The sequence below is a fragment of the Ruegeria lacuscaerulensis genome, from assembly GCF_013031245.1.
GTDB classification, from domain to species: domain Bacteria; phylum Pseudomonadota; class Alphaproteobacteria; order Rhodobacterales; family Rhodobacteraceae; genus Ruegeria; species Ruegeria lacuscaerulensis_C.
The window spans coordinates 54,631-110,920 of sequence record NZ_WPZL01000001.1 but is presented as its reverse complement, the minus strand read 5'-3'; the positions used below and the strand labels follow the sequence as shown (position 1 = coordinate 110,920).

The window sequence follows — 56,290 nt, the reverse complement described above, 5'->3', positions numbered from 1 at the left end:
TGACAAGTATTTGACGTCGTTCGGCTACACCCTATTCGCCTCACCGCTGAAATGGGTGATCATGTTTGCCCCGCTGGCATTTGTCTTTGGCTTCAGCGCAGGAATCAACCGCCTGTCGGCCGCCGGGGCGCAGACGGTATTCTATATCTTTGCCGCAGTAATGGGTGTTTCGATCAGCTGGATTTTCCTGGTCTTCACCGGCCAGTCGATCATTCAGGTTTTCCTGATCACAGCTATCGCATTCGCGGGGCTGTCACTATACGGCTACACCACGAAAAAAGACCTGTCCGCGATGGGCACATTCCTGATGATGGGTCTGATTGGCCTGATCGTCGCGATGGTGGTCAATATCTTCCTGGCTTCGCCTGCTATGGCGTTTGCTATCTCGATCATCGGCGTTCTGATCTTTGCCGGTCTGACCGCATACGATACGCAGAACATCAAGAACACCTACTTGCAGATGGCACACTCGGGCGATCAGGAATGGCTGGGCAAAGCCGCGATCATGGGCGCTCTGAGCCTTTATCTGGACTTTATCAACATGTTCATGTTCCTGCTGCAGTTCTTCGGCAGCCGCGAATAATAGAACACGGATACCTTTCGGTGGGGCGGGCCACAGGGCCCGCCCTTTTTTTTTCGGACTGGGAATATTCCCGCCACGCCCTATGCCGCAGGCCAAATCGGCAAGGAAAAAGCCTCCACCAATTGGTGGAGGCTTTACATTTGGGATATCAGGTCTGTTGGGTCAGCTGCAGTTCAACGCCACGGCAAAACCCGAGCTTTGATCGGACGAGCCCTTACGGTATACCTCGCCAGCCGGCAAGCATCCGGTGAACTGCTCGGCATTGCGGCCAAAGTTTGCGCCGATGCCGTTGTCAACGCGAGTGCTACCGTTCGCCGTGCGCAGAACACCAAACAATGTGCCGTTCACGCTGACTGTGCTCAGAAACAGATTTGTGTCCGATCCTGTCAAAACAACAGCAGTGGTGTCACTGCGTCCGCCATTGTCGATCGCGACGCGCGCCACTTTCTCAGCCTCGGTTGCATCCGTCGTTACCCGCGTTGTGGGCAAAAGTGCAAGTTCAGCCGGAACATTCGTAGCAGGCGGAAGGAAAGCAACCGTGCCGGGCACATCTGAGGTGGTACGGGGTTCTCCATCGATTCCCGTGAACCCGACGCCTTCGCGGTTATATGGGTCTTCGCAGGCTGCAAGGGCCAGAACAGTTATTGTGGATAACAAGATTTTTTTCATGACGGCCAACATTTTGGATCGGTTTGTTGAACCGTAGTGGCAAGCTCTTCAAAAAAGCAACCCGTTGCCGAACTCAAGGGCCTGCGTGCTGAGGCTTCGCTGCAACGGCCCGATCTGGCTCTCATCCGTCATTCTGGCCGAAACTTCCTTAAACAGCAGGCAACGAAAAAGGGTTCTGCCGCAGCAGAACCCTTTAATATTGTCCAAGCTGGACGGCAGATTACTTAATCTTGCCTTCCTTGTACTCGACATGCTTCCGAACGACCGGATCGTATTTACGAACGGTCATTTTTTCAGTCATGGTACGCGCGTTTTTCTTGGTCACGTAGAAGTGGCCCGTGCCCGCGGTCGAGTTCAGACGGATCTTGATTGTCGTCGGCTTCGCCATGGTTATCTCCTGCGTCCGAAAAGGCAGGGGCCTTTCGGTTGAATTCCTATGAGCGTGCGCTTTTACGCGCTGCACCGCCCATGTCAAGGGCAATCGCGCCCTTCACCAGACCGAAGTCAGGAAGACAGGATTGGCGCCCCCATATAGGTGTGGATCTGATCGCGTTCAGCGTCCGACAGCCCCAGGGCGGTCGCCAGCTGCCGCAGGTAAGATGCCTCTCTTTCATTATCCAGACGAATCGCTGCCAGCGACGTGGCGTAAATCTGCGTCTTGAGGGGCCCGCCGGAATCAGCGGCTAGTCCGATGACATCGATCGGAGCCTCAAGCTGGTCCTGAACAAAAGCACGTTCATCTTCGCTGATCTCATCACCCAGCTCTCCAAGAATAGTTTCCTTTTCGTGTGCATCCAACTCCCCATCGGCTTTCGCCGCCTGGATCATCGCGCGCAGCATCAGTTTGGCCTGCTCCTCCATGACGGCACCGCCCGGTGTGCCCTTGAAAACAGTTTCCATCATGTCCGCTGTTTGCTGACTGCCGGTTTTCGCGGCGCCCTGCAGGGCGTTCATCAGCCCTCCCAACCCGGCGGCACCTGCCGGGTTAGCAACACCCAGTTTACCGATCATCTCCTGCAGACCAGCGGCCCCACCGGGCATGCCGAATTGCTCGGCCATTTTGCCAAGCTGGTCTATACCGAAGCTCCCTCCGGCACCCTGCATCATGTCTTGCAGGCCAGCCATACCACCCATTTGCTTGTATTTTTCCACTCCTTTTGCAGCGGCAAATCCAACGGCCACCGAGGCCAGTGCTTTCATAAAACTCATGACAATCCTCCCAACTTTCAAAATAGTCTTTTCCGCACCCTATCATAGTTCGCAAACCTAAATTCCGATGCTTCACGGATATCTGAATATCTGATGCGGCCGTGAGGTACACAGTGGGCATCAGACTAGACGAATTTGAAATACCGAGACCGCAGTTTGAAAGATCTGTCAGAGAACAGGCGCTTTCCCGCACATGGCCTGGTTTGAACAGATTACGAATTCGTGATACGTTCGCGCCAATTCAACGCCCCACATAACCATCAAGGGGCTTGAATCCCGAGGCACCGGAAACAGGCATAACTCTCTGTCAGCAGAGTTTTTGTTCATGTGTATTGGGGGCTATCATGACAGAATGGAAAATTCAGGGCGAAGAGCTGGCCAATTGCAATTGCAACTTCGGTTGCCCGTGTCAGTTCAGCGTTCTTCCTTCTCACGGCAATTGCGAAGCGGTCGTCGTGTTCAATATTCAGTCCGGTCACTATGGCGACACCGACCTTGCTGGCGTACGAGCGGCCGGCGTCTATCACTGGCCCGGGCCAATTCACGAGGGCAACGGTCAGATGCAACTGGTCATCGACGAAAGCGCATCCACCGATCAGCGAGCCGCCGTTCAGGCCATCATGACCGGTGAAGACACCGATGAGATGGCGACCATGTGGTACGTCTACAGCGCGATGGCTCCGACGAAACATGAAACTCTGCACGTCCCGATCGAACTCAATTGGGATCGGGAAGAGCGCATGGGATATGCCAAGGTTCCCGGCGTTTTCGATGTGGATGTCAGCCCAATCCCCCACATTGTTTCTGGGGCGCCTCATCGGGCATCCATTCAGTTGCCAAACGGGTTTGAGTACCGCCACGCGGAAGCGGCCTCGGGGACGGCCAAAACGACGGGCGGCGCAATCAGCCTGACCTTTGACGCAACGCACGCGCATCTGGCCCATCTCAACATCTCGGGACACGGCGTTCTGGGCGCGTAGTCGATACCTAAGATGACCGCAAACACAAAACCACCGCCCCTTGGAGTGGTTGATCGGGCGTTACGGCGCGACAAAAGCATTGTGCTGTTCTGCGTTCTGCTGATCATTCTGGGCGCTTCATGGTACACGGTTGCCGGAACAGGCATGAACATGTCCGCAATCGACATGACTCACATGGCGGGGCCTGTCGGTGAACCCATGCAGATGGGAGACGAGGTCAACTGGACCCTGCCCTACACCATTCTGATATTTCTCATGTGGTGGGTCATGATGATCGCGATGATGACGCCCAGCGCCGCTCCGACAGTGCTGTTGTTTACGGCCATCAAGCGGATGGGTCCGGACAGGACCCGAACCTCGCGGCTGAGCCTGTATTTCCTAACCGGCTACCTTGTTGCCTGGGCTGCATTCAGTGTTGTTGCGACAGGCACTCAATGGGGTTTTGAGCACGTAGGATTGTCGGATGGGCCAATGATGACAATCGACTCCAAGGCGTTTGCAGGCTGCGTTCTGGTCGCTGCAGGGCTATACCAGCTGTCCAGCCTCAAATCCGCCTGCCTGCGCCATTGCCGAAGCCCGGCTCAGTTTCTGGCCGACCACAACCGCCCCGGCGCATACGGTGCGTTTCGTACTGGCGCATTGCACGGCGCGTTTTGTCTGGGGTGTTGTTGGGCGCTGATGTTGCTGCTGTTTGTCGGCGGCATCATGAACCTCTACTGGATCGTCGGCATCGCTGTTTACGTTGCGTTGGAAAAGCTGATGCCGCGGGGCGCATGGCTTGTTCCTCCCCTCACCGGGCTAGCGCTGATCGTCATGGGCGTTTGGCTGGTCGCCGCATCATGGGTGGCGGCTGGCTGACACGCGCATTCCGGCCGAAGGACCGGCCAAAATTCGGGTCCTGCATAAACTTGATTAAAAGGAGGTACTAATGCCTATTTACATTACCTACGCGACCTATTCGCAAGCTGGGGTCAAAGGCATGCTGAAAAAGCCTGCGGACCGTACAGGCGCCGTCAGAGCATTGCTGAAAAAGGTCGGCGGCAAACTGTTGGCGTTTTACATGACTACAGGTGAAAATGACGTGGTTGTCATAAGCGAGGCACCAGACGGTACGGATGCCGTGGCAATCGGTATGGCCGTCGCTGCCTCAGGTGCGGTGTCCAAGGTGGAAACGGTACGCGCCTGGAAGGCGAAAGACTTTGTCGCCGTCACCAAAAAGGCCGCCAAACTGACCGGAGCCTATGCACCGCCAGGTAGCTGACGAATACGCGCGGAGGGCCTGTAAGCCGGATCTTGTTCCGGGGTTGCCCCCTTCGATGACCATTCCTCTAGGCCGCGCATTGCTGCGCGGCTCAAGCTGCCAACCCGGTCCCTCTCGGCCAAGACGCGCTTAGCGGCGGTATCGGCTGACGCCGACCGGCCCGCGCGGGGACCCTATTTGGCATTGCTCCCGGTGGGGCTTGCCGTGCCGCCACTGTTGCCAGCGGCGCGGTGGGCTCTTACCCCACCGTTTCACCCTTACCCCATATTGCCGGAGGCGAACCTCTGACGCTTGCGGGGCGGTTTGATTTCTGTGGCGCTTTCCGTCGGGTTGCCCCGCCCGGGCGTTACCCGGCACCGTTGTCTTGTGGAGTCCGGACTTTCCTCTCGGGCCTTGCGACCCCAGCGGCCATCCGGCCCTCCGCGCGGGGTCGTGGGTATGCGCAGGTGGCTGCGGCGTCAAGAGTGGATTAAACCCGAAGATCCTTGTTGCAAAGCGGCGAGAAATCAGCCGGTTCCAGAGGGCCCGTGCCCCACGGGCGGTATCTGAAGCGAACGGTAGCAAGCAACGTTTCATCGTCGGCCTCCGCGGTGAAACCGGCATTCTGCGCTAAAGCACGAAACGTATCTACCGACGTATCTTCCGGGCCTTGCCCGCACCCGCGCGGACAGGCAAGGCGCTGGCGCTCCAACCGTAGCCAGTCAAAACGGGGGCCTGGGTCGAATTTGCGGCCCGGCGCCAAATCGGAATGGCCAATCACGCCATCAGGGGCGATGTGCCACTTTTTCATGATCCGTGGCAGCAGCTGTTCCAAAATCGCCATTTGCGGTTCGGTAAAAGGGTGATTGCCCTGATTGTCCAATTCGATTCCAATTGAACGCGAATTGATATCGTTCTGACCATGCCACTCTCCGGCCCCGGCATGCCAAGCCCGATCCGCTTCTCGCACCATCTGCCAAAGCATGCCGTCAGCGCCAATCAGGTAATGCGCCGAAACTTCGTGAGCAGGATCACACAACCGCTCCAGCGCGGCCTGCGTACTATCCATTGCGGTGTAATGCAGAACGACCAGCGATGGCGTCAGCCCATCCCGACGCTGGCCGAAATTGGGCGACGGGTGCCAAATGGGCGTCAGTGTTTCAGTTGCTGACGGCACTGCGGAACGCGCTTGGGTCCCAGCCGCACGCATAACCGTCACCGTCCGGGTCGAGTCCCTTACGGTCACGCTGCGGACCGCCATTCGCCAGAAACTCGATCTGCGCCTGATCGGCCGACGGGTAGCGGGCACAGTTGCGTTGCGCCTTAGCCTGCAGGTTGAACCCCGCGCGGCTGTAAAGCTGGGTTCCCACCGGGTTCGAAGTGTTCAGCGCGTACTGCACGATATTGGGCTGCCCGTCCGATCCGCGCTGCGGCACTGCAGTTGGAGCAACCACCTCATACGTTTGGCGGTTCTGTTCGATCAGCGCGGCATCGGATTCGATGGTGCGTCGGTCCGATACGGCCGCAAAGTCCTGTTCGTCGGAAATCGCGTTATTGCTCGGGGCAGACGTCGCGACAGGCGCCGCCGTTCCCTGAGGCGATGTGTTGGCCAAAGCAGCCGCGGTCGCAGAGGCGATGTCGGCATTGTCGCCGTCCGGTAGCGGGGCGGCCGCACCCGGCGCACCCAGCTGTTGTTCAGAAACTTCAACCGGACCAAGCAGAGGGTTTCCGGTATACCCCTGCCCTGCAAGTTGAGCCTCGCGCTGCGCCTGGTAGGCTGGCGTATTGAAATCCGTGCCACCGACCGGTGCCACTGTATTGCAAGCGGTCACAAGCCCGATTGCGGGGATCAGAAGCGAAAAGCGCATCCAGCTGCTCCGTTTTCCGTAGTCTTGCCTGACCTGAGGCTTACCACCAAATCCCCGGCTTGGCCACAAACCCGGCGGCGCTTTCCAGCGCATAGGCGGTGTTGAGCAAATCGCCCTCATCCCACGGACGGCCAATGAGCTGAAGACCAAGGGGCAGACCTTGCTTATCCAGCCCTGCCGGTACCGAGATACCAGGCAGACCCGCCAGGTTCACCGTCACCGTGAAGACGTCGTTCAGATACATCTGAACCGGATCGGCCTCGGTCATCTCACCCAGACCAAACGCCGCCGATGGCGTCGCGGGGGTCAGAATCGCGTCGACACCGGCGGCGAATACATCCTCAAAGTCTTTCTTGATCAGCGACCGCACACGGCGCGCACGGTTGTAATACGCGTCGTAAAAGCCTGCCGACAGAACGTAGGTGCCGACCATGACACGGCGCTGTACTTCGTGCCCGAAACCTTCTGCGCGAGTCTTTTCGTACATCTCGGTGATACCGTCGCCCTGCGCCAACTGCGCCCGGCGGCCATAGCGGACACCGTCGTAGCGCGCGAGGTTCGAGGACGCCTCGGCCGGGGCAATCACATAGTACGCTGGCAGTGCGTATTTGGTGTGCGGCAGCGAGATATCGACGATCTCGGCACCCGCCGCTTTCAGCATCTCAGCACCATCAGCCCAGAGCTTCTCGATCTCGGCGGGCATGCCATCCATGCGGTATTCTTTGGGGATACCGATCTTTTTGCCCTTGATGTCGCCGGTCAGCATCGCTTCGAAATTCGGCACGGCCAGTTCGGCGCTGGTCGAATCCTTAGGATCGTGACCGCACATTGCCTCAAGCATGATGGCCGCATCGCGCACATTCTTGGTCATCGGTCCGGCCTGATCCAGCGACGAGGCGAAAGCTACGATGCCCCAACGCGAGCAACGGCCATAAGTCGGCTTGATGCCGGTGATGCCGGTGAACGCCGCAGGTTGGCGGATCGAACCACCGGTGTCGGTGCCGGTTGCTGCCAGGCAAAGATCGGCAGCCACGGCCGAAGCCGAACCGCCCGACGACCCACCCGGGGTCAGTTGCGCGTCGTCATTGCCGCGCCGCCAGGGGCTGACCGCGTTGCCATAAACGGACGTCTCGTTGGACGACCCCATGGCGAACTCGTCCATGTTCAGCTTGCCCAGCATCACAGCGCCCGCATCAGCCAACTGCTGAGATACTGTAGATTCGTACTCGGGCTTGAACCCTTCCAGAATCTTCGAGGCCGCTTGTGAGGGCACGCCCTTGGTGCAGAACAGGTCCTTGATACCGATCGGCAGGCCGCACATCGACGGTGCCTCACCACCCTTTATCCGATCGTCCGCAGCCTTGGCGCGTTCCAGCGCGATCTCTGGCGTCTTGTGGACAAAAGCGTTCAGCGCATCGGCCTCATCAATCGCTTTCAGACAGGATTCGGTCAGCTCAACCGACGTCACTTCACCCTTGCGCAGCGCGTCGCGGGCCTCGGCCAGACCCAGTTTGTTCAGATCGCTCATGTCTTACTCCACCACTTTGGGGACTGCGAAGAACCCTTCGCGCGCGTCGGGGGCATTGGCCAGAACCTTGTCCTGCTGATTGCCGTCGGTGACCACATCCTCACGACGCTTCAGGCGCATCGGCTCGACCGAGACCATCGGCTCGACGCCTTCGACATCCACTTCGTTCAGTTGCTCAATGAACCCAAGGATGGTGTTGAATTCGGATGCCAGCGCCGGCAGCGCGTCATCCTCGACCTTGATCCGGGCCAGTTTGGCCACCTTAGCGGCGGTGCTTTGGTCAATCGACATCGGATTTCCTCATATGCGTTAGGGGGCATTTACCTGTCTGATGCTCCGGTCGCAAGACCGCCAACGCCCCGATATATACCGTTTCACCCTGATCGCCTTGGCCGCCATTCAGAATTGCATATGCCATATGCGCAAAAGCAAACCGATTAGTTCACTTCGTTTCTTGAAAAACTAAACCGAACTGTTCATTTCGTATTGTGCGACACAGCCTTAACCGGAGACAGAAAATGAAAACGTTCATGACCACATTTGTGTTGGCCGCCACTCTTATCGCAGCACAGGCTCAGGCATTTGGGCCCACCATGGACACCGTGGTACGGGATCTGAACTTTCCGGAGCCAGTTTCGCAGCCCGTCTCGAAGGATCAGGTGAAACTGGGCAAATAACATGCCTCCCCGCCCGGGTCGGGTTCGCAGCGCCCGACCCGGAATTTCCGCATTTGGCTGCTGCACTTGCTGTAGCAAGCCGCTACGATGGCGACAAATTACCCGCCGGACCGCTTCGCTGGTCAGGCAAGCCAACGGAGCGGAAGATGAGCGCACGCAAGCAAGCGGTTCTGGATGCTATTGATGCAGCCAACGGGCAAGACCCCAATCAGGAAGACGGCCAGCCTGCCGCCCTGCTTTACGGCCAGAGGATGAGCGCCGAACTGAACAGGCTTTTTCCCGACGCCTCGGACTCGCTGCAGATTGCGGCGCGCGGCCAGCATGTCGAGCGCTGGAAGCTGGCGCGCAGCGAGTACCCTGAAGGCCGCGCCGGATATCTGGCGTGGCGCAAGGCGCAGGGGGTACATCACGCGGATGTTGTCATGGGTCTGATGGAACAGACCGGATACAGCGCTGACGAGGCCGAAGCCGCTGGCCGGATGCTGCGCAAACAAGGCATCAAACGAGACGACGAGGTGCAGGCGCTGGAAGACGTCATCTGCTTTGTCTTTCTCAAATGGTATTTCGTGCCCTTCGCGGCCAAACACTCGGCAGAGAAAATCCAGCGCATTGTCGAAAAGACCGCGCGCAAAATGTCAGCGGACGGACGGTCGCGTGTACTGTCCGAGTTCAATCTTCCAGAGCACTTAGCAGAGGCCTTTCAGGGCTGAGACGCGTGTACAAGGTGCGTCCGGTAGACCTCGATCATCCAGCCCAACATGATAGCGTTCAGGATGTGCCACAGAAAATGTGTGCCCATGCGGACCTGTGCGCAAAGGGGTTCATCCATCGCGCGAAAGGTGATTGAGACGATCAGGATCGCCGCTCCGATCGCAAGACCTCGGGCGGTGTCCGGTGTTCTGTGGCGCAGCAGGAACGCGTAAGTCAGGATCAACAACGGAACCGGGGCATATGCTGCTGATCCTCCCAGCCCCGGAGCGAGCTGGAACAAGGGAGTGGTTACCGCAGCATAGGGAATAAACAGGACCGTCACGATTAAAGCAGGAACCGGCTTCATCACCCAGACATCGCGATTGATCGCAAAAATATAAACCAGAATGAACAGCAGAATCGGAGTTGTGTCCGCCAGGGCAGCCCAGACCCGCGCATGCGTGTGGAACAGATAGCTGCCCATCCCGATTACGGCCAGAATGATCACCAGTGCCATCGCCAAGGGCATCCCCTGCCCGCGCACACGCCTCCACATAATAAAGGCTGAAATCAGAAATGCCGCGTTTGTCACGGCGTTTACCGGCTCGGCCCAATAGCTGGGCGACAAACGCTCGCAATATCCGTCAATTTCTTGCAACCAGTCCATGAATTTTTACATAGCCGATGCTAGGTTGATGCCAACAGTCTGATCAGGAGGATTTTTTCATGAACATTATTTGGCTGGGCCACGGTAGTTTTCGAATCGAAACGCAGGGGCAGGTACTGCTGATCGACCCGTGGTTGACAGGTAATCCGGTCTTGTCCGACGACCATCACGAAACCGCGCTGAATGGAGCGACGCATATCCTGCTGACCCACACGCATTTCGATCACGTGGCCGATGTCGTTTCGCTGGCCAAACATCTGAACGTGCCAGTGGTCGGTCAATACGACCTGATGGGGTATTGGAGCGAGGCCGAGGGGCTGGAAACGGTTGGTTTCAACAAAGGCGGCACAGTGGACCTGAATGGTGTCAAAGTGTCGATGGTGCCCGCCTCGCATAGCTCGACCTTTTCAACACCCGATGGACTGCGCACCGGCGGCAGCGAGGTCGGTTTCATGATCGCGTCTGAGGGCCGCATGGTTTACGTCTCCGGCGACACGGACATCATGGCGGACATGGAATGGATGGGGGATTACTACAAACCCGATATCGGAATCCTGTCAGCGGGCGGTCATTTCACCATGGATATGAAAGCGACAGCCTATGCCGCCAAACGGTATTTCAACTTTAAAACCGTGATTCCCTGCCACTACAAGACCTTCCCGATTCTGGAACAATCCGCTCAGGCATTGGCGGACGGATTGCCGGGCGTCGACGTGATTGAACCCGAGCTGATGCAACCGATCAGCCTTTAAGGTCATCGCCGCGAAGCAAAGAACTCTTTCAGGAGGTCAGCAGCCTCCTGCCCCCCGATGCCGTCGTAAATTTCGGGCACATGATGCGCCTGTTTATGGGTAAAAACGCGCGCGCCATGGGCCACACCGCCGGATTTCGGATCGGCTGCCCCGTAGTAAATGCGCCGAATCCGGGCAGCAGCCAAAGCCGCCGCGCACATCGCGCAAGGTTCCAGCGTGACATAGAGATCATGATCCGGCAGCCGCTCGGACCCGGCCTCGGCGCAGGCGGCGCGCAGGGCCAGAATTTCGGCGTGGGCGGTCGGGTCGTTCAGTTCGCGCGTTCGGTTGCCAGCGGCAGCCACAATGCGGCCATTGGCAGAAACGATGACGGCCCCCACCGGAACCTCTCCGCGATCTGCGGCCGCACGCGCCTCAACCAGCGCCTTATCCATGTGAGATCTGAACTCCATGCCCCTGACTGCATCAGAAACCTGCCTTTCGCAAGCGGGCGGGATGCGCTATGGCCTGCGGATGAACAAAACCCCTCCTCCCGGCGACCGGATCGCCAAAGTCCTTGCCCGCGCGGGTGTCGCTTCGCGCCGTGAAGCCGAACGCATGATTGAAGCCGGTCGTGTGGCAGTAAATGGCAAGATCATCGACAGTCCCGCCTTGAACGTCACCGCCAAAGACAAGATCACCGTTGACGGCAAACCGGTGTCCGAACCGGAACCTTCGCGCCTGTGGCTGTATCACAAGCCCTCTGGCCTGGTGACGACAACGCGCGACGAAAAGGGCCGCGCGACGATCTTTGACAACCTGCCTGAGGATATGCCCCGTGTCATGAGTGTCGGGCGGCTTGACCTGAATTCCGAAGGTCTGCTGCTGCTGACCAACGATGGTGGCATCAAGCGAAAGCTGGAACTGCCCGCCACGGGCTGGCTGCGCAAATACCGCGTGCGCGTCAATGGCCGCCCCAAGGACGAAGATTTTGCGCCTCTGCGTCGGGGCCTGGCGATCGATGGCGAACGGTTTCAGCCAATGACTGTGACGCTGGATCGTCAGCAGGGTGCCAATGCCTGGCTGACAATCGGACTGCGCGAAGGCAAGAACCGGGAAATCCGCCGCGCGATGGAAGATATCGGGTACGCTGTGAACCGATTGTTGCGTGTTTCTTATGGCCCGTTCCAACTGGGAACTCTCAAACCCGGCGAAGTCGAAGAGATCCGCCGCCGCGTAATGCGCGACCAACTGGGTTTGGATGCTGAACCGGACGCCCCCGCCAAACGCCCCGGTCGTCCGCAAAGGAAACGGCCACCCATCGGCAAGAAATCTCGCAAGTGACGCAGGTTAGGCAACCTTCCCCCTAGCGCCGGGGCTCCTCATCCCCTAAATTTCTGCAAAGGACGTCTTTGGGGGGCTCCATGTCCGGAACCGGAGTACAAAAACTGGCCTATGTGGCGCTGCTGGTGCTGCTGTTCGGTGTTTGCACCGGCGTTTTGGGAGGCTTGTAGGCGTATGACCAAACGCTATGGCGGAAAGTTCAGCCCTCAGGGCGACCCTGAGTCTGAACAGCCCAGACGCGGCCAGTTTGATGGCGCGCGGGTCGAACCCGCCGGAGCGCGGGTCAACCTGCTGTTTCTTCCAGCCGTTCCGCTGGTATTCCTGTCTCTGAATGACGGCGCCGTCGGGATGACGATGGGCCTGATCGCCGCGGGCCTGTTGACAGCCGCCGCGTTCCTGTTGCGCGAAGGCCTGCGGGCCGAGGCCGCTTATAATGCCCGGCGTACGGCGCGGCGCCCTGCCTTCCCAAGGAAGATATTCGCCAGCGTGCTGACTGGCCTCGGTGCCGGGTTGGCGTCCTATCGGACCGAGTTTCTGGATGCGGCAACAGCCTCTGAGGCCAGCCTGATCGCCCCGATCCTCTTCGGCGCAGCGGCAACTGTTTTGCATTCGGTGTCATTCGGGTTGGACCCAATGAAAGATAAAGGCATGGAGGGGGTGGATACCTTTCAACAGGATCGCGTCGCCCGCGTGGTCGAGGACGCCGAATCCCACCTGACCGAGATGACCGACGCCATAAAGCGCGCCGGTGACCGCAGGATCGAAGCGAGGGTTGAACAGTTTCAGGACACTGCCCGCGATCTGTTTCGCACGGTTGAAGAAGATCCGCGCGATCTGGCTGGTGCGCGTAAATATCTGACCGTCTACCTTCAGGGTGCCCGGGACGCGACGATCAAATTCGCCGATGTGTATGCCCGCACCCGTGATACACAGGCGCTGAAAGACTACTCATCCCTGCTGGACGATCTTGAACAGAATTTCGCGGCCCGCACCCGCAAGATGCTTTTGGATGACCGCAGCGATCTGACGGTTGAAATTGACGTGTTGCGCGAACGGTTGCAACGCGAAGGCGTCCGGTTTGACTGACCGGCCATTATTTGAGAGAGGATTATCCCCATGTCCGACGAGATCAAGAACAAGGCAGTTGAGGCTGAGACTCTGGTTCAGGAAGTAACCGCTGTTGCCCTGCCCGATCCAACGGCCGAGGTTATCTCGCTGGAGGAAGCCGACGATCCCGTCAGCGCCGAAATTCGCAAGCGCATGGACGAGATCGATATGGACAACACCAATTCGATCGTCTCGTTCGGCTCGTCCGCTCAGGCCGAATTGCAGGAAATCAGTCAGGCGATGCTGGCGGATGTGCGCAATAAGGATGTAGGCCCGGCCGGGGACAGTCTGCGCAATATCGTGACCACGATCCGGGGCTTTTCGGTTAGTGAACTGGATGTACGCCGTGAACGCAGTTGGTGGGAGAAACTGCTGGGCAAGGCCGCGCCCTTTGCCAAGTTCACCGCGCAGTACGAAGAAGTTCAGGGCCAGATCGACCGGATCACCGACGATCTTCTGGGCCATGAGCACACGCTTTTGAAGGACATTAAGTCGCTGGATCTGCTGTATGAAAAAACGCTTGGGTTCTACGATGAACTGGCGCTGTATATCGCGGCGGGTGAGGAAAAGCTGACAGAGCTGGACAGCCACGATATCCCCGAAAAAGAGGCCGAAGTTCAGGCCGCGCCCGAGGACGAGCAGGTGATGAAAGCGCAGGAGTTGCGTGACCTGCGGGCCGCCCGTGATGATCTGGAACGCCGCGTGCATGACCTGAAGCTGACCCGGCAGGTAACAATGCAGTCGCTGCCCTCGATCCGGCTGGTGCAGGAAAACGACAAGTCGCTGGTGACCAAGATCAACTCGACTTTGGTCAACACCGTACCTCTGTGGGAAACGCAACTGGCGCAGGCCGTCACCATTCAACGCAGCGCCGAGGCGGCGGCCGCCGTGCGGGGCGCCAATGACCTGACAAACGAATTGCTGACCTCGAACGCCGCCAATCTGCGCCAGTCGAACAAGATGATCCGCGAGGAAATGGAGCGCGGGGTCTTCGACATCGAGGCCGTCAAACAGGCCAATGCCGACCTGATCGGAACCATCAACGAAAGTCTGGCTATTGCTGACGAAGGCAAGGCCAAACGCGCCGCCGCCGAAGTTGAGCTGCAGAAGATGGAGGCCGAACTGCGCGATACGCTGGCTGCCGCCAAGGCGCGAAAGGACGGGGTCGGCGATAACGCCGGAACTGCGGTTTCGGGCTGACGGCGGGTCGGACGTGCGGTTTTCAGGAAATCTGAAGCCATTGTTGGGCGTTGTATCGCTGCTGGCCTTGGCCAATTGCGATGAGGTTTTGAACTCTTCGGTTATTCCTGAACCACGTCCGGTGGCGCCTGCACCTGCACCTAACGCCTATGTCCCACCCTCTGCCGCCAGCCAGGATCTGGCCCGCTTTTATCAACGGGTCGAGCGTGATCTTCTAACGCGCGGGATGCTGCGCACGGATGGCGGCGGGCCGGACACGCCTTTTGATGCAGACGATCTTGCGCGCAACTTTGAGACTATCGCGTTTTACAGCGAATACCCTGACCATGCAGTGGCAGTCGCGTCGCGGCAAACTGACGGGCAACTCAGCCGCTGGTCCGGACCGGTTCGGGTTCAGACCGAATTTGGCCCCTCGGTTCTGCCGGCAACACGAACGCAGGACATTGCCGAAGTTGAGACCTATTCCGCGCGGCTTGCAAAACTAACCGGGCATCCGATTTCTGTCGTTAATCGCAGAGGCAATTTCCACGTCTTTTTCGCGGGCAAGGACGATAGCGCCTATGTGGTGTCGCGGCTGAAGGAACTCATCCCGGGGATCAGTCAGGAATCCCTGAAACTGGTCGCTAGCCCTCGTTCGGATATCGATTGCTTTGTGTTTGCATTGGGCAATAGTTCTTCACCCTATAGGTACGTAAGAGCGGTTACCTTAATCCGAACTGAATTGCCCGACCTGCTGCGCCGCAGTTGCATTCACGAAGAGATCGCGCAAGGGTTGGGGGTGTCCAACGACAGCCCCATGGCGCGGCCTTCAATATTCAATGATGATGATGAGTTTGCGCTGCTGACCAGCCATGACGAAAAACTACTGACTATGCTTTACGACCCGCGCCTTGAGCCCGGGGTGACGGTGGATAACGCCCGTCCCGTGGTGCGGATCATTGCACGTGAATTGATGGGCCAGTCGCTCTGAGCCCCAGAAGAGGAGAACCCCAATGGGCATTTTCGATTTTCTGACCGGAGAATTTATTGACGTCATTCACTGGGTCGATGACACCCGCGACACCATGGTCTGGCGGTTTGAACGCGAAGGCCATGCGATCAAATACGGTGCCAAGCTGACCGTGCGCGAAGGTCAGGCCGCTGTGTTCGTGCATGAAGGGCAGCTGGCCGACGTGTTCACCCCGGGTCTTTATATGCTCGAAACCAACAACATGCCGATCCTGACGACGTTGCAGCACTGGGATCACGGCTTTCAATCCCCGTTCAAATCCGAGATCTATTTCGTCAACACGACCCGGTTCAATGACCTGAAATGGGGCACCAAGAACCCGATCATGCTGCGCGACCCCGAGTTCGGACCGACCCGCATTCGGGCCTTCGGCACCTATACGGTGCGGGTAAAGGATGCCGCTAAATTCCTGGTCGAGATCGTCGGCACCGATGGCGAATTCACCATGGACGAGATCAGCTTTCAGATCCGCAACATCATCGTGCAGGAGTTCAGCCGGGTTATCGCCGCATCGGGCATTCCGGTTCTGGACATGGCTGCCAATACCGCCGATCTGGGCAAACTGATTGCGGCCGAGGTCTCGCCGGTTCTGGACGGCTATGGGCTTGAGATGCCTGAATTCTACATCGAAAACATCTCTCTGCCGCCCGCAGTTGAGGCGGCTTTGGACAAACGGACATCGATGGGGCTGGCAGGTGATCTGGGGAAATTCACACAGTATTCCGCAGCCGAGGCGATGACGGCTGCGGCAAACAATCCCGGTCAGGGCGGCGGCATGGGTGCCGGCCTTGGCATGGGCATGGGCATGGCGATGGCGCAACAAATGTCGAACATGGCAGCGGGTCAGCCAAGCGGCCCGTGGGGCGGTTCCGCCCCCGCTGCCCCGCAACCGGCATCGCATGCGACGCCGCCACCTCCTCCGCCGGTTGAGCATGTGTGGCATATCGCGGTGGATGGGCAGACCAGTGGGCCGTTCTCGAAGGCCAAGATGGGGCGCATGGCTACGGACGGAGAGATCACCCGCGATACTCATGTCTGGACCGCGGGTCAGGACGGGTGGAAGAAAGCAGGTGACGTGCGGGAACTGGCGCAGTTGTTTACCATCCTGCCGCCGCCACCGCCGGGAGCGTGAAGCGACGGAAACTGTCGGCGGATACGTTTAACGCGTATCTGCAACCTCTCTGAAAGAGCAAAGAGATGTCCACAACCGACCGTTACTCCAAACCTCAAATCGTTTTGCACTGGCTGATCGCCCTTATCATCATCTTTGAATGGGTGAGCGGCGATGGCATGGGCCGGGTTTTTCGTGCCCGCATGGACAGCGGCACAATCGGGCTTGAAGGTGGAACACCACATGTCTGGCTGGGCAGCATTGTTTTTGTCCTGATCCTGATCCGCATCGTCCTGCGTTGGGTTCAAGGCGCACCCGGAGCGCTTCCCGGCAGTTCCGCCCTGATGACAAAAGCGGCGGAATGGGGACATCGTGTGCTCTATGCCCTGATGATCGCGGCACCTGCCCTTGGTGCTCTGGCCTGGTACGGGGGGGTCAATGCTGCAAGTGAATTGCGCGAAACGGTTGCCAATGCGTTGATGATCGTTGCGCTCGGCCATGCGGTTATTGCGATCTGGCATCAGTTCATCAAACGGGACGGCGCGCTAAACCGGATGCGCCTGTCCGCTGGCCGGTAACTAAAAAAGAGACGTGAATGACTGCTCCCCCTCCTCCGCCTCGTTCTGTTCCGGATGAACACAGATTTCCCTGCGATCAATGCGGGGCGGATTACCGGTTCAACCCCGGTGACGGAACGCTGACCTGTGACCATTGCGGGCATTCTGAGGCCATCAGTTCAGGGCCGTGGGGCGGGGCCAGCCTGAAAGAGCTGGATTTCAACGCCGCGTTGGCAGACCAGCTGCCGGACAGCGAAATTGAGGAAACCCGGGTTCTGTCTTGTCCAAACTGCGCGGCTCAGGTCGAGTTTGACCCCGACACGCACGCGGCGGAATGCCCGTTTTGTGCCACACCGGTGGTGACGGATACCGGTGTGAACCGGCACATCAAGCCCCGAGGCGTCTTGCCTTTTGCGCTGGATGAGCGCGCAGCCCACAAAGCAATGAGCGACTGGCTGGGCCGATTGTGGTTCGCCCCTAACGGGCTGAGGGATTATGCCCGCAAAGGCCGAAAGATGCAGGGTATTTATGTGCCCTACTGGACCTTTGACGCGGACACGCAGTCCAGCTATCGCGGCGAACGCGGCACTGTTTACTATGAAACCCGAACCGTCATGCGGGACGGCAAGCGCGTGCAGCAGCAGGTGCCGAAGGTAAGGTGGTCTCCGAAATCCGGCCGGGTGAAACGGTTCTTTGACGATGTGCTGGTCTTGGCGTCGCGATCTCTGCCCAAAAGCTATACTGACGCGCTGGAGCCATGGGATTTACCGGCCCTTGAACCCTATCAGCCTGAATACCTGGCTGGTTTCCGGGCCGAGGCTTACACGATCGAACTGCAGGAAGGTTACACAGAAGCACGCGGATATATGGCCCGGGTGATTGAACGGGATGTGCGCTTTGATATCGGCGGAGATCGGCAACGCATTCACTCCATTGATACGGATGTGCGGAATGTGACCTTCAAACATATTCTGCTGCCGGTCTGGATGGCGGCCTATAAATACCGCGGTCAGACTTACCGGTTCGTCGTAAACGGACGTACAGGGCGCGTTCAGGGGGAACGCCCGTGGTCAGCAATCAAGATCACGATTGCCGTTGTTCTGGGCCTGCTGGTCGCGGCTGGCGTCGGGTACTTGGTGGCTACGGGACAACAATAACAGAGAGTCCGGCAAGAACATTGAAATTGCCGCTTCTGCGCTTGAACATCTGTAAGCCAGACGCCATCCTGCGCTTTGTCCACGGCGAGGGGAGGCCTGAGTGACGCTATCTGATTTGAACAAACTGCTGGCCGAACGGCATTCCTGCCGGGCGTTTCTCTCCAACCCGGTACCGAAGGAAAAGATCGAACAGATTCTGACCTGCGCATCGCGTGTTCCCAGTTGGTGCAATGCACAGCCCTGGCATGTCACGATCACCAGCGGAGAAAAAACAGACCGGTTTCGCGAGGCGATGTTGGAGGAGGCGGCGACTGGCACACCCGCGCCGGATCTTCCCTTTCCGACCTCCTATTCCGGCGTGTATCAGGATCGGCGCCGTGCGTGCGGCTGGGCTTTATATGAGGCCGTCGGCGTAGAACGCGGCGACCGTGCAGCCTCGGCCCGCCAGATGATGGAAAACTTTGCCCTGTTTGGCGCACCGCACTGCGCCATCATTTCCAGCCCTGCGGAACTCGGGTCGTATGGCGCGATGGATTGCGGTGGGTTCGTCACCGCCTTTTCGTTGGCCGCGCAGGCCTTAGGTGTAGCGACGATCCCGCAGGCAGCGTTGGCTACCTACAGTCCGTTTCTACGTCGTTATTTTTGCATACCGAACGACCGGGTGGTTTTATGCGCGATTTCATTCGGATATGCGGATAAAGACCATCCTGCCAACGGCTTTCGCACGGGCCGCGCTGGTCTGAGCGAAATCGTCGACTGGGTCGGGTAAGAAAAACACCAAGCGGAGAACTAAATTGCGCGCAGTTTTACAACGGGTATCGCATGCCAAAGTGTCTGTGGATGGTCGGGTAATCGGCCAATCCGGACCGGGGCTGATGATCTTGGTTTGCGCAATGCTTGGCGACGATGAACAAAAAGCAGAACAATTGGCCGCCAAAGTCTCGAAACTGCGCATCTTCAAGGATGATGCCGGGAAAATGAACCGCTCTGTCGTGGATATCGGAGGTTCGGCCTTGGTGATCAGCCAGTTTACTCTGGCGGCAGATACGTCGCGCGGGAACAGGCCGGGCTTCTCGCAGGCGGCTGCGCCGGACGTCGGCAAGCATCTGTACGAATTCTTCGCGAGTCGACTTCAAGAACAGGGCATATCCGTCGAAACCGGGGAGTTTGGAGCGGATATGGCGGTAGAACTGGTCAATGACGGGCCAGTTACGATTTGGATGGAAAGCTGATGGACAGAAGAGAACAGGCAATTCGCATCTGGCAAGCCGGGGTCGACGCGGTGGGTGGTCACGCAGCGACCAGCAAAGTACTGGACACAATTCCTGAACCCGACCAGATTCTGGCTGTAGGCAAGCCTGCCGCCGCGATGGCCCGTGCTGCGCTGGAGCATTTTGGGCCACGCCCTACGCTGGTTGTTACCAAGGACGACCACGGGCGCGACCTTCCGGAATACGTCACACTGATCGAGGCATCGCACCCTGTCCCGGATGATCGCAGCCTCGAAGGCGGGCGGGCCTTGCGCGAAGCGGTCGAGGCCATGGAACCGAAGTCGCATTTGTTGCTGCTTGTTTCGGGCGGGGCGTCTTCATTGGCGGAAGACCTGTTGCCAGGAAAAACCCTGTCGGATCTGGAGCAACTGAACAAAAAGCTGCTGGCAGAGGGGTTGGACATTACGGCAATGAACGCAGAGCGGCGCAAGTTGTCCCGGATCAAGGGCGGCGGCCTGCTGTCTCATTTCAAAGGCGGCAAAGCCACTGTTCTGGCGATTTCTGATGTTCCCGGCGATGACCTGAATGTCGTGGGATCGGGTATCGGAGCTTTGCCGGAAACTATCGACTTTGAAGCCTCAACCCGGATTGTCGCCTCAAACGCCCATGCACGGGCAACCGCAGAGGAATTGGCGCAATCTGAAGGGGTCGAAGTTTTAGCCAATGAAGAATGCCTGCACGACGATTTCCTGAACGTTGCCGAAGCACTCGGTCAACGCATCCGTGAAATGCCCAGCGGAATCATGATCTTTGGCGGGGAACCCACAGTTGTGCTGCCGGAAAACCCCGGGCGCGGCGGTCGCAATCAGGCTTTGTCTCTGGCGTTGGCGCGGGAAATCTCTGGTTGCAAGGGAATAACCCTGGTGGTTGGAGGAACAGACGGAACAGATGGTCCAACGCAGGCGGCCGGGGCTGTCGTCGATGGATCAACCTGGGGCGCAGGTGCTGAGCAGGCGTTGCAGCGGGCGGATAGTGGCTCTTACCTGGATCGTTCCGGAGCTTTGCTGATAACCGGCCCAACGGGAACAAATGTGATGGATCTGCTTGTCGTTATCCGCGAATGATTTGACGATTTTCAGCTTACCCGCGATGCAAAAGCCCCTGACACTCGGGGCATGACGCCACCCACCATTGCGCTACGAGAAAATGAAGACATTCCCGACGTTGGTATCGAGCTCCCTGACGGCAGCCGCCTATCCTGCGCCCGAAATGGCGCGCGCTTTTGCCGGAAGTCGAGAACGATACTGGGCTGTTCACAGACATCCAACGCAGGTCGAGCAACGGGGGATAGGCCTGTGAATATGGGGGGAGGTACACCCGGATGACTCTCCGACCGCCAGGGGAAATCGCCGTTGGGTTCAAGAGATGAGTCGCGACGACATTGATCTGCAAACCGAAACCTCACGCGAGTTGTGGTTGGACAGAGAGAACTTTTTTCTCAAGGCGAAGTTAACTGCCTTTGAAGGAGAACCCCCGGTATTTCCAAAGGAATTGGAGGATACCATACCACGAAATCAGATGTGAATTTCGGCAGGGTTGGGACCAGACATTTGTCCTTGCCCGCTACACCGAAATGCGCCTACTTTGACTCATGCGTCAATAAAAAGCCTGTAAAGGGCTGTTATCCATAAACTGGGAGATCTTTGGATGAACGAACAACTCACTCACATGACCAAGCAGGTTACAGCTGGCAAGCTGACCCGCCGCGAATTCATGGGAAAAGCAGCGGCTTTGGGTGTATCCGCGGCAATGGCCAGCACCATGTTCGCGGACGCCGCGCGTGCGGCGGACCCGAAAAAGGGCGGTGATCTGAAGATCGGCTCCATTGGTGGCGAATCGACGAACTCTCTCGATCCGGCTACTTATGCGAGCCAAGTGCCTGCGCTCAACGGCCGCCAGTTCGGTGACACCCTGGTGGTGGTATCGCCGGACGGCTCGATTGAATCGCGCCTAGCCGAAAGTGTTGAAGCAAGCGCCGACGCCAAGGTCTGGAACTTCAAGATCCGTCAAGGGGTCGAATTTCACAACGGCAAAACACTGACCAGTGAAGACGTGCTGAAAACCATGCAGCGCCATTCGGACGAAAACTCGAAATCAGGTGCATTGGGCATCATGAAAGAAATCGAGTCGATGAAGGCCGATGGCGACGTGTTCTCTGTCACATTGAACAACCCAAACGCCGACTTGCCGTACCTCATGGCGGACTATCACCTGATCATCCAGCCGGATGGTGGCATGGACAACCCAAGCGCGGGCATCGGCACAGGCCCCTACAAGCTTGAGGTGGACGAGCCGGGCGTGCGTCACGCCTATTCGAAGTTCGAGAACTACTGGGCCGACGACGGTCATTTTGACAGCGTCGAAATTATCGCCATCAATGACTCCACGGCGCGTACGGCTGCACTTCAGTCCGGGCAGGTACACCTGATTAACCGGGTTGAGCCCAAGGTCGCAGGTCTTTTGGGCCGCGCACCGGGTCTGTCTGTACAGCCGACAACGGGCCGTGGGCACTATGTCTTCATCATGCATGTCGACACTGCGCCGTTCGACAATCTCGATCTTCGACTGGCTCTGAAGTACGCAATTAATCGCGAGGAATTGGTCGAGAAAATCCTTCAGGGTTATGGCAGTGTCGGCAACGACATCCCGATCAACGCCGCTTACCCGCTGTTCGACGATACGATCCCGCAGCGCACGTTCGACCTCGAAAAGGCGGCCGAGCACTATAAGAAGTCCGGCCATGACGGGTCGCCGATCGTTTTGCGCACCTCCGAGGTCGCCTTCCCTGGTGCCGTAGACGCGGCCCAGCTCTTCCAGCAAAGTGCAGCAGCAGCCGGTATCCCACTCGTAATCGAACGCGAGCCGGGCGACGGTTACTGGTCCGAGGTCTGGAACGTCCAACCATTCTGCGCCTCCTATTGGACAGGGCGGCCGGTGCAGGACCAGATGTACTCAACCGCATACCTCTCGACTGCCGACTGGAACGACACGCGCTGGAAACGGCCGGAATTCGACGACATGTTGAATAAGGCCAAGGGTGAGCTCGACACCGCCAAGCGAAAGGAACTCTATTCCCAGATGGGCCGGATGCTGAACGAAGAAGGAGGCATAATCTGCCCGATGTTCAATCAGTTCATCGATGGCGTCAGCGATCAACTGGCCGGCTGGGAGCCCGACCCCTATGACGAACTGATGGGTGGCCAGGCCTCGCGCAAAATGTGGTTCGCGTAAAACGGGCCACGGATCATGCATCCTATCATCAAACTGGTTTCCCAGCGCTTTGCGCTGGGAATCCTGCTTCTCTTCGGTGCATCGGCTCTGATTTTCGGCCTCACCGAAGCCCTGCCAGGGGACGCTGCGCAAGCGGTTCTTGGCCAATCTGCAACCCCTGAGTCGCTGGCAAACTTGCGCGAGGAAATGGGCCTAGATCGCCCCGCCCTGACCCGCTATTTCGAATGGCTGGGTGGTATTTTACAGGGCGACCTTGGTCAGTCACTAACAAACAAACTCGACATCGCGGAAAGTATAGGCAAACGCTTGGGCAACACTCTGTTCCTGGCCTGCGCCGCAGCGATCGTGTCGGTTCCGCTTGCCATTTTTCTGGGCCTGTTGGCGGTCCGGTTCCGCAACCGCTGGCCGGATAAACTGATCTCTGCCATCACGCTCACGACCGTATCGATACCGGAATTTCTGATCGGCTATGTGGTGGTGTATTTCATCTCGGTAAAACTGGGATGGTTTTCCTCGCTGGCGATGATCAATGACTCGATGTCCTTTGGTCAAAAGCTCTATGCGATCACTCTGCCTGCTTTCGTGCTGACGCTCGTGGTGCTGGCCCAAATGATGCGAATGACGCGCGCGGCGATTTTGAACCTTATGCAATCGGCCTATATCGAGACCGCTGAATTGAAGGGGCTGACCACATTTCAGGTCATCGCGCGGCACGCGTTTCCCAATGCCATTTCACCCATCGTTAACGTTGTCATGCTGAACCTGGCCTATCTGGTCGTGGGCGTCGTGGTCGTCGAGGTGGTGTTCGTCTATCCCGGCATGGGCCAATACCTGGTGGATTCGGTGACCAAGCGCGACGTGCCGGTTGTTCTGGCCTGCGGCGTCGTTTTTGCCGCGGTCTATATCGGCCTGAACATGGTTGCCGACATCGTGTCGATCCTTGCCAACCCGAGACTGAGGCATCCGAAATGATGAAGAATATCCCTATTTCGGCAATGATCGGTCTGTTTTTCACCGGGCTCTATTTCATTGTGGCTTTCACCGCCCCGTTGATTGCGCCCTATGGCATGGCCGAAGTGGTCGGCGACGTGTGGGAGCCTTCGAGCGCCGAACATCTGCTGGGCACTGACAATATCGGTCGCGACCTGCTGACCCGAATGATCTATGGCGGGCGCACGACTATCTTCATCGCGGCCGCGGCCACGATCCTCAGCTTTGTCACCGGCACCTCTTTGGGCCTGCTGGCGGCAGTGCTCGGCGGATGGGCCGATCAGGTACTCAGCCGTACGGTTGACCTGATCATGTCGATCCCCACCCTGATCCTTGCGCTGGTCATCCTGGCGATTGTTCCGGTGACCATCCCGATCCTGATACTGGTGATGGGTCTGTTGGATGCCACGCGCCCTTATCGTCTGTCGCGATCCGTCGCCGTGGACATCAACGTGATGGACTATGTCGAGGCTGCCAAATTACGCGGCGAGGGCCGGGTCTGGATCATTTTTCGGGAAATCCTGCCCAACGCCCTGTCACCGCTGGTGGCCGAGTTTGGTCTGCGGTTTATCTTCATGGTCCTGTTCATCTCGACCCTGTCCTTCCTTGGACTGGGCGTTCAGCCGCCGCTGGCGGACTGGGGCGGCATCGTGAAGGAAAACAAGGACGGTATCGTCTACGGCATCGGCGCGGCACTGTACCCCGCTGTGGCCATCGCAACGCTGGCCATCTCGGTCAACCTCGTGGCTGACTGGGTCCTGAACCGTACCACATCGCTGAAAGGAGGCCGGGGATGAGTGATACCCTTCTCAAGGTCCGCGACCTCAAGATCGGCGCGACCGTGTACCCACCGGGTGAGAAACCCCATGACATCGAAATCGTGCACGGAGTCAGCTTTGACCTCGAACGCGGCAAGGTGCTTGGGCTGATCGGTGAGTCCGGGGCCGGTAAATCCACCATCGGCCTGGCCTCGATGGCCTATGGCCGGGGAGGTGTGGAAATCACCGGCGGTGAAGTCTGGGTAAATGGACGGGACATCCTGAAGACGTCCTACGGCGACATCCGCAAGCTGCGTGGCGGTGAGGTCACATATGTCTCGCAATCCGCGGCAGCGTCTTTCAACCCGGCCAAAAAGATCATGGATCAGGTGGTCGAGGCAGCGGTCGAACAGAAAAAGTTCAGCCGCAAAGAGGCCGAAGCACGTGCGCGTGAACTGTTCGCCAAGCTGGGTCTGCCTGATCCGGACAATATCGGTGATCGCTATCCGCACCAGGTCTCGGGCGGTCAGCTTCAGCGCTGCATGACCGCGCTGGCGCTGTGCCCCGAGCCTGATCTGGTGGTGTTCGACGAACCCACCACAGCGCTTGACGTGACCACACAGATCGACGTTCTGATGGCCATCAAAGAGGCCATCGCAGACACCGGCGTTGCCGCGCTCTACATCACGCACGATCTGGCGGTCGTTGCGCAGGTGAGCGACGACATCATGGTTCTGCGGATGGGTAATACGGTCGAATACGGCAACACCGATCAGATCATCAACAACCCGCAGGAAGAATACACCAAGGCACTGGTCTCGGTGCGTTCGATCGAGCACGAAGAGAAAAAGCCCACACCGGAAGCAGTGCTGAGCGTTGACGGTATCACCGCGCGCTACAAGGGTCTCAACTTCGACGTGCTGCACAACGTCAATGTGGAACTGCACCCCGGTCAGACACTGGCGGTTGTGGGGGAATCCGGCTCGGGCAAGTCCACACTGGCGCGGGTGATCACCGGATTGCTCCCGCCACGCGATGGTGAAATCACATTTGCCGGCCGCAAGCTCTCGTCCGATCTGGCCGGGCGTAGCCGTGAGGACCTGCGCGAGCTTCAGATGATCTACCAAATGGCCGACGTGGCGATGAACCCGCGCCAGACGGTTGGCACGATTATCGGGCGACCGCTGGAGTTTTACTTCAACATGCGCGGCGCCGAAAAACGTAAGCGGGTCATCGAACTGCTGGACGAGATTGAACTGGGCGAAAAGTTCATGGATCGCTATCCGGCGGAACTGTCCGGTGGTCAGAAACAGCGTGTCTGTATCGCGCGGTCGCTGGCGGCCAAGCCTAAGATGATCATCTGTGACGAGGTCACCTCGGCGCTTGATCCATTGGTGGCGGACGGCATCCTCAAGCTGTTGCTTGACCTGCAGAAGATCGAGGATGTGGCCTATCTGTTCATCACCCACGATCTGGCAACGGTCCGCGCGATCAGTGACAGTATCGCGGTGATGTATCAGGGGCGTGTGGTCCGCTATGGCCCCAAGAGCCAGGTTCTCAGCCCGCCGTTCGACGACTATACCGACCTGCTGCTCAGCTCGGTGCCCGAGATGCATCTGGGCTGGCTGGAAGAGGTCGTCGCCCACCGCAAGATGGAAAGCGCCGGGAATTAATCCCCGCCTTTTCCGTGACTGTCTGGTGAAAACACGAAATCCCGGCATCTTGTCAGATGACAGGTGTCGGGATTTTGCAATTGGGGGCGCGAATTGGCGGCAATTGCAAAACGAATCCCGTAGGGTCGCCTGAAGCAGAATTCAGTCAAAGGGTCAGGACATGGACCGCAAGTTACTCCTCATCATTCTGGACGGTGTTCCATGGCGCAACTTTCGCCGACTGTTCGGCAATCTCGAAGGCTGGGTCGACAGCGGTGAGGCGCGCGTGTGGAAGCACCGCGCGGTGCTGCCTTCGACTTCGGCGAGCTGCTACGCCTCAATCCACACCGGCGTCACACCGCAGGAACATGGCTGCACCGGCAACGCCAATGTCTTTCGTCTGAGCCACAAGGACGTGTTCAGCCAGGTGCGCGAGGCAGGTGGTGTGACCGGAGCGGTAACGCACAGCTACTGGTCGCAATTCTTCAACCGCCACCCGTTCGATTATGTACGCGACGTAGAATATGACGAGCCGGACAGCGCGACGATCAACCACGGCCGTTTCCACAGCATGACCGGCTATGGAAAGGTGAACCAAATGACGCCTTCGGACGTCGATCTTTTTGGCACGCTGACGAACCTTTGCCTGCGCTTCGGTCTGGATTATGGTATTTTGCACACTTGCACACTGGATTGCATGGGTCATCGGTTCTTTCACGATTGCGAGGAAATGGACCACGCCTGTTTCGTTATGGATGAAATGCTGGCCCCCTTCATTCCGCGTTGGCGGCAACTGGGGTATGAGGTCATTGTGACCGCCGATCACGGGCAGGATGAGCGCGGCCACCACGGCGGACGGGGTGAATTGCAGCAGGAAACGGCGCTGTATTACTTTGGCGACGCAGAGGGGCCCGAGGCCGACGCTGTGATCGAGCAGCTACAGCTTGCTCCAACAATTCTGAACCGAATGGGCGCGCCCATCGCCGAGACGATGAAAGCCGCGCCTTTCCTGAAGTGACGATTCAGTCGTAGGGCCAGATCTGCTGGCCCAACGCCTCGATGGCTACTGAAATCCGCTCAAAGCTGTCGGCGGCGCGTTTCACGCTGGTCCGCGCCCGCAGATACCCATGCACAAGGCCAGGCTCATTGATCCAATGCGCCTGCCCGCCCGCCGCGGTGATCTTTTCACAATAGGCCGGACTGTCATCGCGCAACGGATCGCAATCGGCCGTCACGACCAAGGTCAGTGGCAGGCCCGAGAAATCGGTGTCCTGCAGCGGTGCAAAAGTCGGGTCGTTTTGCGGTACGTCGCCGCCACACCGTATCTTTTCATAGAAAACGATCTCGTCCCGCGTCAAAAGCGGCGCGTGGGCGTGTTCGACATACGAGCCTTTCGAGGCATCCCCGCCCAGCCCGGGATAGATGAGGACCTGCCCCAGGATACTTTTCAGCCGCCCGCGCGCGTGATGTGCAACCGCCGCTGCAAGATTGCCGCCCGCACTGTCACCCGCCAAAACCAATGGATCGCCAAATTCCTGAGCGGCCCAACCTGTTGCTGTCCAACTATCCTGAAACTGCGCAGGGTGTGCATGTTCAGGACACAGGCGGTAATCAACAGCGACGACCCGGTATCCGGTTTGCGCACAAATCTCGGCGCAGACGTCATCGTGGCTGTCCAGCCCGCCAACGACGAAACCGCCGCCATGAAAATAGACGACGGTTCGCGTGGGGTCTCCGGCGGAGTAAACCCGGACCGGCACACCATCGGCAAACCTGTCCTGTGTCACCACGCCCTGTGGCCGGGGTTGGCGAAAGTCACGGCACATCTCATCATAGACGCGTCGTTGATCCTGAATCGACAAATCGACTGCATCCTCGGGATAGCTTTCAGCCGTTCGTCTTATGAACGCCCAGGTTTCTTCATCAATCAGACGTTCATAATCCATGTACCCTCCCGGTCAGGCAGCCCACTCCCATGGCCGGGTGAACGATCCCAGCACTTTGCTGACATCGTCGTCTGAGGAACCGTTCGCGTCAAGCTGCGCAACGAGTCCGCGTTTCTTGTCGTCGATCACTGAAATGACACGGGCATCTACACCGGCCTCTTGCAGAGCCCCGTTATAAATGCGGGTGATCGCCTGCTTGCGCAGTTCTGGTTTGAAGACCTTTCCAACCGCTGTCTTGGGCAACTCGTCGAGAATGGTCATGTGCTTGGGTTGCGCTGCACGTTCATGGACATGCACGCCACAGTACTCCATCAGCTCTTTCTCGGTTACACTGGCACCCTCCACCAGTTCGACAAAAGCGCAGGGCACTTCACCCGAATAAGCGTCCGGCTGGCCAATGGCGCCGGCGAAGGCAACCGCTTCGTGGCCCAGCAAGGCTTCTTCAATCTCGGCAGGGTCGATATTGTGGCCACCGCGAATAATCAGGTCTTTGGCGCGCCCGGTAATCCACAGGTAGCCATCCTCGTCAAACCGGCCCAGATCGCCCGTGCGCAGGTATTTGTCATAGTGGTACAGGTCTGCATTCTTGTCGGTCTCGGTATAGGTATTGCCCGCATAAACACCGGGGTTCGAGATGCAGATTTCGCCAATCTCGTCCGAGCTGCATTCCTTGGGACCATCCGGTCCGTTCTGCAGGATCTTTACATCCGTATACGGGAACGGAATCCCGATTGAGCCAATTTTCTTTTCGCCATCCACCGGGTTGCAGGACACCAGACAGGTCGCCTCGGTCAAGCCATAACCTTCAACGATGGTCACGCCGGTCGCTTCTTCAAACCGACGGAACAATTCGACCGGCAAAGGGGCGGAGCCGGAGAAAGCCGTCTTCACACTGGATATATCCGCATCCACCGGGCGCTGCATCTTGGCGGCGATTGCGGTAGGAACAGTGATGATGAAGCTTACTTTCCAGCGCTCGATCAGCTTCCAGAAATTGTCGAACACGCCGTCACCGCGATACCCTGCAGGTGTTGGGAAAACCACATGCGCGCCCGACGACACAGCCGCCATCACGATCACGTGGACAGCAAAGACGTGGAACATCGGCAACGGACACATGATCACGTCTTCTTCGGTGAACAGCAGCGTGTTACCCAGCCATCCGTTGTAGATCAGGCCCGAGTATTTATGCTGCGCAACCTTCGGCATACCGGTCGTGCCGCCGGTGTGGAAATAGCAGGCCACGCGGTCTTCTTTGCTGTCCTCGAAAGTAAGTGTTGTAGGTTGTTTGGCCAGTTCCTGATTGAAATTCTTGTAATCCGCATGGGCCAGATGCTCCTTGTCGCCCATCTTGGGGCGCAGGAATGGCACCAGCCAGGATTTCGGTGGTGTCAGATATCGGTTCAGGTCAATTTCCAGGATAGTATTGACCTTGGGCGCGTGGCGCACTGCTTCTTCGACTTTTTGCGCGACATCAGTCTTGGGAAATGACTTGAGCGTCACGACAGCCTTGGCCCCGGTCTCACGCAGGATGGCCGCGATCTGCTCGGCTTCCAGCAGCGGGTTGATCGGATTGACGATGCCTGCGACCGCACCGCCCATCATGGTGATCAGTGTCTCGTTACAATTGGGCAGCACATAGGCCACAACATCCTTTTCACCGATTCCCAGCGACCGGAACAGGTTGGCGGCCTGATTGACCTTACTCAGCAGTTCGGACCAGGTCAGAGTTTCGGCCTTGTCTGTCGGACCGGATAAAAGCTGAAAACTGATGGCATTGCTGTTCGGGAATTTACACGCGGTACGAGACAGAAGCTGGTGGAGCGTAACCGGAACGTCCCGATCTTCCCACGTCATTTCCTGCTCAATTCTTGCCTTGTCTTCCAATCCCACAAAGGCCATGTGGATCCTCCCTTATCTCTCCCGTGTCCAGCACAGGTTTACGTTCCTCGCCAAGATGGAAGCAAAACCGCGCATGTTCAAGAAAGGGCTTAGCGACGATGTACACTAAGGGGTAGAATTACGCTACGGAGTGATATTATTTGCCGCCACGTCAGATCACTCGGCTGCTATGCCATCCGTAAACTGAAGGCGGGCTAGTCTGGCATACAGACCGTCCTGCGCCACCAGGTCGTCATGTGTACCTTGCGCCACGATCTGACCAGCTTCCATCACGACGATTCTGTCGGCCTTTTTGACCGTCGCCAGCCGATGCGCCACGATCAGCGTGGTTCGCCCGGCACGCATTTGGTCCACGGCCCCTTGTACGGCGCGTTCGCTCTCGGCATCCAGTGCCGATGTCGCCTCGTCCAGCAGCAATACCGGTGCGTCTCGCAGGATGGCGCGGGCGATGGCAATGCGTTGCTTTTGTCCACCGGACAGCATCACACCGCGCTCGCCAACGAAACTGTCATACCCTTCCGGAAGGGCCGCGATGAATTCATGCGCGGCGGCGGCACGGGCGGCGGCTTCGACCTCGACATCGGTGGCATCCAAACGGCCAAAGCGGATGTTCTCACGCGCGGACTCGGCGAAAATGATCGGGTCCTGCGGCACCAGCGCCATGTGGCTGCGGAAATCGGCGCGGTCGAGATCGCGCAGATCGACGCCATCCAGACTGACCTGCCCCGCATCCGGATCGTAAAACCGCTGGATCATCTGGATGACAGTTGTCTTGCCTGCCCCCGAAGGGCCGACAAAGGCAATGGTTTCTCCGGGATTGACCTGCAATGTCAGGTGTTCCAGTGCCACGGTATCGGGTCGCGACGGATAGCGGAAAGTAACGTCGTCAAAGCGGATCTCGCCGCGCACAGGCGCGGGCAGTTCCTTGGCTTTTACCGGATCGTTCACGGTGTCCTGAGCGTTCAATAACTCCACCAGACGCTCAGTCGCGCCCGCGGCGCGTTGCAGCTCGCTCCAGATCTCCGACAGGGCCGCGACGGACCCCGCCATGATGATAGAGTAGATCACGAACTGAATCAGAACGCCCTCGGTCATCACGCCATTGCGGACGTCATTCGCGCCCATCCACAGCACACCAACGATGCCGGAAAAAACCAGAAAAATCACGATGACGGTCAGAACCGCGCGGGTTTGGATGCGACGCAAAGACACAACATAGGACGTTTCGGTCATGTCACCGAACTGTTTGCGGCTGGCTTGTTCATGCGTGAAGGCCTGCACGGTTTGAACCGCGCCCAGCGCCTCGCCCGCGTTGCCGGACGAAGCCGCGATCCAGTCCTGGTTTTCCCGGCTGATCACCCGCAGACGGCGTCCCAGAACCAGAATCGGCACAACAACCAGTGGGATCAGCAACAGCACCATGCCCGTCAGCTTGGCCGAAGTCAGCAGCATCAGTACCAGCCCGCCAAGGAACATCAGCAGATTACGCAGCGCGATCGATACAGAGGACCCCAGCACCGACTGGATCAGCGTTGTGTCAGTGGTGATCCGACTCAAAACCTCTCCGGTCATGATGCGTTCGTAGAATTCCGGACTCATCCCGATGACGCGGTCGAACACCGCCTTGCGGATATCAGCAACCACACGCTCACCAAGGCGGGTCACCAGCGCATAGCGGATGCCGGTTCCAACGGCCAGAATCGCGGCAATAACCAGCGCGGCCAGAAAGTACCAATCCAGCAGCACGCCATCTTCGATGCGGAAGTTGTCCACGACACGGCGTACGGCCAAGGGCAATGTCAGGGTCATGCTGGCGGTCAGCACCAGCGCCAGAGTCGCACCGATCATCAGCAACCGATACGGCTTCATAAAGGGCCACAGCGACGCCAGAACGCCTATTTTCCGGGATCCGGCGCGCTCTTCGGCGGCACCTGGTGCGGGTTTGTTTGCTGGACTGGCTGAGGCGGGTTTTGCCATATCTGGCCCTTACATCGTGTTCGCGATTGAGTGAATGCTTCTTGGCGGCAGTGGCACGCGGGGTCAAGCTGCACAGCGTAAATTGGCCACGTGTCAGGGCCATTTGACGCAGAATTTTCGGGCTGATCTGGAGCGGGCGGCGGGAATCGAACCCGCTTCATCAGCTTGGAAGGCTGAGGTAATAGCCAGTATACGACGCCCGCTCAGCGGAGGCCGGTTTAAGCGATGCGTCTGGTGCCGTCAAGCGCCGTTCGACCAAGGAATTCAATTTCGCTGTTCACCACCCAAAGCTGTCTGGCCTGACACTCTGCACCGACGATATTAACGCAGCGTGGGAAGCCAAGCGCATGATTCGAGGTCAGCTGATATCCGGATCATCGAATCGTAATCCAATCGCTTCGATCCAGTCCGGCCTATAAACTGTGCTGGAAAAGTCGTTGCGGCAGTCAGCGCGTCCTGTAGCGGCACACCGACCTGAGTGACCAGAACGCGAATGGCGGTCGTCAAATCAAGGTCAGCTCCGGCCAATGTTCCATCTTCGAGCGTTAGCCGCCCGTCCGTTCTTGTGATTCGGCGCCCCTCCAGTTGGAACGCGGTCTGATCCGTACCCGCAACGGCCATGGCATCGCTCACCAGAAAAATCTGACCGGGTGCGGATTTGGCAGCCCATGCGGCGCGGATGGTCTCAGGGTGGACATGGATACCGTCGGCGATCAAACCCGCCGACAAACCACTCTCGGCCAGTGCGGCGCCGACCAGACCCGGTTCGCGACTTCCCAGCTGACTCATGGCGTTGAACAAATGTGTGACACAGCGCGCGCCCGCAGCCGCATAGCGTCGGCACGTGGCGAAATCCGCATCACTATGCCCCAGCGATACAAGAATACCGGCGTCAGAGAGCGCCCTGACCTGTTGTTCCGACACCGCCTCGGGCGCGATCGTGACCTTGAGGCACGGCAAGTCACCTGCAGCCGCGATCAGTACGACCAGATCCGCATCTTCCATCGGGCGGATCAGCGCGGCATCATGCGCCCCTTTTCGCGCGACGGACAGATGCGGCCCTTCCAGATGCAGCCCTGCAACCCCTGGAACGCCTTCTCGGACCGCCTGTATCGCAGCATTTATCGCTGCTTCTGTTTTCTCGACTGTATCAGTGATCAGCGTTGGCAGCAGCGACACCACACCCAACCGTCGATGCGCGCTGGCGATCCTGCGAATCGTCTCAACCGACGGGTCATCGTTGAACATGACACCGTCGCCGCCATTGACCTGCAGATCGACATAACCGGGGCTGAGGATATCTCCTTTCAGATCAATGGCCTGCCCGTCATCCTCGGCGCCTTCCTCGGGTATAACCGCCGCCAAAGCGCCTTCGCGAAAGACAACCGCCTGACCAAAGTGCAGGCGCGTGCCGTCAAACAGCCCGCCGTTCCGAAATGTAACCGAACCTGAAGTCATACCGTCTCCGTCACTTTCTTGAGGTGGCGCGGTGCGTCAGGGTCAATCCCGCGTGCGCCGGCGACGGCTTCGACCATGCTGTAGAACGACGTGATTGTGGCAATCGGATCAGTCAGCCAATGGTCGGTTCGCGTGACCGGCAAGCATTGCGCGCGCGTCACCTTGTCGGTTGCGGCGAACACTGTTGCCCCCTTGCCTGCCAGCGCATCGGCGGCCTCGGCCGTGGAATCCTCCGCCGCGTCTTTGGCGGCAAACACGATCGTCGGAAATCCCTCTTCAACGATCGATACCGGCCCATGCAGCACCTCGGCCGCCGAATAGCTTTCAGCGTGAATCTGACAGGTTTCTTTGATCTTCAGCGCCGCTTCATTGGACATCGCATAAGACGGGCCTCGGCCCAGCGTGAACAGCGACCGGCCCGTGATCGTTTCTGCCGCGGCGGACCAATCACATTGCGCGGCTTGCTCCAGACAGCCGGGCAAGGATCGGATTGCGCTGGTCAGTGAGTCATCCCCCTTGATTTCCGCCAGCAACCAGAGCCCGGTCACCAGCGATGTCACAAATGTCTTGGTAGCAGCCACGCTCAGTTCCGGACCTGCGTGAAGGGGCAGCACGGCATCCGTCACCTCGGCCAGCCGCGAGTTTGTGTTGTTAGTTATCGCAACCGTCACCCCACCCGACCCTTTCAGCGACCGGGTCATCCCGACGATATCCGGGCTTTGGCCGGACTGCGACACCGACAGGCAGAGCGCCCCTTTAGCCTGCAAATCAATGCTGTAGATCGAGCTGACCGACGGTCCGACCGAAGCCACGGGCAGGTTCAAAAGCAACTCACTGGCGTATTTGAGATACAGGCAGGCATGATCTGATGACCCCCGCGCCACCGAGATCAAAAACCGTGGGTCGGCGTCTTTCACCATTCTGGCAACGTCTTGAACATTGCTCGCACCTTGGCTTAGCAATCTGTCAACGGCATCAGGGATTTCCAGGATTTCCTGACGCATTTTCGAGGTGTGTTCGGACATGAAATTCCGGCCTTTCCGGTTACAACCGTAATTCGGCGACAAAGTCGTAAGCGTCGCCGCGATAGAGCGAACGGGTCAGTTCCGCGACCCGTCCGTTTTTGAGGAATGAGATACGTTCGATATTCAGCCCGGCGGCGCCTTCGGGCACTTCCAGCAGCTCCGCTTCGCGCGCAGCGAGGTTGAGGGCCGAGATTTTCTGCACGGCCCGAACCGGGCGCCGCCCCATCTCGTCCAGCACCTCGTACAGCGATGTGGTCACTTCGATGGGATTGGGCAGGATATCCAGCGGCAGGGCCGCCCGCTCAAGTGCCAGCGGGCGACCATCCGCCTCGCGCAGACGGTAAATGCGCGAAATCTGTTCGCCTTCTTTCAGGCTGAGTGCTTCGACCTCCTCGGGGGTTGGCGCAAAAACGCCCCGTTCCAACCACTTGGATGTGGTCTGCATCCCGCGGCTCGACATGTCCTCCGTGAACGAGGTCAGATGTGTCAGCGACTGTTCCACCCGCGGCAAACGCTGACGAATGAAAGATCCGGATCCCTGGCGCTGTTCGATCACGCCTTCCTGAACCAACTCCTGAATCGCCTTGCGCACTGTGACCCGCGACAAATCCGTGATCTCAACCAATTCACGTTCCGATGGCAGCGAAGAGTTCGGAGCCAGCACGCCTGTGTCGATCCCTTCCTGCAACCTGCGCCGCAATTGGACGTAACGCGGGCCATTTTCGGGCGACAGCCACGAGTCAGAGCGGAGGAACTCAGTAATGCTCATGCTGGATCTCCTTCGCCAAAGACAATGCCCCGGTCAGCGGTTCGCCCAGCGGCGGGCGAATGGCGGACTGCATGTCCGCAGGCAGGTAATCCGTATATTGCGCCGCGATCCCACCGGTCAGGCAGATCACTCCGCCAGATTGCCACCCCAGTCGTGATGCGGTTTCAGAGATGTAATCCGCCCCTGCCTGCAAAACCTGTTTTGCGACAACATCACCCGCTTTGGCCGCAGAGGTCACCTCGGGCGCAAGTGCTCCGAACTGGGCGGGTGTGGCAGTTCCGGCGAAACGCACTATCCCCGCCGGCCCGTGCAGGTCAGCCAACAGCTTTTGCGTCAAGCCGGATTCAACCTGCGTGCCGTCATACGCGCAAAGTGCTTCGGACAGCGCACGGCGCCCCACCCACTGCGCCGAGGCCTCATCCCCCAGAACAGGCCCCCAGCCACCGGCATACCGCATGGCGCCATCCGCTTGCGTCGCCAGAAAAGAGCCGGTTCCGCAATGTGCGATCAGGCCATCCTGCTTACCCAGCGCTCCGCGCAGCGCGGCTGGCCGATCATCCTCGATCCGCGCATTTATCAGCCCCAGCGCATCCCGCAAACGCTCTGCAATCTGGGCGTCGGTGACACCTGCCAATCCGACAAAAGCGGGCCATCTGAGCATCTCCCGGGCCTCGACTCCAAGGTTTCGGGACATTTCCTCAAGTCCAGCTCGAATTTGATTGAACGCGCCGTCAAAATCGGTCGAGACATTGGCCGCACCCGCCTCAACCGAGTGGACGCTCCCGTCGATTTCACAGGCAACACGACATCGCGTTCCCCCACCATCCACGGCCAATATTGCGTTGTTCTGGGACTCAGTCATGACAATACCATTATAATACCTATTGGGGTTATGGAAGACATAAATGCCCAGGATATTAAAAATTTGAACCCGAAAACCCTGCTAACGAAGAGATTTCACTGATCGAAACAAAATTATGGACAGGTGGTATTAAATAGGTATTGTAAGGGGAACACATGGGGGATTCTCTTGACGCTGCCATCAACTGAACAACTGCATCAGGATGCTGCCAAGCTGAACCGAAGCGACTTGATCACTTCGGCACAGATTCTGGCAGAGGGTCAGATTGCTGCGGCAGTGACAGTGCGCAATGCCCTGGACACTATCGCCAATGGCGCCAGAACGATGGCGCATACGATTCGCTCCGATGGCGTGCTGCACTATGTGGCGGCTGGTTCGTCAGGCTTGATGGCTGCGGCCGACGCGCAGGAATTAGGCGGCACGTTTTCGATCCCGGCAGCTCAATTGCGGATTCACATGGCTGGCGGCCTGCCAACCGGGGTTACAATGCACGGCGAGGCCGAAGATGCTGCCGGCGGCCTCAGAGACGCTCTGAGTTCATTGCGTCCGCACGATACGGTCATCGCCGTGTCAGCCAGCGGATCAACGCCGTACACAGTGACCGCAATCGAAATCGCACGTGCGCACAACGCGCAAGTGATCGGAATCGCAAACAATGCAGGTAGCCCGCTTTTGCGGAATGCCGACATTCCCATTCTGCTCGCGACGCCGCCGGAGCTGGTCTCAGGCTCAACGCGAATGGGTGCGGGAACGGCGCAGAAAATCGCGCTGAACATGCTATCTTCGCTGATGGCGGTCGAGCTCGGCCATGTCCACGACGGTATGATGGTCAATCTGCGCGCCGACAATGACAAATTGCGGGCTCGGGCGGCAGGCATCATCGCACGAATAGCCGGGGTAGACGCGGATACGGCGCAGGCGGCGCTGGAAGCAGCAAATGGCGAGGTAAAACCAGCCGCTCTGATCGCAGCGCATGGTATATCCCTGCCCGAAGCGGTCAAGCGGCTGCACGCAACCGAGGGAATATTGAAAGACGCTTTGGCACAAGAAATTTAACTTCAAAAAACTGGGAGAGAACTATGAAAAATGGAAGTCTGAAGCTGGCCTTGATAGGCACGACCCTGATGGCGACCGGCGCCTATGCCGAGGACGTAACGCTGACCATCGAAAGCTGGCGCAACGATGACCTGGCGCTGTGGCAGGAACAGATCATTCCGGCCTTCGAAGCAAAACACCCCGGAATCAAGGTCAAGTTCACCCCTTCTGCGCCTGCGGAATACAACGCCGTTCTGAACTCCAAGCTCGACGCAGGCTCGGCTGGCGACCTGATCACCTGCCGACCGTTCGACGCATCACTTGCACTGTACGAGGCGGGTCACCTGACCGACCTATCCTCGGTTGAGGCAATGAGCAATTTCTCGGATGTGGCCAAATCAGCGTGGCAGACGGATGACGGGTCGGTCAGCTTCTGTGTTCCGATGGCGTCGGTAATCCACGGATTCATTTACAACAAGGACGCCTTTGCCGAGTTGGGCATCGAGGTGCCGGCCACCGAAGATGAGTTCTTTGCCGCGCTCGACAAGATCAGGGAAGACGGCACTTATGTCCCGATGGCGATGGGCACCAATGACCAATGGGAAGCCGCCACGATGGGCTACAACAACATCGGGCCAAACTACTGGAAAGGCGAAGAAGGCCGTCAGGCGTTGATCGCGGGCGAACAGAAGTTGACAGATGAAGCCTGGACCGCCCCCTATGCCACGCTAGCCCGATGGGGGGAGTACCTTGGCGACGGGTACGAGGCGCAGACCTACCCTGACAGTCAGAACATCTTTACACTGGGACGTGCTGCTATTTATCCCGCCGGGTCGTGGGAAATCTCAGGCTTCAACACACAGGCCGATTTCGAAATGGGTGCCTTTAAGCCGCCGGTTCGAAACGCGGGTGACACCTGCTACATCTCGGACCATACAGATATCGGTATCGGCATGAATGCGGCCACCGAGCACCCCGAGGCTGCCGAGACGTTCCTGGCCTGGGTCGCAAGCCCCGAGTTCGCCGAAATCTTCGGCAACGCCCTGCCCGGCTTCTTCCCACTGTCGAACACGCCGGTTGAACTGCAGGACCCGCTGGCAAAGGAAATCGTCGGTTGGCGCGACGAATGTGAATCGACGATCCGCTCGACTTATCAGATCTTGTCGCGCGGCACCCCGAACCTCGAAAATGAGACCTGGGGCGCATCCGTAGCTGCCATCAAAGGCACCAGCACCCCGGAAGAGTTGGGGACTGAGCTGCAGAAAGGCCTGTCCAGCTGGTACGCACCGCACCAGTAAACTCTGGCTCAACACATACCCGGGCGGTGGTGATCGCCCGGGTAATCCCCACACTCCTTTGAAAGCGATCCTATGAACCGCCCCCGCTTCCGCTGGCATATCGTCGTGTTTCTTGCACCGGCCGTTATCGTCTACACGGCAGTGATGATCTTTCCGCTGTTCAACACACTGCGGCTGGCGCTCTATACCGAGATTGACCAGAACCGTGTGTTCGTTGGATTGCATAATTTTCAGACCCTGTTTTTCGATCCGATCTGGTCGGAACAGTTCTGGAATGCGCTGGGGAATAACTTCTGGTTCTTCCTGATCCACATGCTGGTGCAGAATCCAATCGGGATCGCACTGGCCGCGCTGCTCAGCCACCCACGCCTACGGTTTGCGGCACTGTACCGGTCGGCGATTTTTATCCCGACAATCCTCAGCTTTGTGATCGTCGGCTTTGCCTGGAAACTGATCCTGTCACCGATCTGGGGCATCGCGCCATCTATGCTGGACGCGATTGGTCTGAAATCACTATTCGCCCCGTGGCTGGGGAAAGAGGAATACGCGCTGACCACGCTGGCTCTGATCTCGGTCTGGCAGTTCGTAGGCATCCCGATGATGCTGATCTATGCCGCCCTGCTGACCATTCCCGAAGAAATCCTTGAAGCAGGTGAGATCGACGGAATCACCGGGGCCTCGGCCTTCTGGAAGATCAAACTGCCGCTGATCCTGCCATCAATCGGCATTATCTCAATCCTGACTTTCGTGGGCAATTTCAACGCGTTCGACCTGATCTACGCGGCGCAGGGCGCGTTGGCGGGGCCGGATTTCTCAACCGACATTTTGGGTACGTTCATGTACCGGACATTCTTTGGCTTCCAGCTGCAACTGGGCGACCCGCATATGGGGTCAGCTATTGCCGGGGCGATGTTCGCCATCATTCTGGTGGGCGTCTGTATCTACCTGTTCGGCATCCAGACCCGGATGCGCCGGTACCAGCTGTGAGGGGCCAGAGATGAACAAAGCACGCCAGAACCCTCTCAATACAGCGGCAATGCATGGCGCACTGATCCTTTATACATTGATCGCCCTGTTCCCGGTTTTCGTAATCCTGATCAACAGCTTCAAAAACCGTCGCGCGATCTTTCGGGAACCACTCGCCCTTCCCAGCGCGGACAGCTTTTCCATGATCGGATACGAGACTGTGATGAAGCAGGGAGACTTCTTCCTCTACTTCCAGAACTCGATGATCGTCACAGTGGCGTCCCTGTTCTTTATCCTGCTGTTCGGAGCCATGGCGGCTTACGCGCTGTCCGAATACCAGTTCAAAGGCAATCTGCTGATGGGCTTGTATCTGGCGCTGGGGATCATGATCCCGATCCGGATCGGCACCGTGGCCATTCTGGAAATGATGGTCGCAACGGGTCTGGTGAATACGCTCTGGGCACTGATCCTGGTCTATACGGCGCAGGGCTTGCCGCTGGCGGTGTTTATCCTGTCCGAGTTCATGCGGCAGGTCAGTGATGATCTGAAGAACGCCGGTCGTATCGACGGATTGTCAGAATACACGATCTTCTTCCGGCTGGTACTGCCTCTGGTACGGCCTGCAATGGCCACCGTGGCCGTATTCAACATGATCCCGATCTGGAACGACCTGTGGTTCCCGCTGATCCTGGCACCGGCTGAGGAAACCAAGACCCTCACGCTGGGCAGTCAGGTCTTCATCGGGCAGTTCGTCACCGACTGGAATGCGGTTCTGTCGGCGCTGTCGATGGCGATCCTACCGGTGCTGATCCTCTACATCATCTTCTCGCGTCAGCTTATCCGCGGCATCACCTCAGGAGCAGTGAAATGACCCGTGTTCTGATCGCAGGCCTTGGCAATATGGGGCTGAGCCATGCGCTGGCCTATCACCATCACCCTGACGCGCAAATCGTCGGGCTGGTGAACCGATCCGGACGCGTGAACCACACTGACCTTGCTGGCTATCCGGCTTATTCGGATTTCAATACTGCTGTGAGCGAAACCAAACCGGATCTGGTTGCGATAGCCACCTATTCCGACAGCCACGCGGATTACGCCTGTGCCGCGATGGAAACAGGCGCGCATGTGTTCGTCGAAAAACCGCTGGCCACCAATGTCGCTGACGCGCGCCGGGTGGTCGAGACCGCCACCAGACTGAACCGCAAGCTGGTAGTCGGGTACATCTTGCGCCATCACCCTTCGTGGATGCGGTTGATTGCCGAGGCCCGCAATCTGGGCGGGCCTTATGTGTTTCGGCTAAATCTGAACCAGCAATCCTCGGGCGCGGAGTGGGAGACGCATAAGGCGTTGATGCAGACGACCTCGCCCATCGTCGATTGCGGCGTGCATTATGTAGACGTGATGTGCCAGATCACCGATGCGCAGCCGGTCCGGGTGCATGGCATGGGTCTTCGTCTGTCGGATGAAATTGCATCGGACATGTACAATTATGGCCAGTTTCAGGTGGTGTTCGCAGATGGCTCGGTCGGATGGTATGAGGCCGGTTGGGGACCGATGATGTCCGAAACCGCATTCTTCGTAAAAGACATCGTTTCGCCCAATGGGTCTGTTTCGATCACCGACGGCAACAAGGGCGCTTCATCCGATATCGATGGTCATACCAAAGTTGGTGGCCTTTTAGTTCACACGCCACACGGTGATCATACCATCGAAATGCCTGACGAACCTGGCCATCAGGAACTGTGTGACGCTGAGCAGGCCTATATGCTGCGCGCCATCGCCGAAGATATCGATCTGTCGCGTCACATGAACGACGCCGTCCAATCCCTCGCTATTTGCCTGGCTGCGGATCAAAGCATCCGCACCGGCCAGCCCGTTTCCCTTGAGGAGCCCACACAATGACCGCCCTGACACTGAGCAATGTGAATAAATCCTTTGGCAATGTGCATGTCCTGAAAGACATCACGCTGGAAGTGGAAGAAGGCGAATTTGTTGTTTTTGTCGGCCCTTCGGGCTGTGGCAAGTCCACCCTGCTGCGGGTGATCGCAGGGCTTGAAGATGCATCGTCCGGCGAAATCAATATCGGCGGCCAGCAAGTCAATCTGATCCCCCCTTCCAAGCGCGGGATCGCGATGGTGTTCCAGAGCTATGCGCTCTACCCCCACCTCAGCGTGCGCGGAAACATGACGCTGGCGCTGAAGCAGGAGAAACAGCCCAAATCTGTAATCGAGGAACGGGTGGCCAATGCCAGCCGGATGCTGAACCTTGAGCCTTATCTGGACCGCTATCCATCTGAGCTGTCCGGCGGCCAGCGACAGCGCGTCGCCATCGGGCGCGCCATCGTTCGTGAACCCAAACTGTTCCTGTTTGACGAACCGCTCTCCAACCTCGACGCTGCGCTTCGCATGAACACACGGATCGAGATTGCCGCCCTGCACCGGGCGCTGGATGCCTCGATGATCTACGTCACCCACGACCAGACCGAGGCGATGACGCTGGCCGACAAGATCGTCGTACTGCGCGACGGACGGGTCGAACAGATCGGCAGTCCGATGGAGTTGTACAACAATCCCGCCAACCAGTTCGTTGCCGGGTTCCTGGGATCGCCGTCCATGAACTTCCTGCCGGAAGGGTTGCTGCAGGACGGTGGCCAGGACACCATCGGCATCCGCCCCGAAGACCTGTATCTGTCCGATGACGGAGCGCTCGCCGCACGGGTCAGCCACGTGGAAAAGCTGGGCGGAGACACCAACGTCATTGCCAAAGTGCACGACCATGACGTCACCGCCCGGCTATTTGGCCAGCATTCGATCTCGGAAGGTCAGGAATTGAGGTTCGGGTATTCTGCGGACAAGGCTTACCGCTTCGACACTGCCGGTGAGCGGCTGCGCTGATCCGCCGGCGGAGGGAGAAATACAAATTGATCCCCGCCAAGAAGTAAGCAAAAAAAATCGACCCGCTCAGCATAGCTGGGTAAATCTGCATATATTGGGGCAACAGAAAAAAGCTTCCCGGTGGCATCTGGAGCTTTCTGGCGCACGTGTTAACAGCCTGTCACAAAGACAAATTAAATCTCTTTCAGCACCTTTCATTTTTTAGCCAGGAGCCATCCATGAAAGACGTTGACCCCACTACACTGTCCGCCGACGATTGGGACGAGTTGCACTTCCCTCGCCCCTTAGAAAATGACTTTGACCGCGTTGTTGAAAGTGCCATTTCACGTCGTGGCTTCCTTGGCGGAGTTCTGGCCTTTGGCTCGGGCGCAGCCGCTATGGGCGCAGGCCTGATGGGCTCGACCGCTGCGCATGCCGTAACTGCCTCGCGTTTTGCCTTTACTCCGATTGCGGCGCAGACTGATGGCACCGTGCATGTACCCGAAGGGTATGAGTGGAAGATCATGATGCGCTGGGGCGATCCATTGTTTTCGGACGCGGACGGTTATGACCTGACCGACGGCGGGCCGCTGGAAAAATCGGATCGCATTTTTGGTGAAAACACTGACGGGATGGAAACCTTCTCGTTCCAGGGTCACGAATTGATTGCGATCAATCACGAGTATCCGAACCGCAAGATCAACCTGCCTGCTTCTCAGGAAGGAAAGCCGGTCAGCGTCGACGATGTGAAAAAACTGCAGAACATTCAGGGCGTGACCGTGATGGAAATCACCGAAGGCCCCGAAGGCTGGTCGGTCGTCAAGGACAGCCCGTTTAACCGCCGCATCCACCACAACACGCCGATTAGAATTGTAGGTCCCGCGGCCGGTCACGACCTGCTGAAGACCGAGGCCGATCCGACTGGCAACACCTCGCTGGGCACCATGAACAACTGTGGCGCAGGCAAAACACCGTGGGGCACCTACCTGACCTGTGAAGAGAATTTTAACGGTTATTTCGGCTCCAGCGATGAAAACGCCAGCTACGATCAGAACGTCGCAGATGGCTTCAAGCGTTACGGCGTAAAAGCCGAAAGCTGGAACGGCTACGAGTTCTTCGACCTACGTTTCGACACATCGAAAAACCCGAACGAGCCGCACCGCGTCGGCTGGATCGTCGAAATCGACCCGACCAAGCCGGACAGCATGCCAATCAAGCACACCGGTCTGGGACGTTTCAAGCACGAGAACGCCGAAGTGACGCTGGCCAAGGACGGTCGCGTGGTTGTCTATATGGGCGACGATGAGCGTGGCGAATACCTGTACAGGTTTGTCTCGAACGGCACCTACCAACCCGGCGCAGAGACCGAGAGCCTGCTGAACGACGGCACGCTCTATGTCGCGAAGTTCAACGACGACACGACTGGTGAGTGGCTGCCCCTGACGCCGGAGACCACCGGCATGGAGACGGCCGAGATTCTGATCTTCACCCGCATGGCTGCGTCTGCCGCGGGCGGCACCACCATGGACCGCCCTGAGTGGGTGGCCTCCAGCCCGGTTGCGGTCGAGGCGTATTGCTGCCTGACAAACAACAAGAACCGTGGCGTCAAGCCGAATGCCGGTGGCGACCAGACGCCGGTCAATGGGCCGAACCCGCGCGAAGCTAACAAATACGGTCAGATCGTGCGCTGGCGTCCAGCGAATGACGATCACGCCGCCGGTTCCTTCGATTGGGATCTGTATGTCATGGCGGGCAACCCGACCGTACATTCGGACGACCGCGCCGGCTCGGCAAATGTGAACGAAGGCAATCTGTTCAACTCACCCGACGGCATGGTCATCGACTCGACCGGTCTGATCTGGATTCAAACGGATGGCGAAGACGACAACAGGAGCGACTTTGCAGGCAACGGCAACAACCAGATGCTGGTTGGCGATCCGGTGACCGGCGAGATTGCGCGCTTCATGACCGGCCCAAACGGTTGTGAGGTCACGGGTCTGACCTGGTCAAGCGACCTGCGCACCATGTTCGTTGGCATTCAGCACCCAAGCAGCAACTGGCCGGACGGGGGCACGCCGCGTTCTTCGGTGATCGCGATCAAGCGCACTGATAACGGTCTGGTCGGCTAAGCCCTTCAGAAACGAAACGCCCCCGGTCTAACGATCGGGGGCGTTTTTGTCAGATGTCTTCTCCTGGCGGTGCCAGTGGCCCTCCAGGCGCCATGAGATGGCGTTCGGACAACCAGGGATTCAGCTCCAGCGCCTGCGACAACGCCTCGCGCGCTTCGTCTATTCTCTGCAACCCCAATAGTGTCAGTGCACGGCCGCTGATCGCCGCAACGTGGTTCGGCGACAATTCGATGGCTTTATCCAGATCGGGCAGCGCGGCCTGAAAATCCTGCTGCAAGAAATACGCAAAGGCGCGCTGGTTGTACCCCTCGGCATAAGACGGACAATAAGCGATAAGTTTGTCGAAATCCTTTATCGCACCCAACAAATCCCATGCACTTCGGCGCGTCATACCCCGATCCAACACGGCTTGAGCGCTTTCGTCTGGCGCGTCGGTCCAGTACTCCCACAACTGATTGGACAGTGCACGAGCGGCCTGTTCGGTCTCTGCCGCTTGTATCTGCGCGATGACATCCGAAACACCGGTTGAATGATCCGGTGCCACCGGGCATTCGCCAGATTGGGCGCCAATCGAAGACGCAACGAGCAGAAAACAGGCGGAAGCAATTCGTTTCATGACCCAATGGTGACGCAGCCGGGCTTTTCGTCAACCCATCCCATCAATCGCTCCAGACACTCCGGTTTCCTTCACAGCCTCCATCGCCACAAATGTCGAGGTATTGGCGACATGCGGCAGGGACGAGATTTTCTCGGCCAGAACCGCGCGGTACTCCGACATCGAACCGGTGCGGATTTTCAACAGATAATCGAAATTCGACGCAATCATATGGGCTTGTTCGATTTCGGCCACCTTACGCACCGCCGCGTTGAACTCGGCCAGGGCTTTTTCGCGCGTGTCGGTCAGACGCACTTCGACAAATGCAACGTGGTCCAACCCAAGCCGAATGGGGTCCAGCAAGGCGCGATAGCCGGTGATGATCCCTTCGGCCTCAAGCCTCTTCACACGTGCTTGAGTCGGTGATTTTGACAACCCGATGCGACGCGCCAGATCAGCAACTGAGATTCGGCCGTCCTCGGCCAGAATCGCCAGTATGGATCGGTCGAAGCGATCCAATCCCGGAAAGTCCTTTTGCATCGTATTGACCCCTAAAATCAGACTATTCGCCTTTCAAACATCAAAACTAAGGCAATCGTCCCGAAAAATCGACAGTATACTCATCAAAAGCCCGGAGGATTCATGTCACACAGCCTGCGTACCCTAATTGATGGTCAAACCTATGCCGATCAGTCTGAAATCCTGGACAAGCTGGTTGCACAGGCCGACCTGAGCGATTCCGACCGCACCGCGATCTGCGCGTCGGCAGCACAGTTGGTGCGCGACATTCGATCCAGCACCTCGCCCGGTATGATGGAGGTCTTTCTCGCCGAATACGGCCTGTCCACAGATGAAGGCGTCGCGCTGATGTGTCTGGCCGAGGCATTGCTTCGCGTACCCGACGCCGACACGATCGACGCGCTGATCGAGGACAAGATCGCGCCTTCAGATTGGGGCAAACATCTGGGTCAGTCCTCGTCTTCGCTGGTCAACGCGTCCACATGGGCACTGATGCTGACCGGTAAAGTTCTGGAAGAAGGCAAAACGTCGCCTGTCAGCGCCCTGCGCGCGGCCGTCAAGCGGCTGGGCGAACCGGTTATCCGTACGGCCGTCGGCCGCGCGATGAAAGAGATGGGCCGACAGTTCGTTCTGGGCGAAACCATCCAATCCGCTATGGATCGCGCCAGCGGGATGGAGGCGAAGGGCTATACCTATTCCTACGACATGCTGGGCGAAGCGGCCCGGACCGAGGCCGACGCCGCCCGCTATCATCTGTCCTATTCCCGTGCGATTGCCTCGATTGCCGACGCCTGCACTCATGACGACATCCGAGCCAACCCGGGTATTTCGGTGAAACTGTCGGCGCTGCATCCGCGCTATGAACTGGCGCAGGAACAGCGTGTGATGGATGAGCTGGCCCCCCGCTTGCGGGCACTGTGCCTTTTGGCCAAGGCCGCCGGTATGGGCCTGAACGTCGACGCCGAGGAAGCAGACAGGCTGTCGTTGTCATTGCAGGTGATCGAGGCCGTGATGGCCGAGCCTGCCCTGGCCGGGTGGGACGGTTTCGGGATCGTGGTTCAGGCTTACGGCCCACGCGCCGGGATCGTGCTGGATACGCTCTATGACATGGCCGAACGTCATGACTGCAAGCTGATGGTCCGGCTAGTTAAAGGGGCCTATTGGGACACTGAGATCAAGCGTGCTCAGGTCGAAGGCGTCGATGGCTTCCCGGTCTTCACCAGCAAGGCGGCGACTGACATCTCGTACATCGCCAATGCGCGCAAATTGTTGGGTATGACTGACCGGATTTACCCGCAATTTGCCACACATAACGCCCACACGGTCAGCGCAATCCTGCACATGGCCGACACTCAGCCATTCGAATTCCAGCGCCTGCACGGCATGGGCGAGACCCTGCACCAACTCGTCAAGGATCAGAGCAACACGCGCTGCCGGATATACGCGCCGGTCGGGGCGCATCGTGATCTTCTGGCCTATCTTGTTCGGCGCCTGTTGGAGAACGGCGCAAACTCCTCTTTCGTAAACCAGATCGTGGATGAGAACGTTCCACCGGAAGAGGTCGCCTCTGACCCATTCAACACCATTCTGGAACCGGCGCGCCCTCTGCCAACTGGTCCCGAGCTGTTTCAGCCCGAACGGCCAAATTCAAAAGGGTTCGACCTGCACCACACGGTGACACTCGACAAGATCGACGCCGCGCGGGACGCGTTTCGGGCACATCACTGGTACGCGCAACCGCTTCTGTCCGGCGACGCGCGTCCGGAAGAAGATCAGCCAATCATTAACCCGGCGCAGCCGCAGGACAGACCCGGTGCAGTTGCCCCTGCCAGTACGCAGGACGTTGAACTTGCCCTGGCGTCTGCATGCCCATGGCAGGCATCTAAGGAAGAGCGGTCACAAATTCTAAACACCGCCGCCGATCTGTATGAGACGCATTTTGGTGAGCTCTTCGCCCTATTGTCGCGCGAGGCCGGAAAATCCCTGCCCGACGCGGTAGCCGAACTGCGCGAGGCGGTCGATTTCCTGCGCTACTACGCTGCAAATATTCCCGATGCCAAACCGGCGGGTACTTTCACCTGCATCAGCCCGTGGAACTTTCCACTGGCGATTTTCACAGGTCAAATCTCAGCAGCCCTGGCTGCAGGAAATGCCGTTCTGGCCAAGCCGGCATCGCAAACCCCTTTGATCGCGCACCGGGCGATCCAACTGCTGCTTGAGGCCGGCGTACCGCGCGACGCATTACAGCTGGTCCCTGGCGGCCCGCCCGTTGGCACTGCTCTGACCTCAGATCCGCGCGTGTCGGGCGTGGCCTTTACCGGATCAACCGCCACGGCGCTGAAAATCCGTGCGACAATAGCCGACAACCTGCGTCCGGGTACACCCCTGATCGCAGAAACAGGTGGGTTGAACGCGATGATTGTGGACAGCACTGCCCTGCCGGAACAAGCGGTGCAATCGATCATCGAAAGCGCGTTTCAATCAGCGGGGCAACGGTGCTCGGCCCTGCGCTGCCTCTATGTGCAGGAGGATATCGCAGACGATTTGCTGACCATGCTGTTGGGCGCAATGGAGGCCCTGCATGTAGGCACCCCCTGGTTAATCTCAACCGACTGCGGCCCCGTCATTGACGAAGTAGCGCGACAAGGCATTGCGGATCACGTTGCCAAAGCCCGCGCCGACGGGCGGGTTCTAAAGGAGCTTGCAACACCTCCTGAGGGCACTTTCATCGCGCCGACCTTGATCGAAATCCCCGGCATCGCAGCGCTGGAACGCGAAATATTCGGCCCGGTCCTGCATGTTGCCCGGTTTAAAGCGTCCGAGATTGATCAGGTCATCGCCGATATCAACGCAACCGGATACGGCCTGACCTTCGGGTTGCACACCCGTATCGACGATCGCGTGCAACACGTCACCGAGGCCGTTCACGCGGGCAACATTTACGTCAACCGCAACCAGATCGGCGCCATCGTCGGCTCGCAACCCTTCGGCGGAGAAGGTCTTTCAGGCACAGGCCCCAAGGCGGGCGGACCGAACTACATGGCCCGGTTCTGCGCCCCGGACCGGAAGGACAGCACCGGGCAATGGGAAAGCACCATGAGCGACCTGCCCGCAGCTGGGGGCAAACCCGCACCGGTTCACACCCAATCTCTGCCCGGCCCAACGGGTGAATCGAACCGGCTCAGTGAAATCCCGCGCGCGCCTTTGCTGTGCATGGGACCGGGGGCAGAAACTGTTCGTGCTCAGGCGGACGCAGTGAAAGCCTTAGGCGGCACCACCATTCGGGCGACGGGAGCATTGGATCTGCACAGGTTGGAAAACGTCACCGGCATTTCGGGCATTCTGTGGTGGGGCGACGAAGACACCGCGCGTGAGATCGAACAACACCTGGCCCGCCGCGATGGCCCTATCCTGCCACTGATCCCCGGACTGCCGGACAAAGCCCGGGTTCTGGGTGAGCGTCACGTTTGCGTTGATACCACAGCGGCAGGCGGCAACGCGGCATTGTTGGGAGGTGCGGCGTAAGCGTGCCTTGACGCTGGGCCGGGAAAAGCCCAGCGTCGCCCCATGTTTCCGATCCGAGACCACAACCCGTCTGGGCGCACGCCGTATGTCGTCTATCTGCTGATGGCGGCCAATATCCTGATTTTCCTCAGCTATGTAGGGGCAATGGATAACGCCCGGCTGATCAATCAGGTGTATTATGACTATGCCGTCATTCCTGCACGGATCACTGACGGGTTTGCGCTGGAAACGCTTGTGACTTCGATGTTCCTGCACGGTGGCTGGATGCATCTGGCCGGAAACATGCTGTTTCTGTGGATCTTTGGCGACAACCTCGAAGATGAAATGGGCCACCTGCCATTTCTGCTGTTCTACATGGTCGCCGGGGTCGGAGCGGGCCTGATCCATGTCCTCACCGCTCCCGGTTCTCTTGTGCCAACAATCGGCGCATCCGGAGCAATAGCCGGGGTCATGGGTGGCTATCTGCTGCTGTTTCCCAAGGCCCGCGTGGACATCCTGCTAATCCTGATAGTCTATTTCCGCGTGTTCACAATCCCAGCTTTTGTCATGCTGGGCGTCTGGCTGGGCATGCAGTTTCTGGGAAGCCTCTCAAGCAACCCGGACGAAGGCGGCGTCGCCTATTGGGCGCATACGGGCGGGTTCTTTGTTGGCCTGATCCTTTGCATTCCACTTTGGCTGAAACGCGGCGGCCCGGAGTACTGGAGCAACACGCACGGTCACCCCCCTCATCCAGAGCATAAATACAAACTCTCGAAATCCCGCATCCCGCGCGTTCCCCGAAAGTAGTTGATGTAGTTTTTAGGTTTCGCTGACGATGTGGTACATGCTGTCGCTCTCAACAAAGCCAAGCGCGACAGGCCGAAACGAAAAAGCGCGCCACAAACGGGGCGCGCTTGATTACCTGATACCCAAGGGGCTTAGCCCCGGATAACCTTGGCGAATTGGTCAAAGATCGGCTCATTCGAACAGATTACCTCACCATCATCCAGCACACTGCCTTCCGGGTTCAGAGCTTGAACGAAGCCACCTGCTTCTTTCACGATGATGATACCGGCAGCCATGTCCCATGCGTTCAGGCGGCGCTCCCAGAACCCTTCGTATCGCCCCGCAGCCACATAAGCCATGTCCAGAGCTGCCGCGCCCCAACGACGTACGCCTGCACAGACCGGCATCAGACGAGCCAGATCCTGCAGCGTGGCAGGCAGGTCCGAGCGGCCTCCAAAGGGCAGACCGGTCGAAAAGATCGACTCGATCATGCGATGACGACCTGAGACACGGATGCGGGTGTCGTTCATCCATGCGCCCTCGCCTTTTTCCGCAAAGAACATTTCGTCCTTGGCGGCGTCATAGATCACGCCGGCTACGATCTTGCCTTTATGCTCCAATGCAATCGAAACAGCCCAGTGCGGCAGGCCGTGCAGGAAGTTCGTGGTGCCGTCCAGCGGGTCTACGATCCAACGGCGGGTCGGGTCTTCTCCGTCAATTGAGCCACCTTCTTCGGCCAACCAGCCGTAAGTCGGGCGCGCACCCAGCAATTCCTCTTTCAGGATCGCCTCGGCGGCAATGTCGGCTTTGGACACAAAGTCCCCCGCACCCTTCATCGACACCTGAAGGTTCTCGACTTCACGAAAATCCTTGACCAATGAACGCCCCGCTTTGCGCGCGGCTTTGATCATGATGTTGAGGTTTGCACTGCCAACCATTGTCCAAAGGCTCCTGTCCGGTCAAACCGCGCGTATACTGGTGCAATGCGCCCTTGCCAAGAGGAATGATACGCATAGCAGACCCGCATTTTTCACCTATTGCGCCTGCAGTTTGCGCGCCTCGGTTCCAGCCAGTTCTATCAGCTCTTGCACATAGGGTTTTTCAAGGTCTTCGGTGCGCACCGCCGCGTAAAGCCTGCGGGTGATCCCGTCCTTAGTCAGAGGGCGGGTGACGTAGTCAGAGTTGTACTTCACCTCACGCACAACCCAGTCGGGCAGCACTGAAATTCCCCGGTTCGACGCCACCAGCAAAAGGATCACCGCGGTCAGTTCAACCTGCCGGATAGCGGCGGGTTCGACCCGAGCCGGGATAAGCAATTGGCTGAACACGTCCAGCCGGGTACGCTCGACGGGATAGGTGATCAGGGTCTGACCCCGGAAATCTTCGGCCTCGACGTAGTCTTTCTGGGCCAAAGGGTGTGACGACGCCGCGACGAAGACAGCGTTATAATCGAACAACTCGATGAACTCGACACCAGGCAAATCCTCGGGATCGGACGAAACGACCAGATCGACTTCTTCTTTCTGCAGGGCCGGCAGTGCGTCAAAGGCAAGACCAGGGCGAATATCGACGTCCACATCGCCCCAGGACTTCCGGAAGGATTCCAGTACCGGAAACAGCCATTCGAAACAGGCGTGGCACTCAATGGCGATGTGCATCCGTCCGGTGCGCCCGTCCCGCAGCGAAGAGAATTCCTGTTGCGTCGCTTCAACTTGGGGCAATATCTGTTCAGCCAGCCGCAACAGTCGCAGCCCGGCGGCCGACAGCTTCATCGGTTTGGACCGGCGCAGAAACAGTTCGACGCCGGCCTGATCTTCCAGCCCCTTGATCTGATGGCTCAGCGCCGATTGCGTGATGTTCAGTTGATCCGCCGCACGGGCAAGCCCACCGCATTCGTGAATAGCCTTGATTGTCCGCAGGTGCCGGAATTCGATGTGCATTGTTGTGAGACTCATGTTGTTCTTGAGTAATATGAGTTTGTCTCACAATGCACAAACTGGCACAAGGGGGGCAAGTTGGACCTGTGAGGCTGCTATGAAGAAACCAGAAATTTCGTTTGAGTTTTTCCCGCCGAAAACGCTCGAAGCCTCATTCCGCCTGTGGGATACGGTTCAGACACTGGCACCGCTTGAGCCCCGTTTTGTTTCCGTCACCTATGGCGCTGGCGGTACCACGCGCGAGCTGACACGGGATGCAGTAGCCACCTTGCACAAATCCTCGGGTTTGTCGGTTGCCGCGCATCTGACCTGCGTCGACGCCTCGCGCCAGGAGACACTTGAAATCGCCGACACCTTTGCTCGTGCTGGCGTTCAGGACATTGTCGCGCTGCGTGGCGACCCGCCAAAGGGCCAGGATCAGTTTGTTCCGCACCCCGACGGCTTCTCAAGCTCGATCGAGTTGATTGAAGCGCTGGCCGAGACAGAGATGTTCAGCATTCGCGTCGGGGCTTACCCCGACAAACACCCTGAGGCGCAAGACTTCGCCGCCGATATTGACTGGCTGAAGGCCAAGCTGGATGCCGGTGCGGACGAAGCCCTGACCCAGTTCTTTTTCGAGGCCGAGACGTTTTTCCGTTTCCGCGATGCCTGCGCCAAGGCCGGGATCGACAAGCCAATCGTCCCTGGAATCCTGCCCATTGAGAACTGGAAAGGTGCACGGAACTTTGCGCTTCGGTGCGGCACACAAATCCCCGTTTGGGTCGAACGTGCCTTCGAAAAAGCCGTTCGCGATGATCGCGAGGATCTACTGGCCACCGCGCTATGCACCGAGTTGTGTTCCGACCTGATCGATGGCGGCGTGGACAAGCTGCATTTTTACACGCTTAACCGACCAGAAATGACACGTGACGTATGTTTTGCTTTGGGCATTACACCAAAGACCGAATTGCAGAACGTCGCCTGACAAAGAGTCAATGGAATAAAAGCCCAGAGCCTCATCGGGTTCTGGGCTTTTTTGTGATTTTCAGCCTCAAATCTGCCATCAACAATCGCCAATTATCCACTCAACTGTTCGACATATTTCAATAAAATCCTCGGCCGATTTGACAAAATCGTGAGCCTATTCAAACTGAAGTTGTGTTGTTTGTTTAATGAGTAATTTGGGTATGGAGCCTGTCGAAAAAATTAAGGCACGCGTTGATGCGTTGGCAGCCCTTGGCCTGGATCAGAGCGCCGGGTCAGATGATATCAGAGACGCCTGGCGCTACGTCGCTTTTCATGCGCACCCCGATCATACAAATGGTGATTGCACAAGCTTTGCACGGGCCAAAGAAGCTTATGATTTCTTGCGTCAGGAAGGGCTAACCACCAAAGGCCAGGCTTCGGGCAAGCCCCGGCGGCCAAAGCTGCGCAAGCGTGTAATTGATTTGGAAAGCTCGGATATTGACGCTTGTCGAGTATTGTTGAATACGGCCCTGCCGCACGATCCTGAAGGCGGCAGCTCTGCCTCGGAGACTCAGTGCCTGACAGACGCGGATCACGTCCCGGATGCCGTTGGTTTTTACGGCCGCCACCTGACCTATTTTGTCTCTACTCCTGTAAGCGAGGGCTCCAATCGGGTCGCGCTTCCAACTTCATTCCTGGCTTCGGCCCGGCGACTGGAAACCGAAGTGCTGAGTTTCCAATCCAAGAACGCCGGTGCCGGTGAGGTCTTAGTCCCCGATACAATTACTGCGCGCAAATTTCCCGGTGCCAAAAGCGTCCGCATCAAATTCGACGCAGACCAACAGATGCGCGATGAGTTCTGGCTGGCGAGTTGAGCTGGTAGAATGGAAAAGCCCGGTCTGAGAGAACCGGGCTTTTGGATCTTAAGCAGCCACTTAGTTCGCGATCGGGCCTTCTGAAGTAAATTTCGGGATGACGCTGGAGGACGCACCATCGGGCTCGATCCCCGGCCAGTTGCCTTCGGCCAGATCGATGTTGCCCGGAACGTCTTCTTCCCAGAACCCAACCACTACGTCGGTGATGTTCAGGTATAGTTTGTCATCGACGATCCGCCAGAGGTTCGGGTTGGCCGGAACTTTGCCCCCGCGCGACACACCATAAGCGCAGTGTCCATCATATTGCGGTGCATAAAAGGCAGGGTTTTCAAGAAACTTGTCGCGGTTCTCTTCGGTTGAAAAGGCCCAGGTCGCGCCGTTGTATTCAGCAGTGATGTCCGAACGTCCGCGCACACCCTCGGGCTGTGTCGTACCAACCGGAACCTGATCCAGGCCGCGATAGGCAACAACGTCATAGCCCGAGACGGCATAACCGGTGCCGTCCACGTACTGATCGCCGGCAACCGCCGGAACGGCAAGGGTCAGGGCTGCAGCGAAGGTCAAGGCAAAGCGTTTCATGTAGTCAATCCTCGTATGCTCAGGGTTGTTGGACTGCCCGATTTGTGGGTCTGAGCAGACAATAAGTATTTTCGGTTGTTTGGGCAGTCCCCCTCGCGCCGCTGTGACGTCGAATGAAGAAACGTGAGATGTTCGACCCTGATTGTTACAAAACCGCATTCACATCCGGGGTTGGACTCTGCCAACTGCAACATTAGCTGTTGAGGCGAACGGACAATTCACACGAACTTTGCTGAGGAAGGCAAGAGATGACCGAGCAATCCCCATACACGCCCCCCAAAGTCTGGACATGGGACAGCGAAAGCGGCGGGCAGTTCGCCAATATCAACCGGCCGATTGCCGGTGCCACCCATGATAAGGACCTGCCGGTCGGGCGCCACCCCCTGCAACTTTACTCATTGGCAACTCCCAACGGCGTCAAAGTAACCGTGATGCTCGAAGAGCTTCTGGCACTGGGTCATGAAGGCGCTGAATACAACGCGTGGCTGATCAATATCGGCGAGGGTGATCAGTTCAGCTCGGGTTTTGTCGGAGCCAATCCGAATTCGAAAATCCCCGCGCTGTGGGACCGGTCAGGTGAAGAGCCGACCCGCGTGTTCGAAAGCGCCTCTATCCTGTTCCATCTGGCCGAGAAGTTCGACGCTTTTCTGCCCAAGTCCGGTCCCGAACGCACCGAGGTCATGAACTGGGTGTTCTGGCAGATGGGCAGCGCGCCCTATCTGGGCGGCGGATTCGGCCATTTCTTCGCCTATGCACCTGAAAAGTGGGAATACCCGATCAACCGCTTCGCAATGGAGGCCAAGCGTCAGTTGGACGTTCTGGATCGCGAACTGGCCAACAAGACCTATATAGCAGGTGAAGAGTACACCATTGCAGACATGGCGATCTGGCCCTGGTACGGCCAGCTGGCTCTGGGCCGCCTGTATAGCGCGGCCGAGTTCCTGGACGTCGAAACTTATAAAAACGTTGTGCGTTGGGCCAAGGCAATCGACGCTCGTCCGGCGGTGCAGCGCGGCCGGATGGTCAACCGTTCATTCGGAGAGCCCCATACCCAGCTTCACGAACGCCACGAAGCGAGCGACTTTGAAACCCGGACGCAGGATAAGCTGGAAGCTGCAGCAGAATAAGCACACGAAGCCTTGCAGGTCTTTCACCTGCGGGGCTCACTCTCAGCGTGGTTACTTCAGTATTGGCGGTTTTTCCGGATCACTGCCGGGAACAATTTGCGTAACGACCCGTTTTTCTGGTTGTGGCAGATCGAACCGAAGCCCGACCCGTGCAAGAGATTCAGCAGCCGGCTCGTTTGGACCAAAGAAGCCGACGTCCATCGCGCCCGCTTCGACCCCAGAAAACGTCAGCGCCTCGGACGCAGCTTTGGCGAGCGCAGGTTCGGCCCCCGCAACCGCCCCCACAATTCCCAGAAGGTGGCCTGAACCGCCTTCATCTGATTTTGTGCCCACAAGATACGCCGCCTCTGCCAACCCAATGGCGGTGGCGAGTTTCGCGTCCAGCGCCGTCAGCAAACTGTCCGGCAAACCAGCGGGGGGAAGGAACTCTGCGAGGCGTTGCTGCACCTCTTCAGGCCGATGCTGCAATGTGGTGGCCAACCACCCCAGCGCCTCGGCCGGGATTAGCATGGACGAAGGCGCAACCTCCAGATTCAGGCCCAGACCGATCCCTTGTCCTGACAACATGGACGACAGAACCCGACCAGACAGAGCCACGTAAGGAACGGGCCGGTCCGCAAAACGGGCCAGTCGATCCTCACGGTCAAAGGCAAGTACGAACTGGCCGTCCGCCACGTCGAACAGCTCGGGCGAAATGTTTTCGCCATTCGCCTCTTCGGTCAGCATCAGGAACAATTCACTGTCCGCGAGCCGTTCAAAGAACCGTAGCCGAGCCGCGTCATCCTGCGGGTCGGCATCCATTGCGGCATGAGCGGCGTCCAGGGCGGTGGTCTCAGTCATTCAGAACCTCTTGCACCCGCGCACGCAGAACCGGCAGCAGCTCGGCCTCGAACCACGGGTTTTTCTTCAACCATGCCGTATTCCGCCAGGACGGATGGGGCAAGGCAAAGACCC

57 protein-coding genes, 1 tRNA gene and 1 other RNA gene (2 of these 59 running past the window's edge) are annotated in these 56,290 nt (G+C 58.3%); 34 read left to right on the top strand and 25 right to left on the bottom strand.

Features of this window, described 5'->3' with window-relative positions; all coding sequences use genetic code 11:
• A protein-coding gene (locus GOX66_RS00595; protein WP_170758586.1) for a Bax inhibitor-1/YccA family protein crosses the window boundary here: on the top strand, positions 1-583 show its 3' portion. Its footprint begins 194 nt before the window's first position; the window shows 583 of its 777 coding nt (coding positions 195-777); its start codon lies beyond the left edge, outside the window; it ends in the stop codon at positions 581-583.
• A 162-nt stretch (positions 584-745) separates the two neighbouring features.
• Here the strand turns inward: GOX66_RS00595 and GOX66_RS00590 are convergent, their stop codons facing one another.
• The 3 genes from GOX66_RS00590 to GOX66_RS00580 all read right to left on the bottom strand — a co-directional run bounded on the left by GOX66_RS00590 (position 746) and on the right by GOX66_RS00580 (position 2,461).
• Positions 746-1,252, bottom strand: coding sequence for a hypothetical protein (locus tag GOX66_RS00590; RefSeq protein ID WP_170758583.1), 507 nt, complete (start codon positions 1,250-1,252; stop codon positions 746-748).
• 220 nt (positions 1,253-1,472) lie between these two features.
• Positions 1,473-1,640 (bottom strand): 50S ribosomal protein L33, encoded by a 168-nt coding sequence (gene rpmG / locus GOX66_RS00585; RefSeq protein ID WP_007799108.1) that lies wholly within the window; start codon positions 1,638-1,640, stop codon positions 1,473-1,475.
• Positions 1,641-1,756: 116 nt separating this feature from the next.
• Positions 1,757-2,461, bottom strand: coding sequence for a DUF533 domain-containing protein (locus GOX66_RS00580; RefSeq protein ID WP_170758581.1), 705 nt, complete (start codon positions 2,459-2,461; stop codon positions 1,757-1,759).
• A 344-nt stretch (positions 2,462-2,805) separates the two neighbouring features.
• Here GOX66_RS00580 and GOX66_RS00575 point away from each other — a divergent pair, with 344 nt between their 5' ends.
• The 3 genes from GOX66_RS00575 to GOX66_RS00565 all read left to right on the top strand — a co-directional run bounded on the left by GOX66_RS00575 (position 2,806) and on the right by GOX66_RS00565 (position 4,702).
• Positions 2,806-3,441, top strand: coding sequence for a DUF1326 domain-containing protein (locus GOX66_RS00575; RefSeq protein ID WP_170758579.1), 636 nt, complete (start codon positions 2,806-2,808; stop codon positions 3,439-3,441).
• Between the two features lie 12 nt (positions 3,442-3,453).
• Entirely contained in the window at positions 3,454-4,299 is an 846-nt protein-coding gene (locus tag GOX66_RS00570) for a DUF2182 domain-containing protein (protein ID WP_170758577.1), read from the top strand.
• 70 nt (positions 4,300-4,369) lie between these two features.
• Positions 4,370-4,702, top strand: coding sequence for a GYD domain-containing protein (locus GOX66_RS00565; RefSeq protein WP_170758575.1), 333 nt, complete (start codon positions 4,370-4,372; stop codon positions 4,700-4,702).
• A gap of 5 nt (positions 4,703-4,707) precedes the next feature.
• On the opposite strand, the gene rnpB is transcribed toward GOX66_RS00565, so the two are convergent.
• From rnpB to gatC, 5 genes are all read right to left on the bottom strand, one after another.
• Positions 4,708-5,126: RNase P RNA component class A (gene rnpB, locus GOX66_RS00560), an RNA gene on the bottom strand.
• A gap of 45 nt (positions 5,127-5,171) precedes the next feature.
• Entirely contained in the window at positions 5,172-5,891 is a 720-nt protein-coding gene (locus tag GOX66_RS00555) for an N-acetylmuramoyl-L-alanine amidase (RefSeq protein ID WP_170758573.1), read from the bottom strand.
• Positions 5,842-6,549 (bottom strand): hypothetical protein, encoded by a 708-nt coding sequence (locus GOX66_RS00550; RefSeq protein ID WP_170758571.1) that lies wholly within the window; start codon positions 6,547-6,549, stop codon positions 5,842-5,844. The genes GOX66_RS00555 and GOX66_RS00550 overlap by 50 nt, the downstream gene beginning before the upstream one ends.
• 40 nt (positions 6,550-6,589) lie before the next feature.
• Positions 6,590-8,077 carry an Asp-tRNA(Asn)/Glu-tRNA(Gln) amidotransferase subunit GatA gene (gene gatA / locus GOX66_RS00545; protein WP_170758569.1) on the bottom strand — a complete coding sequence of 496 codons (1,488 nt, stop codon included), beginning with the start codon at positions 8,075-8,077 and terminating at the stop codon, positions 6,590-6,592.
• 3 nt (positions 8,078-8,080) lie between these two features.
• Complete coding sequence (gene gatC / locus GOX66_RS00540; RefSeq protein ID WP_170325838.1) at positions 8,081-8,368, bottom strand: Asp-tRNA(Asn)/Glu-tRNA(Gln) amidotransferase subunit GatC; 288 nt, start codon at positions 8,366-8,368, stop codon at positions 8,081-8,083.
• A gap of 227 nt (positions 8,369-8,595) precedes the next feature.
• Here gatC and GOX66_RS00535 point away from each other — a divergent pair, with 227 nt between their 5' ends.
• The gene (locus tag GOX66_RS00535) at positions 8,596-8,754 is read left to right on the top strand and encodes a hypothetical protein (protein ID WP_170758567.1); all 159 of its coding nucleotides are present in this window, start codon (positions 8,596-8,598) and stop codon (positions 8,752-8,754) included.
• Positions 8,755-8,900: 146 nt separating this feature from the next.
• Positions 8,901-9,464: a DUF4202 domain-containing protein gene (locus tag GOX66_RS00530; protein WP_170758566.1), complete on the top strand. Its 564-nt coding sequence runs from the start codon at positions 8,901-8,903 to the stop codon at positions 9,462-9,464.
• Here the strand turns inward: GOX66_RS00530 and GOX66_RS00525 are convergent.
• Entirely contained in the window at positions 9,455-10,111 is a 657-nt protein-coding gene (locus GOX66_RS00525; protein ID WP_170758563.1) for a ceramidase domain-containing protein, read from the bottom strand. The two genes, GOX66_RS00530 and GOX66_RS00525, sit on opposite strands and share 10 nt — an antisense overlap.
• A 59-nt stretch (positions 10,112-10,170) precedes the next feature.
• Between GOX66_RS00525 and GOX66_RS00520 the strand changes: the two genes are divergently transcribed.
• Positions 10,171-10,863: a metal-dependent hydrolase gene (locus GOX66_RS00520; protein WP_170758561.1), complete on the top strand. Its 693-nt coding sequence runs from the start codon at positions 10,171-10,173 to the stop codon at positions 10,861-10,863.
• Between the two features lie 2 nt (positions 10,864-10,865).
• Here the strand turns inward: GOX66_RS00520 and GOX66_RS00515 are convergent, their stop codons facing one another.
• Positions 10,866-11,315: a nucleoside deaminase gene (locus GOX66_RS00515; protein ID WP_170758559.1), complete on the bottom strand. Its 450-nt coding sequence runs from the start codon at positions 11,313-11,315 to the stop codon at positions 10,866-10,868.
• On the opposite strand from GOX66_RS00515, the gene GOX66_RS00510 reads away from it, so the two are divergent.
• The 15 genes from GOX66_RS00510 (at position 11,314) to GOX66_RS00440 (ending at position 27,247) form a co-directional block, all read left to right on the top strand.
• Positions 11,314-12,186 (top strand): pseudouridine synthase, encoded by an 873-nt coding sequence (locus GOX66_RS00510; RefSeq protein ID WP_170758558.1) that lies wholly within the window; start codon positions 11,314-11,316, stop codon positions 12,184-12,186. The genes GOX66_RS00515 and GOX66_RS00510 overlap by 2 nt on opposite strands.
• Before the next feature lie 174 nt (positions 12,187-12,360).
• Positions 12,361-13,272, top strand: coding sequence for a 5-bromo-4-chloroindolyl phosphate hydrolysis family protein (locus tag GOX66_RS00505; protein ID WP_170758556.1), 912 nt, complete (start codon positions 12,361-12,363; stop codon positions 13,270-13,272).
• Between the two features lie 30 nt (positions 13,273-13,302).
• Positions 13,303-14,493: a toxic anion resistance protein gene (locus GOX66_RS00500; protein WP_170758554.1), complete on the top strand. Its 1,191-nt coding sequence runs from the start codon at positions 13,303-13,305 to the stop codon at positions 14,491-14,493.
• A gap of 13 nt (positions 14,494-14,506) precedes the next feature.
• Complete coding sequence (locus GOX66_RS00495; protein ID WP_170758552.1) at positions 14,507-15,463, top strand: DUF2927 domain-containing protein; 957 nt, start codon at positions 14,507-14,509, stop codon at positions 15,461-15,463.
• Positions 15,464-15,485: 22 nt separating this feature from the next.
• Complete coding sequence (locus GOX66_RS00490) at positions 15,486-16,634, top strand: SPFH domain-containing protein (RefSeq protein ID WP_170758550.1); 1,149 nt, start codon at positions 15,486-15,488, stop codon at positions 16,632-16,634.
• A 65-nt stretch (positions 16,635-16,699) separates the two neighbouring features.
• The gene (locus GOX66_RS00485; RefSeq protein WP_170758548.1) at positions 16,700-17,191 is read left to right on the top strand and encodes a cytochrome b; all 492 of its coding nucleotides are present in this window, start codon (positions 16,700-16,702) and stop codon (positions 17,189-17,191) included.
• A gap of 17 nt (positions 17,192-17,208) precedes the next feature.
• The gene (locus GOX66_RS00480; protein ID WP_170758546.1) at positions 17,209-18,327 is read left to right on the top strand and encodes a TFIIB-type zinc finger domain-containing protein; all 1,119 of its coding nucleotides are present in this window, start codon (positions 17,209-17,211) and stop codon (positions 18,325-18,327) included.
• A 100-nt stretch (positions 18,328-18,427) separates the two neighbouring features.
• On the top strand, positions 18,428-19,096 hold the full coding sequence (locus tag GOX66_RS00475; RefSeq protein ID WP_170758544.1) for a nitroreductase family protein: 669 nt from the start codon (positions 18,428-18,430) through the stop codon (positions 19,094-19,096).
• A 25-nt stretch (positions 19,097-19,121) separates the two neighbouring features.
• On the top strand, positions 19,122-19,559 hold the full coding sequence (gene dtd, locus GOX66_RS00470; RefSeq protein WP_170758542.1) for a D-aminoacyl-tRNA deacylase: 438 nt from the start codon (positions 19,122-19,124) through the stop codon (positions 19,557-19,559).
• Positions 19,559-20,662 (top strand): glycerate kinase type-2 family protein, encoded by a 1,104-nt coding sequence (locus GOX66_RS00465; protein ID WP_170758540.1) that lies wholly within the window; start codon positions 19,559-19,561, stop codon positions 20,660-20,662. The genes dtd and GOX66_RS00465 overlap by 1 nt, the downstream gene beginning before the upstream one ends.
• A 583-nt stretch (positions 20,663-21,245) precedes the next feature.
• On the top strand, positions 21,246-22,829 hold the full coding sequence (locus GOX66_RS00460) for an ABC transporter substrate-binding protein (RefSeq protein WP_170758538.1): 1,584 nt from the start codon (positions 21,246-21,248) through the stop codon (positions 22,827-22,829).
• Between the two features lie 15 nt (positions 22,830-22,844).
• Positions 22,845-23,801: an ABC transporter permease gene (locus GOX66_RS00455; RefSeq protein WP_170758536.1), complete on the top strand. Its 957-nt coding sequence runs from the start codon at positions 22,845-22,847 to the stop codon at positions 23,799-23,801.
• Positions 23,801-24,616 (top strand): ABC transporter permease, encoded by an 816-nt coding sequence (locus GOX66_RS00450; RefSeq protein ID WP_170759270.1) that lies wholly within the window; start codon positions 23,801-23,803, stop codon positions 24,614-24,616. Before GOX66_RS00455 ends, GOX66_RS00450 begins: the two co-directional genes overlap by 1 nt.
• Positions 24,613-26,250 carry an ABC transporter ATP-binding protein gene (locus tag GOX66_RS00445; RefSeq protein WP_170758534.1) on the top strand — a complete coding sequence of 546 codons (1,638 nt, stop codon included), beginning with the start codon at positions 24,613-24,615 and terminating at the stop codon, positions 26,248-26,250. Before GOX66_RS00450 ends, GOX66_RS00445 begins: the two co-directional genes overlap by 4 nt.
• A gap of 160 nt (positions 26,251-26,410) precedes the next feature.
• Positions 26,411-27,247 (top strand): alkaline phosphatase family protein, encoded by an 837-nt coding sequence (locus GOX66_RS00440; protein ID WP_170758532.1) that lies wholly within the window; start codon positions 26,411-26,413, stop codon positions 27,245-27,247.
• Between the two features lie 4 nt (positions 27,248-27,251).
• On the opposite strand, the gene GOX66_RS00435 is transcribed toward GOX66_RS00440, so the two are convergent.
• The 8 genes from GOX66_RS00435 to GOX66_RS00400 all read right to left on the bottom strand — a co-directional run bounded on the left by GOX66_RS00435 (position 27,252) and on the right by GOX66_RS00400 (position 36,168).
• Positions 27,252-28,175, bottom strand: a complete 924-nt coding sequence (locus tag GOX66_RS00435; protein ID WP_170758530.1) for an alpha/beta hydrolase — start codon at positions 28,173-28,175, stop codon at positions 27,252-27,254.
• 12 nt (positions 28,176-28,187) lie between these two features.
• Positions 28,188-30,077 (bottom strand): acyl-CoA synthetase, encoded by a 1,890-nt coding sequence (locus GOX66_RS00430; RefSeq protein ID WP_170758528.1) that lies wholly within the window; start codon positions 30,075-30,077, stop codon positions 28,188-28,190.
• 156 nt (positions 30,078-30,233) lie between these two features.
• A complete protein-coding gene (locus GOX66_RS00425) occupies positions 30,234-32,054 on the bottom strand; it encodes an ABC transporter transmembrane domain-containing protein (RefSeq protein WP_170758526.1) in 1,821 nt (606 codons plus the stop codon).
• Positions 32,055-32,182: 128 nt separating this feature from the next.
• A tRNA-Gly gene (locus GOX66_RS00420) sits at positions 32,183-32,257 on the bottom strand.
• Positions 32,258-32,375: 118 nt separating this feature from the next.
• Positions 32,376-33,512 carry an N-acetylglucosamine-6-phosphate deacetylase gene (gene nagA / locus GOX66_RS00415; protein ID WP_170758524.1) on the bottom strand — a complete coding sequence of 379 codons (1,137 nt, stop codon included), beginning with the start codon at positions 33,510-33,512 and terminating at the stop codon, positions 32,376-32,378.
• Positions 33,509-34,537, bottom strand: coding sequence for an SIS domain-containing protein (locus GOX66_RS00410; RefSeq protein WP_170758522.1), 1,029 nt, complete (start codon positions 34,535-34,537; stop codon positions 33,509-33,511). Before GOX66_RS00410 ends, nagA begins: the two co-directional genes overlap by 4 nt.
• A 19-nt stretch (positions 34,538-34,556) precedes the next feature.
• Complete coding sequence (locus tag GOX66_RS00405; RefSeq protein ID WP_170758520.1) at positions 34,557-35,306, bottom strand: GntR family transcriptional regulator; 750 nt, start codon at positions 35,304-35,306, stop codon at positions 34,557-34,559.
• Positions 35,293-36,168, bottom strand: a complete 876-nt coding sequence (locus GOX66_RS00400) for a glucosamine kinase nucleotide-binding domain-containing protein (protein WP_170758518.1) — start codon at positions 36,166-36,168, stop codon at positions 35,293-35,295. The genes GOX66_RS00405 and GOX66_RS00400 overlap by 14 nt, the downstream gene beginning before the upstream one ends.
• 168 nt (positions 36,169-36,336) lie before the next feature.
• Between GOX66_RS00400 and GOX66_RS00395 the strand changes: the two genes are divergently transcribed.
• The 7 genes from GOX66_RS00395 to GOX66_RS00365 all read left to right on the top strand — a co-directional run bounded on the left by GOX66_RS00395 (position 36,337) and on the right by GOX66_RS00365 (position 44,469).
• Complete coding sequence (locus GOX66_RS00395) at positions 36,337-37,224, top strand: N-acetylmuramic acid 6-phosphate etherase (protein ID WP_170758516.1); 888 nt, start codon at positions 36,337-36,339, stop codon at positions 37,222-37,224.
• A 23-nt stretch (positions 37,225-37,247) separates the two neighbouring features.
• The gene (locus tag GOX66_RS00390; RefSeq protein ID WP_170758514.1) at positions 37,248-38,501 is read left to right on the top strand and encodes an ABC transporter substrate-binding protein; all 1,254 of its coding nucleotides are present in this window, start codon (positions 37,248-37,250) and stop codon (positions 38,499-38,501) included.
• 72 nt (positions 38,502-38,573) lie between these two features.
• Positions 38,574-39,488: a carbohydrate ABC transporter permease gene (locus GOX66_RS00385; RefSeq protein ID WP_170758513.1), complete on the top strand. Its 915-nt coding sequence runs from the start codon at positions 38,574-38,576 to the stop codon at positions 39,486-39,488.
• A gap of 10 nt (positions 39,489-39,498) precedes the next feature.
• Positions 39,499-40,338: a carbohydrate ABC transporter permease gene (locus GOX66_RS00380; RefSeq protein ID WP_170758511.1), complete on the top strand. Its 840-nt coding sequence runs from the start codon at positions 39,499-39,501 to the stop codon at positions 40,336-40,338.
• Positions 40,335-41,369, top strand: a complete 1,035-nt coding sequence (locus GOX66_RS00375; protein ID WP_170758509.1) for a Gfo/Idh/MocA family protein — start codon at positions 40,335-40,337, stop codon at positions 41,367-41,369. Before GOX66_RS00380 ends, GOX66_RS00375 begins: the two co-directional genes overlap by 4 nt.
• Positions 41,366-42,361 (top strand): ABC transporter ATP-binding protein, encoded by a 996-nt coding sequence (locus GOX66_RS00370; RefSeq protein WP_170758507.1) that lies wholly within the window; start codon positions 41,366-41,368, stop codon positions 42,359-42,361. The genes GOX66_RS00375 and GOX66_RS00370 overlap by 4 nt, the downstream gene beginning before the upstream one ends.
• A gap of 218 nt (positions 42,362-42,579) precedes the next feature.
• Positions 42,580-44,469, top strand: coding sequence for a PhoX family protein (locus GOX66_RS00365; RefSeq protein WP_170758505.1), 1,890 nt, complete (start codon positions 42,580-42,582; stop codon positions 44,467-44,469).
• 49 nt (positions 44,470-44,518) lie between these two features.
• Here the strand turns inward: GOX66_RS00365 and GOX66_RS00360 are convergent, their stop codons facing one another.
• Positions 44,519-45,085, bottom strand: a complete 567-nt coding sequence (locus GOX66_RS00360; protein WP_170758503.1) for a tetratricopeptide repeat protein — start codon at positions 45,083-45,085, stop codon at positions 44,519-44,521.
• A gap of 30 nt (positions 45,086-45,115) precedes the next feature.
• Positions 45,116-45,604 (bottom strand): Lrp/AsnC family transcriptional regulator, encoded by a 489-nt coding sequence (locus tag GOX66_RS00355; protein WP_170758501.1) that lies wholly within the window; start codon positions 45,602-45,604, stop codon positions 45,116-45,118.
• Positions 45,605-45,706: 102 nt separating this feature from the next.
• Between GOX66_RS00355 and putA the strand changes: the two genes are divergently transcribed.
• Positions 45,707-49,108: a bifunctional proline dehydrogenase/L-glutamate gamma-semialdehyde dehydrogenase PutA gene (putA, locus tag GOX66_RS00350; RefSeq protein WP_170758499.1), complete on the top strand. Its 3,402-nt coding sequence runs from the start codon at positions 45,707-45,709 to the stop codon at positions 49,106-49,108.
• 42 nt (positions 49,109-49,150) lie between these two features.
• The gene (locus tag GOX66_RS00345; protein ID WP_170758497.1) at positions 49,151-49,894 is read left to right on the top strand and encodes a rhomboid family intramembrane serine protease; all 744 of its coding nucleotides are present in this window, start codon (positions 49,151-49,153) and stop codon (positions 49,892-49,894) included.
• Positions 49,895-50,025: 131 nt separating this feature from the next.
• On the opposite strand, the gene GOX66_RS00340 is transcribed toward GOX66_RS00345, so the two are convergent.
• Positions 50,026-50,811 carry an inositol monophosphatase family protein gene (locus tag GOX66_RS00340; protein ID WP_170758495.1) on the bottom strand — a complete coding sequence of 262 codons (786 nt, stop codon included), beginning with the start codon at positions 50,809-50,811 and terminating at the stop codon, positions 50,026-50,028.
• A gap of 96 nt (positions 50,812-50,907) precedes the next feature.
• Positions 50,908-51,813 carry a LysR family transcriptional regulator gene (locus GOX66_RS00335; RefSeq protein WP_170759269.1) on the bottom strand — a complete coding sequence of 302 codons (906 nt, stop codon included), beginning with the start codon at positions 51,811-51,813 and terminating at the stop codon, positions 50,908-50,910.
• Positions 51,814-51,907: 94 nt separating this feature from the next.
• Here GOX66_RS00335 and metF point away from each other — a divergent pair, with 94 nt between their 5' ends.
• Positions 51,908-52,774 carry a methylenetetrahydrofolate reductase [NAD(P)H] gene (gene metF / locus GOX66_RS00330; protein WP_170758493.1) on the top strand — a complete coding sequence of 289 codons (867 nt, stop codon included), beginning with the start codon at positions 51,908-51,910 and terminating at the stop codon, positions 52,772-52,774.
• Positions 52,775-52,976: 202 nt separating this feature from the next.
• Positions 52,977-53,630: a J domain-containing protein gene (locus GOX66_RS00325; protein ID WP_170758491.1), complete on the top strand. Its 654-nt coding sequence runs from the start codon at positions 52,977-52,979 to the stop codon at positions 53,628-53,630.
• 60 nt (positions 53,631-53,690) lie between these two features.
• Here GOX66_RS00325 and GOX66_RS00320 read toward each other — a convergent pair whose 3' ends face one another.
• Positions 53,691-54,209 (bottom strand): YHS domain-containing (seleno)protein, encoded by a 519-nt coding sequence (locus GOX66_RS00320; protein WP_170758489.1) that lies wholly within the window; start codon positions 54,207-54,209, stop codon positions 53,691-53,693.
• A 248-nt stretch (positions 54,210-54,457) separates the two neighbouring features.
• On the opposite strand from GOX66_RS00320, the gene yghU reads away from it, so the two are divergent.
• Entirely contained in the window at positions 54,458-55,336 is an 879-nt protein-coding gene (yghU, locus tag GOX66_RS00315) for a glutathione-dependent disulfide-bond oxidoreductase (RefSeq protein WP_170758487.1), read from the top strand.
• Between the two features lie 51 nt (positions 55,337-55,387).
• Here yghU and GOX66_RS00310 read toward each other — a convergent pair whose 3' ends face one another.
• Positions 55,388-56,176: an SseB family protein gene (locus tag GOX66_RS00310; RefSeq protein ID WP_170758485.1), complete on the bottom strand. Its 789-nt coding sequence runs from the start codon at positions 56,174-56,176 to the stop codon at positions 55,388-55,390.
• A protein-coding gene (locus GOX66_RS00305) for a uracil-DNA glycosylase family protein (RefSeq protein ID WP_170758483.1) crosses the window boundary here: on the bottom strand, positions 56,169-56,290 show its final stretch. It continues 466 nt past the right edge of the window; only the last 122 of its 588 coding nucleotides appear in the window; its start codon lies beyond the right edge, outside the window; the stop codon is at positions 56,169-56,171. The genes GOX66_RS00310 and GOX66_RS00305 overlap by 8 nt, the downstream gene beginning before the upstream one ends.

Bases quoted from the DNA above. Each gene is read 5' to 3' on its own strand.
- GOX66_RS00590 (WP_170758583.1), bottom strand. From the start codon at position 1,252: ATGAAAAAAATCTTGTTATCCACAATAACTGTTCTGGCCCTTGCAGCC.
- rpmG (WP_007799108.1), bottom strand. From the start codon at position 1,640: ATGGCGAAGCCGACGACAATCAAGATCCGTCTGAACTCGACCGCGGGC.
- GOX66_RS00580 (WP_170758581.1), bottom strand. From the start codon at position 2,461: ATGAGTTTTATGAAAGCACTGGCCTCGGTGGCCGTTGGATTTGCCGCT.
- GOX66_RS00575 (WP_170758579.1), top strand. From the start codon at position 2,806: ATGACAGAATGGAAAATTCAGGGCGAAGAGCTGGCCAATTGCAATTGC.
- GOX66_RS00570 (WP_170758577.1), top strand. From the start codon at position 3,454: ATGACCGCAAACACAAAACCACCGCCCCTTGGAGTGGTTGATCGGGCG.
- GOX66_RS00565 (WP_170758575.1), top strand. From the start codon at position 4,370: ATGCCTATTTACATTACCTACGCGACCTATTCGCAAGCTGGGGTCAAA.
- GOX66_RS00555 (WP_170758573.1), bottom strand. From the start codon at position 5,891: ATGCGTGCGGCTGGGACCCAAGCGCGTTCCGCAGTGCCGTCAGCAACT.
- GOX66_RS00550 (WP_170758571.1), bottom strand. From the start codon at position 6,549: ATGCGCTTTTCGCTTCTGATCCCCGCAATCGGGCTTGTGACCGCTTGC.
- gatA (WP_170758569.1), bottom strand. From the start codon at position 8,077: ATGAGCGATCTGAACAAACTGGGTCTGGCCGAGGCCCGCGACGCGCTG.
- gatC (WP_170325838.1), bottom strand. From the start codon at position 8,368: ATGTCGATTGACCAAAGCACCGCCGCTAAGGTGGCCAAACTGGCCCGG.
- GOX66_RS00535 (WP_170758567.1), top strand. From the start codon at position 8,596: ATGAAAACGTTCATGACCACATTTGTGTTGGCCGCCACTCTTATCGCA.
- GOX66_RS00530 (WP_170758566.1), top strand. From the start codon at position 8,901: ATGAGCGCACGCAAGCAAGCGGTTCTGGATGCTATTGATGCAGCCAAC.
- GOX66_RS00525 (WP_170758563.1), bottom strand. From the start codon at position 10,111: ATGGACTGGTTGCAAGAAATTGACGGATATTGCGAGCGTTTGTCGCCC.
- GOX66_RS00520 (WP_170758561.1), top strand. From the start codon at position 10,171: ATGAACATTATTTGGCTGGGCCACGGTAGTTTTCGAATCGAAACGCAG.
- GOX66_RS00510 (WP_170758558.1), top strand. From the start codon at position 11,314: ATGCCCCTGACTGCATCAGAAACCTGCCTTTCGCAAGCGGGCGGGATG.
- GOX66_RS00515 (WP_170758559.1), bottom strand. From the start codon at position 11,315: ATGGAGTTCAGATCTCACATGGATAAGGCGCTGGTTGAGGCGCGTGCG.
- GOX66_RS00505 (WP_170758556.1), top strand. From the start codon at position 12,361: ATGACCAAACGCTATGGCGGAAAGTTCAGCCCTCAGGGCGACCCTGAG.
- GOX66_RS00500 (WP_170758554.1), top strand. From the start codon at position 13,303: ATGTCCGACGAGATCAAGAACAAGGCAGTTGAGGCTGAGACTCTGGTT.
- GOX66_RS00490 (WP_170758550.1), top strand. From the start codon at position 15,486: ATGGGCATTTTCGATTTTCTGACCGGAGAATTTATTGACGTCATTCAC.
- GOX66_RS00485 (WP_170758548.1), top strand. From the start codon at position 16,700: ATGTCCACAACCGACCGTTACTCCAAACCTCAAATCGTTTTGCACTGG.
- GOX66_RS00480 (WP_170758546.1), top strand. From the start codon at position 17,209: ATGACTGCTCCCCCTCCTCCGCCTCGTTCTGTTCCGGATGAACACAGA.
- GOX66_RS00465 (WP_170758540.1), top strand. From the start codon at position 19,559: ATGGACAGAAGAGAACAGGCAATTCGCATCTGGCAAGCCGGGGTCGAC.
- GOX66_RS00460 (WP_170758538.1), top strand. From the start codon at position 21,246: ATGAACGAACAACTCACTCACATGACCAAGCAGGTTACAGCTGGCAAG.
- GOX66_RS00455 (WP_170758536.1), top strand. From the start codon at position 22,845: ATGCATCCTATCATCAAACTGGTTTCCCAGCGCTTTGCGCTGGGAATC.
- GOX66_RS00450 (WP_170759270.1), top strand. From the start codon at position 23,801: ATGAAGAATATCCCTATTTCGGCAATGATCGGTCTGTTTTTCACCGGG.
- GOX66_RS00445 (WP_170758534.1), top strand. From the start codon at position 24,613: ATGAGTGATACCCTTCTCAAGGTCCGCGACCTCAAGATCGGCGCGACC.
- GOX66_RS00440 (WP_170758532.1), top strand. From the start codon at position 26,411: ATGGACCGCAAGTTACTCCTCATCATTCTGGACGGTGTTCCATGGCGC.
- GOX66_RS00435 (WP_170758530.1), bottom strand. From the start codon at position 28,175: ATGGATTATGAACGTCTGATTGATGAAGAAACCTGGGCGTTCATAAGA.
- GOX66_RS00430 (WP_170758528.1), bottom strand. From the start codon at position 30,077: ATGGCCTTTGTGGGATTGGAAGACAAGGCAAGAATTGAGCAGGAAATG.
- GOX66_RS00425 (WP_170758526.1), bottom strand. From the start codon at position 32,054: ATGGCAAAACCCGCCTCAGCCAGTCCAGCAAACAAACCCGCACCAGGT.
- nagA (WP_170758524.1), bottom strand. From the start codon at position 33,512: ATGACTTCAGGTTCGGTTACATTTCGGAACGGCGGGCTGTTTGACGGC.
- GOX66_RS00410 (WP_170758522.1), bottom strand. From the start codon at position 34,537: ATGTCCGAACACACCTCGAAAATGCGTCAGGAAATCCTGGAAATCCCT.
- GOX66_RS00405 (WP_170758520.1), bottom strand. From the start codon at position 35,306: ATGAGCATTACTGAGTTCCTCCGCTCTGACTCGTGGCTGTCGCCCGAA.
- GOX66_RS00400 (WP_170758518.1), bottom strand. From the start codon at position 36,168: ATGACTGAGTCCCAGAACAACGCAATATTGGCCGTGGATGGTGGGGGA.
- GOX66_RS00390 (WP_170758514.1), top strand. From the start codon at position 37,248: ATGAAAAATGGAAGTCTGAAGCTGGCCTTGATAGGCACGACCCTGATG.
- GOX66_RS00385 (WP_170758513.1), top strand. From the start codon at position 38,574: ATGAACCGCCCCCGCTTCCGCTGGCATATCGTCGTGTTTCTTGCACCG.
- GOX66_RS00380 (WP_170758511.1), top strand. From the start codon at position 39,499: ATGAACAAAGCACGCCAGAACCCTCTCAATACAGCGGCAATGCATGGC.
- GOX66_RS00375 (WP_170758509.1), top strand. From the start codon at position 40,335: ATGACCCGTGTTCTGATCGCAGGCCTTGGCAATATGGGGCTGAGCCAT.
- GOX66_RS00370 (WP_170758507.1), top strand. From the start codon at position 41,366: ATGACCGCCCTGACACTGAGCAATGTGAATAAATCCTTTGGCAATGTG.
- GOX66_RS00365 (WP_170758505.1), top strand. From the start codon at position 42,580: ATGAAAGACGTTGACCCCACTACACTGTCCGCCGACGATTGGGACGAG.
- GOX66_RS00360 (WP_170758503.1), bottom strand. From the start codon at position 45,085: ATGAAACGAATTGCTTCCGCCTGTTTTCTGCTCGTTGCGTCTTCGATT.
- GOX66_RS00355 (WP_170758501.1), bottom strand. From the start codon at position 45,604: ATGCAAAAGGACTTTCCGGGATTGGATCGCTTCGACCGATCCATACTG.
- putA (WP_170758499.1), top strand. From the start codon at position 45,707: ATGTCACACAGCCTGCGTACCCTAATTGATGGTCAAACCTATGCCGAT.
- GOX66_RS00345 (WP_170758497.1), top strand. From the start codon at position 49,151: ATGTTTCCGATCCGAGACCACAACCCGTCTGGGCGCACGCCGTATGTC.
- GOX66_RS00340 (WP_170758495.1), bottom strand. From the start codon at position 50,811: ATGGTTGGCAGTGCAAACCTCAACATCATGATCAAAGCCGCGCGCAAA.
- GOX66_RS00335 (WP_170759269.1), bottom strand. From the start codon at position 51,813: ATGCACATCGAATTCCGGCACCTGCGGACAATCAAGGCTATTCACGAA.
- metF (WP_170758493.1), top strand. From the start codon at position 51,908: ATGAAGAAACCAGAAATTTCGTTTGAGTTTTTCCCGCCGAAAACGCTC.
- GOX66_RS00325 (WP_170758491.1), top strand. From the start codon at position 52,977: ATGGAGCCTGTCGAAAAAATTAAGGCACGCGTTGATGCGTTGGCAGCC.
- GOX66_RS00320 (WP_170758489.1), bottom strand. From the start codon at position 54,209: ATGAAACGCTTTGCCTTGACCTTCGCTGCAGCCCTGACCCTTGCCGTT.
- yghU (WP_170758487.1), top strand. From the start codon at position 54,458: ATGACCGAGCAATCCCCATACACGCCCCCCAAAGTCTGGACATGGGAC.
- GOX66_RS00310 (WP_170758485.1), bottom strand. From the start codon at position 56,176: ATGACTGAGACCACCGCCCTGGACGCCGCTCATGCCGCAATGGATGCC.